Here is a 56,666-nt window from a genome sequence, read left to right on the forward strand (position 1 = left end):
TGCCCCAACAGCAACTCGATGCCATCCTCGCCAACTACAACAACACGCCCAGAAAATGCCTCGGCTTCAAAACTCCAGCCGAAACATTCAACCCGTTGCACTTCGGATGTGAATCCACACCCGGGTCAAGCCCGGGGTGACGGTGAACTCTTTGTGCCAGCGGCGTCCACCCCACCCCTCACAAATGCGCCTTGAACAACGCCAGCATGCGGCCCCATGCCTTCTCCGCCTGCGCCCGGTCATAGATCGGCGCGTCCAGCGTGCACCAGCCGTGCTGGGCGGGGTAGACTTCCACCTCGGCGGGGCGCTTCGCAGCGTCAGCCGCCGCGCGCAGTTGCGTCTTTTCCTTCGGCGCGCGTTCGTCGTCGTTCTGGGCGATGGCGAAGAGGTAGGCGGCGCGGGTCTTGGGGATGAGGTTGATCGGGCTGTCGGGCTCTGTGCCGACAAGGCCGCCGCCGTGGAACGAGGCCGCCGCGCCGACGCGGGCCGGGTTGGCGAAGGCGGTGCGCACGGTGAAGGGACCGCCCATGCAATAGCCGGCCGAGCCAATGCGCTTCTTGGCGTTCACTTCCTTCTGCGCGTCGAGCCATGACACGAAGGCAGCGGCATCCGAGGTGGTGCCCGAAGGCGTGATTGCGCCGATCATCGGCTTCAGTTTCTTCTGCCCGGCATCCGAGCGCCACTCCATCAGCGAGTTCAGGATCGGGGCGGGGCTGGAGCGGTAATACTGGTTGACGACCAGCACCGCATAACCGGCAGCGGCAAGGCGTGTGCCCATGGTCTTGTAGGCATCGCGCAAGCCCGCAATGTCGGGCCACATGATCACGGCAGGGTGCTTGCCCTTCTTGGGATAGACGAAGAAGGCATCGGCCTTGCCATCGGGCGTATCGATCGTGACCATGCGGCTGGCGGTCGGCGCTTCTGCCGCAGTGGCGCAGCCGGGGAGCGTGGCAAGAGCGGCGGCGCCCGCACCGAGCGAGGCGAACTCGCGGCGGTTGAGGACAAATTCGGCGTTCTCGGCCTCGGTAATCTCATCGCACATCGCAGATTCTCCACGCTCCGTCCGGCTGCGAGAGTAATGCGCGACGGTTTGCGCGCAAGGTGCCTTGGGGTGCGATTTTTCCGCTCGCAATCGGCCATATATTTGTTAGTGTTACATACAAATAAACCGGCTTGGGAGAGTCGCCCGATGACTGACGTGAATGCCCGCCTTGCCGCGCTCGAAGCGCGCGTGACCGAGCTTGAGGATCTCAACGCGATCCGCCGCCTGCAATGGGCCTATGGCTATTACATCGACTACAACCGGCCCGAGGAAGTGGCCGGACTGTTCGCCAAGGATGGCGCGGTGGTGTTCCTTTCGGGCGAATATGTCGGTTACGAGGGGGTGATGCGGCTTTACGGGACGTGGTTCCAGAATCTGTTCACCGGCGGGCGGCGCGGCCCGGTCCACGGCCTTCTGCTCGACCATTTCCAGCTGCAGGACGTGATCACGATTTCCGAGGACGGCCAGAGCGCCAAGGGCCGCTTCCGCGGCATCCTTGCCGGTGGCTGGCACGACGACATCCTTAAGGACAAGCCCGAGGGCATGCCGCAGCAGTTCTGGGAAAGCGGCATCTACGAGAACGACTACGTCAAGGAAGACGGCGTCTGGAAGATCAAGCGGCTGGACTACATGATGCAGTGGCAGGCCGATTACGAGACCGGCTGGTCAAAGACCGTGGCGCACCTCCAGCCCGCCGCCGTGTGCTTCCCCGAGAACCCGATAGGGCCGGACCGCCTGCTGCCTGAAACCGACGTGCGCCAGACCTGGCCCAACCGGCAGGAAGTGGCGATGAGCTTTGCCCACCCGGTGCTGGCCAAGGCCTTTGCCGTCGGCGATTTCACCAGGTTGCAGAAGAAGTGGCCGTGATGGTTGCCGGAGCGGGCTAACCGCCCCAGCGACCTATCCGTGTCAGGACGGCAGCGGCAACGCGCCGGAAGGCCTCGCGGTCGCGGGCAGGGACGCCCTTGAACAGGTCGGCACCAACGTGAGCCATGGCCGGTATGGTCTGGGCGAAGAGCTCCTGGCCTGCCGCAGTCAGCCGCACCGGCTTGCGGCGGCGGTTGCGGCGGTTCGAACCCGGCTCGACCAGACCGCGCTGGGTCAACGCAGCAATGGCGCGGCTGACGTTCATCGGCGGCACGCCCATGATCTCCGAAAGATCATGTCCGGCCAGTTCGCCTTCGCCGCCCAGCGCGAGCACGATGCGCAGGTCGGTCGTGGTCAGGCCGAGCGGATCGGCGACGCCTTCGCGCATCGGGGTGCCGATGAAAGTGCCGAGCTTGAGCAGGTCGACGAGCAGCGCGACCTCGCCCTCGACCAGCGGGACGATTGCGGCACTATCAAGGGTGGGCGGGCTGTCCATCGCCGCATCTATCGCCGGGTTCCCGGCCTTCGGCAAGTGTCGAAGTGTGCCCGTTCTGCATCACTGCGCAGAGTCTGGAAAGGTCGAAAATGTTAGGCTTGCAAACTGTGAATTAGTATGTCTTACTAACAAACATCAACCGGTTCCAGAGAGGACCATACAGGAGAGGGGATATGGCTCAAGCCCATCGTTTCACGTCACACGTGCGCCTGCTTGCGGCAGGCAGCATGGCTGCGCTTTCGCTCGGGATGGCGATGCCCGCCATGGCTCAGCAGGCGCAGGCCCAGGATCAGGCGCAAGCCGATGACAACACGCCGGAATCCGCGCGCGAGATCGTCGTGACCGCGCAGTTCCGCGAGCAGCGCCTGCAGGATACCCCGCTGTCGATCACCGCCGTCGATGCCACGTTGCTCGCCTCGCGCAACCAGACCGACCTGTCGCAGATCGCGCAGCAGGCACCGAACGTGCAGCTCAATGCCATGGGTGGCGCCTATGGTTCGTCGCTCGGCGCTTCGATCCGCGGCATCGGCCAGTTCGACTTCAACCCCGCCTATGAACCCGGCGTCGGCATGTACGTCGACGACGTGTACTACGCCACGCTGACCGGCGGCATCTTCGACCTGCTCGATCTCGAGCGCGTCGAAGTCCTGCGCGGCCCGCAGGGCACGCTCACCGGACGCAACGCCATCGGCGGCGCGATCAAGCTGTTCTCGAAGAAGCCTACCGACGAGAATTCGGGCATGGTCGAGGCGGTCTACGGCAGCCGCAACCGTGTCGACATCCGTGGCAGCGCCAACTTCATTCTGGCGCAGGACCTCTATGCGCGCGTTTCGGGCGTCTACAAGCGCCAGAACGGCTACGTCGATCAGGTCGACTATGGCTGCGCCAATCCCGGCAACCCCCAGGGCATCAGCGCCCGTCCGGGTTCGGGTTCGGACTGCGTGATCGATAAGCTCGGCGAGAAGGGCTACGCCGGCCTGCGCGGTTCGCTGCGCTACAATCCGGGCGAGAACTTCGACCTCGTCATCATCGGCGACTACACGCACGAAGAGCGCACCAATGCGGCCGAAGTGATCTCGCTGATCAACCCGGCGCGCATCACCAACGCCTATGCCTGCGGCCGCTTCTGCACCTATGCCAACTTCTATGCACCGGCAGGCGGTCAGGTCTCGCAGGGCTACGAGATGCCCAACCGCCTGAAGTTCGATGGCTATGGCTTCTCGGCCAACATGACCGTGGGCTTGAGCGACTCGCTCAACATCCAGTCGATCACCGCCTATCGCAACTATCGCCAGAAGTGGGGCACCGACGACGACTTCACGCCTGACCTCGCCATTGCCGGCCAGGGCTACAACGACCTCAAGTTCTGGTTCTTCAGCCAGGAACTGCGCGTCAACGCCAAGCTCGGCGACATGATCGACCTGACCGTCGGCGGCTTCTACTCCGACCAGCGTTCGGTCTACTTCACCCGTCAGGACATCCGCTACATCGCCCCGGGCCTGAACTTCCAGTTCCTCGGCAACGACCCCGTCAATGCCGACAGCAAGGCCGTGTTCGGCACCGTGATCGCCCGACCGATGGAAGGCCTGACGCTGACCGGCGGCCTGCGCTACACCAAGGAAAGCAAGGACTACACCTTCGTTCGCAAGAACTTCGACGGTGTTACCCGCTCGATCTTCCTTGGCGCGCTCGATGGCGTGAAGGCTGTCTATGCCGGCGACAAGGTCGACTGGCGCATTTCGGCCGACTACCGCTTCAGCCCCGAAGTTCTGGCCTATGTCACCGTGGGCACCGGCTTCAAGGGCGGTGGCGTGACTGCCCGTCCGTTCGACGCGGCTCAGGCTCTGAACGGCAGCTTCGATCCGGAAACGGTGACGGCATATGAAGCGGGCCTCAAGACCGACCTGTTCGACCGTCGCCTGCGCATCAATATTGCCGGGTTCATCAACGACTACAACGACATCCAGCTCCCGCTGATTTCGTGTGCGTCGCTGGGTTCGAACGCGCCGTGCGGTGCGCGCCAGAATGCGGGCAACGGCCGGATCAAGGGCTTCGAGCTCGAAATGCAGGCCTCGCCGATCGCGGGCCTGGATATCGATGCCTCGCTCAGCCACCTGACCGGCAACTACAAGAACATCGACCCGCGCGTCGGCAACGCGATCCTGCTGACCGACCCGATCGTGACGCCGAACTGGAAGTACAGCTTCGGTATCCAGTATCGCGCCGATCTCGGCAGCGCCGGTTCGCTGACGCCGCGCTTCGACTTTGCCCACACCGGCAAGACCAGCGCCGGTCGCATCGCTGCCGGTCAGCCGATCGAGTTCTTCAACGCCTATGACATCGGCAACGCTCGCCTGACCTGGCGGAACGAGGCCGAGGACCTCTCGATCGCACTGGAAGTGCAGAACGTGTTCAACGAATACTACACGCCGTTCCGCTTCGCTTCGGTCTATGCCTTCACCGGCACGGCCTACAGCCAGGTCGGTCGTCCGCGCGAATGGGCGGTCACCGTGCAGAAGCGCTTCTGATCGAGCGCGAGCTCATGAGGGAACGGGGGCGGTCAGCAATGGCCGCCCCTTTTCTTTTGCGCTTGGCGCTTATCATATCAAATGTTAGCTTTTGACTGGCGAGCCGAATCCGGCCGCAACCGGGAGAGATGCCGTGCTGACGCGCGAGGACTATGACCGCTATGTCTGCGCGTTCAACGCGAAGGACTATGACGCGGTTGCCGATTTCTATGTCGATCCACCGCTGATGACGTTCTTTGGCGTCGAGATCCGTTCGCGCGAGGCGTTGAAGGATTTCTACAGCTTCCTGCACGATCACGTGAAGGAAAGCGTGCGCGTGCTGAACTTTGCGGCTTCCGAAACGCTGACCGCTATCGATGCGGTAATCCGGGTTGAGGGCATCAAGGACCTGAGCCGCGAGGCGCTCGATGCGCGCGGGATGCACGGCTTCTTCCCGATCGCGGTAGGGGAAGTGCAGGAAATGCGGCAATTCATATTCTACACGATCAAGGACGGCCTGATCGAGCGCGTGGAATGCGCGCTCGCGCCGCTGTGAGAGGACAAGAGGCATGACCCCCGAAGGCGTGAACGTCGCCCATCCCGACAAGCTCTATATCGCAGGCCGCTGGGTCCCGGCGCATTCCGGGCGGATGATAGAGCTCATCTCGCCCAACACCGAACAGGTGGTGGGGCGCGTGGCCGAGGCGGACGAGGCGGATATGGACGCGGCGGTGGCTGCGGCGCGCGAGGCGTTCGACCATGGGCCATGGCCGAGCACGCCCCCCGCCGAACGCATTGCCGCGTTTCGGCGGATGGTCGCGCACCTCGAAACCCGGGTGCCGGAACTGGCCAAGGCGTGGACGGCGCAGATGGGCGGGCTCGCCTCGTTCGCCGGGCCGATGCATGGCGGCAGCGTGATGGCGCTCGGCCAGATCGCCGGGTTTGCCGAGAGCTTCGAGTTCGTCGAGCGCCGTCCGAGCATGGCCGCCGACACCGCGCTGATCGCTTATGAGCCGGTTGGCGTGGTCGCTGCCATCGCGCCGTGGAACGGGCCGTTCGGAATCATGGCCAACAAGGTCGCTTATGCGCTGCTGACGGGCTGCACGGCGATCATGAAGCCATCACCGGAAACGCCGCTGGAGGCCTATATCATCGCCGAAGCGGCAGAAGCTGCGGGCATTCCGGCAGGCGTGGTCAATCTCGTGACGGGCCATCGCGAGGCGAGCGACCATCTTGTCTGCAACGAGGGCGTCGACAAGGTCAGCTTCACCGGATCGACCGTGGCGGGCAAGCGCATCGCCTCGGTCTGCGGTGCGCGGATGGCGCGGTGTACGCTGGAACTGGGTGGCAAGTCGGCGGCGATCGTGCGGGACGACTTCCCGATCGAGGCGGCGGCGAAGATGCTGGCTGGCACGATCACGATGATGAGCGGGCAGGTCTGCGCCATGCTCAGCCGCGTCATCGTGCCGCGCCACCGCCATGACGAACTGGCCGAGGCGATTGCGGCAGAGATGAAGCAGGTGCGGATCGGCCATTCCGACGATCCCGAAACGCAGCTTGGCCCGGTGGCGATGAAGCGCCAGCTCGAGCGGATCGAGATGTACATCGCGGAGGGCAAGGCAACAGCTGATCTCGTTACCGGCGGCGGGCGTCCCGCGCACCTCAACCGCGGTTACTTCATCGAGCCGACGCTGTTTGCCAACGTGAACAACGACAGCCGCATCGCGCAGGAGGAGATCTTCGGGCCGGTGCTGAGCCTGATCCCGGTGGAGGATGAGGAGGATGCGATCCGCACCGCCAATGCCAGCGCCTATGGCCTCAACGGCTCGGTGCTGACCACCGACGCCGATGCGGCCTATCGCATTGCGCGGCGGGTACGCACGGGGGGCTTCGGGCAGAACGGCCTGCGCATGGACTTCGGCCTGCCGTTCGGCGGCTTCAAGCAATCGGGCATCGGGCGCGAGGGCGGTCCCGAGGGGTTGTTCCCTTATCTCGAAATGAAGACCATCCTGGTCGACGGGATGCCGTCGGCGCTTTGAAGGACACGGGCATGAGCGGACATATCGCGGGCAAGTCGATCGTCATCACCGGCGCGGGCGGAGGCTTCGGCAGTCTTGTCGCGCGCAAGGCGGCGGCGCTGGGTGCCAGCGTCACGCTGGGCGACATCGACCTTGCCGCTGCACAGGGCGTGGTGGACGAGATTGTCGCTGCGGGAGGCAAGGCGCAGGCGGTGGCCGTCGACGTGCGCGATCTGACGCAGGTCAAGGCGCTGGTGGCGGCCGCCCTGGATGCGTTCGGCGCGGTGGACGTGATGGTCAACAATGCCGGGATCATGCCGCTGGCGTTCTTTGCCGATCACGAAGCGGCTTATCCGGCGTGGGAGCGCTGCATCGACATCAACATCAAGGGCGTGCTGAATGGCATGGTCGCCGCCTACGATCCGATGATGGCGGCGGGGCGCGGGCAGATTGTCAACATCTCCTCGATCTACGGCAACTTCCCGGTGATCGGGGCGGCAGTCTATGGCGCGTCGAAATCGGCGGTGAACTTCCTGTCGGAATCGCTGCGCGTGGAAAGCCGGGGCCGGATCAAGGTGACGACGATCAAGCCGACCGGCGTTCCCAGCACCGGCCTGTCCGGCACTGTCGTCAATCAGGCCGCGGGCATCGGCATCGTCGCGCACAACATGCCTGATTTCATGGAGATGGTCGGCAAGATGGCGGAAGGGACGTTCCCGGCCGAGCGGCTCGATCCCGAGGCGATGGACTATGCCAGCCTCGCGCCCGAACACATCGCCGATGCGGTGATCCACGCGATCGACCAGCCGTGGGGCGTCTCGATTGCGGAAGTGACCGTGCGCGCGGCTGGCGATCACTTCGTGTTGTAGAGGATGCCCACCCCCAGCCCCTCCCGCTTGCGGGAGGGGGGAGCAAGGGTCAGCGGATCGGGCAGTCCGGCGACAGGCGCATGTCGAGGTAGTTGTCTACCGCGCGCATCATGTCGTCCATCTCGTTCTCGAAGAAGTGGTTGGCGCGCGGCACTTCGTCGTGATGGATGGTGATGTGCTTCTGCGTGCGCAGCTTGTCGACCAGCTTCTGCACCGCGTTCGGCGTGACGACGGTGTCCGCCGTGCCCTGCACGATGATGCCCGAGGCGGGGCAGGGGGCCAAGAAGCTGAAATCGTACATGTTGGCCGGCGGCGCGACCGAGATGAAGCCGCGGATTTCCGGGCGGCGCATCAGCAGCTGCATGCCGATCAGCGCGCCGAACGAATAGCCCGCGATCCAGGTGGTGCTGGCCTCGGGGTGGATCGACTGCACCCAATCCAGCGCGGCGGCGGCGTCGGACAGTTCACCGATGCCGTTGTCAAAACTACCCTGAGAACGGCCGACGCCACGGAAGTTGAAGCGCAGGGTGGCAAAGCCGCGGGCGACGAAGGTCTTGTAGAGCGCCTGCGTGATGCGGTCGTTCATCGTGCCGCCCGCCTGCGGGTGCGGGTGAAGGATCATCGCCACCGGTGCACGGGGGCGGGTGGCGGGCTGGAAACGGCCTTCGAGGCGGCCTTCGGGGCCGGGGAAAATGACTGCGGGCATTGCCTGTCCGGTAATCCTGTGGTCTGGCCCGGTCGGCACGGAATGCCGGGGCTGGGAATTGCGTTGACGGCTATATAGAAACCAACCCTCCGAAAGCAATCTTTCCGCGCATTTCCGGGATTCACGTTGCCACAAGAACCGATCTATCTCGACCACGCCGCGACGACCCCGCTCCTGCCCGAAGCACAGGCAGCGATGCAGGAGGGCTTCCGCATCTGGGCCAACCCTTCGAGCCCGCACGCAGCCGGGCGCGCGGCACGCGCGGCGCTGGAAGATGCCCGCGCCCGTATGAAGGCAGTGCTGGGCTGGCAGGGCGAGGTGATCTTCACATCGGGCGCGAGCGAGGCGCTGGCCATCGGCATAGGACGGGCCAAAGCGGAGCGCGTGCTGGTCTCGGCCGTGGAGCACGATGCCGCCTTGCGCGCGGCGGGAGCCGTAGAGCGCCTGCCGGTCGATGCTGGCGGTTTGCTGGACTCCGAGGCGCTGAGTGCAGCGCTTGGCGGCCGGGCACTGGTCGCGGTGCAGCAAATCAACAGCGAGACAGGCGTGGTGCAGGACATCTCCGGCATTGCGGCCAAGGTGCGCGAAAGCGGTGGGCTGGTGCTGTGTGATGCGGCGCAAGGAGCGGGCAAGCTGGACTTGCCCGACGCTGACATGATCGTCCTTTCGGCGCACAAGTTCGGCGGTCCGGTGGGCGTGGGCGCCCTGCTGGTGCGCGAGTGGGGACTGCTCGAGCCGACCGGCGGACAGGAGCGTGGCTATCGTGGCGGAACCGAGGCCTTGCCGCTGGTGCTGGGCATGGTGGCGGCGCTGGAGGCCGGAAACCAATGGCTCAAGTGCGCTTCAGGTTTGCGGGAATCACTGACGAATCAACTGCTTGAAAACGGGGCGGAAATCGTCGCGGCGGATTCGCCACGCAGTCCGGCGATTGCCGCCTACCGCATGCCCGGCAAGTCGAGTGCGGCGCAGTTGATCCGCTTCGATGGCGCGGGGATCGCGGTTTCGGCGGGGAGCGCATGCTCGTCCGGTTCGTTGAAGGCCAGTCACGTGCTGACGGCGATGGGCTATGCGCATCCGGGCGAAGTAATCCGCGTCTCGATCGGGCGCGAGACGACCGAGGCGGAAATCGCGCGGTTCGTCGAGGTGTGGAAGGAGATCCGGCGGTGATCTACCTCGATTATCAGGCGACCACACCACTGGCGCCCGAAGCGCGCGAGGCGATGATGCCGTGGCTCGTGGGGCCTGAGGCGCCGGGGTTCGCCAATCCCCACAGCCCGCATCGGGCGGGCCGGATGGCGGCGGCGGCGGTCGAGGTTGCGCGGGCGCAGGTGGCGGCGCTGTTGCCGCCGGGCGGACGCGTGGTGTTCACCTCGGGTGCGACCGAGGCTATCAATCTGGCGCTGGCCGGGTGCGGGCGTAAGCGGCTCGCCGTCAGCGCCATCGAACACGCAGCAGTGCTCGACACCGCGCGCGTACTCGATCCCGGCGTGACGGTGCTGCCGGTCGATGGGGATGGGTTGGTCGATCCGGCAGTGGCGATTCCGGACGGCACCGGCCTCGTCGCGGTCATGCAGGTCAACAACGAGATCGGCACGGTGCAACCGGTTGCGGAACTCGCCCGCCGCGCGCACGAGATGGGTGCGCTGTTCCTGTGCGATGCGGTGCAGGGGGCGGGCAAGCTTGCAGCGCCCGAAGATGCCGATCTGATCGCGGTGTCTGCGCACAAGCTCCATGGCCCCAAGGGCATCGGCGCGCTGTGGGTGCGCGACGGGCTGGAACTCGCGCCCCTCATCCATGGCGGCGGACAGGAGGGGGGCCTGCGTTCGGGCACGCTTTCGCCAGCGCTCTGTGCGGGCTTCGGTGCTGCCGCTGCCTTGTGCACAAGGCTGTCGGAAAGTGACCGGCTTCATGTGGAAAAGCTGTGGGCGAAAGCTCTGGCGCTGTTCGAGGGCTGGACGCTCAACGGCAGCGCGACCGAGCGCTGGCACGGCAACATCAACCTGCGATTGCCGGGGCTCGACGTGGCGAGACTGTTGTCCGAATGCCGCACGATCGCATTTTCTGCAGGGTCTGCCTGTGCCAGCGGGTCGGGCAGGCCAAGCCATGTCTTGCGCGCGCTCGGACTTTCGGACAGGGATAGCAGAACCGCGATCCGCATCGGTTTCGGACGCTATACGGGGGATAAGGAGCTTGAAGAGGCGGCCGGGGCGATCAACGCCGCGGCACGTGCGCAGGGAGTCTTGTAACCATGGTCAGCGTCACCTTCGTCACCGCCAAGGGTGAAAAGATCGCCGCTCAGGGCGAAGCGGGGACGCGACTTCTGGATCTCGGGCAAGCCAAGGGCATGCCGTTGGAAGGCACCTGCGAAGGCCAGATGGCCTGCTCCACCTGCCACGTGGTGATCGATGCCGCATGGTTCGACAGGCTGCCCGCTGCGGTTGATGACGAGGAAGACATGCTCGACCTTGCCGCCGGCGTTACCCGCACCAGTCGCCTTTCGTGCCAGATCGAACTGACCGAAGAGCTTGACGGCCTCGTCGTGCATATCCCCGCCGAGGCACGGGACATGCAGGGGCGCTGATCGCGCCCTGCCGGAGAGGCTCGGGCCGAGCCTCCCACCCGGACGGCAACCATCGCCGCCCTCCCGCGTTTGAAATCCCGTGCGACGGTTCCCACATCGGAACCTGTCGATAGCGCAAGGGGATTTCTCGAACTCATGGCAGATGCGGCAACCGAAGCCCGGACCGAGGCGCGCATGGTGCGCTTGCAGGTCGCAGGCGCCCGTCAGGAAGAAAGCGGCCACGGCATTGCCCGCATCAGTCGGCACGTGATGTCGCAGCTTGGCGTGACCGAGGGCGACGTGATCGAGATCGTCGGCAAGCGGTCCACCGCCGCGCGGGTGATCCAGCCCTATCCGGAAGACGAGGGACTGGAGCTGATCCGGCTCGACGGCTTGCAGCGCGCCAACGCCGATGTCGGATCGGGTGAGCACGTGGAAGTGCGCAAGATCGACTCCCGCCCTGCGCAGCGGGTGGTCTTCGCGCCTGCCCAGAAGGAACTGCGCCTGCAGGGGCCGGCCGTGGCGCTGAAGCGCAACTTCGCCGGGCGCCCGCTGGTGACCGGGGATCTGGTGGCGACAGCAGGGCAGCAGCAGGTCAACCGCACCGACATGCCGCCGCAACTGCGCCAGATGCTCAATGCACCGGCCTTCGCGCTGACCCAGATCCGCCTGACCGTGGTTTCGACCAGCCCCAAGGGCGTGGTCCACATCGACGAGAACACCGAGGTAGAGCTGCGTCCCGAGTACGAGGAGCCGCGTTCGAGCCGCGCCGATGTAAACTACGACGACGTCGGCGGCATGGGCGATACCATCCGCCAATTGCGCGAGATGGTCGAACTGCCGCTGCGCTATCCCGAACTGTTCACGCGACTTGGCGTCGATCCGCCCAAGGGGGTGCTGCTGCACGGGCCGCCGGGGACTGGCAAGACGCGTCTGGCGCGCGCGGTGGCCAACGAAAGCGATGCCTCGTTCTTCACCATCAACGGGCCGGAAATCATGGGCTCGGCCTATGGCGAGAGCGAGAAGCGGCTGCGCGAGGTGTTCGAGGAGGCCACCCGCAACGCGCCGTCCATCGTCTTCATCGACGAGATCGATTCGATCGCGCCCAAGCGCAGCGAGGTGCATGGCGAGGCCGAGAAGCGGCTGGTTGCGCAGTTGCTGACGCTGATGGACGGGCTGCACAGCCGGTCCAACCTTGTCGTGATCGCGGCCACCAACCGGCCCGATGCGATCGACGAGGCGCTGCGCCGTCCCGGCCGGTTCGACCGCGAGATCGTGGTCGGGGTGCCCGATGAGTCGGGCCGTCGCGAGATCATCGGCATCCACACTCGCGGCATGCCGCTGGCCGAGGACGTCGACCTGCAGGAACTGGCGCGCACGACGCATGGCTTTGTCGGCGCCGACCTTGCCGCGCTCGCCCGCGAGGCGGCGATCGAGGCCGTGCGCCGGATCATGCCGCAGCTCGATTTCGAGCAGCAGACGATCCCGCAGGACGTGCTCGACAACTTGCGCGTCGAGCGTGACGACTTCCTGCAGGCGCTGAAACGCGTGCAGCCATCGGCCATGCGCGAAGTCATGGTGCAGGCGCCGACCATCGGCTGGGCCGACGTCGGCGGGCTCGACGATGCGCAGGACAAGCTGCGCGAGGGCGTGGAACTGCCGCTCAAGAACCCCGAGGCGTTCCATCGGCTCGGCATCCGTCCGGCCAAGGGCTTCCTGCTCTATGGCCCGCCCGGAACCGGCAAGACCCTGCTGGCCAAGGCCGTTGCGAAGGAGGCGGAAGCCAACTTCATCGCGATCAAGTCGTCCGACCTTCTGTCAAAGTGGTATGGCGAGAGCGAGCAGCAGATCGCGCGGCTGTTCGCGCGGGCACGGCAGGTTGCGCCCTGCGTGGTGTTCATTGACGAGATCGACAGCCTCGTTCCGGCGCGCGGCAGCGGGCAGGGCGAACCCAACGTCACGGCGCGGGTGGTCAACACCATCCTTGCCGAGATGGACGGGCTGGAGGAACTGCAGTCGGTGGTGCTGATCGGTGCGACCAACCGGCCGAACCTGGTCGATCCGGCGCTGCTGCGTCCCGGCCGCTTCGACGAGCTGATCTATGTCGGCACGCCGAGCGTCGAGGGGCGCGAGCACATCCTAGGCATCCACACGCGCAACATGCCGCTGGCAGGCGATGTGGACCTTGGCCGGATCGCGCGGGAGACCGAGCGGTTCACCGGCGCCGATCTTGAGGACGTGGTGCGCCGCGCCGGTCTTAACGCCATTCGCCGCGCGGGCGGCAACGTCGATCAGGTCACTGGGGAAGACTTCGCCAAGGCGCTGGAAGCCTCACGCGCGACGGTGACCGAGCAGATGGAGGAAGAGTACGGCCGGATGAAGGGCGAACTGAAGAAGCGCGCGATGAATCCGGGCCCGCTGGGCTTCATCACGCCGGGGATGGTCACGCCGTTGCGCGAATCCAAGCACGGGTAGCCATAACATCACTTCGTCATTGCGAGCCGCCGAAGGCGGAGAAGCAATCCAGAGCGGTTCGGGCCGACTCTGGATTGCTTCGCTCCGCTCGCAATGACGAAGCTTTTCTTAAGCTCCGCCCTCCAGCGTGAAGTCCATTTCGACGACGATGCCGCGCGGCTCGAAGCGGCGGACGATGGTGCCGCCGAGCTGGCGTTCGGACGAGCGGATCAGGGCAGAGCCGAAGCCTTCGCGGCCCGGCTCTGCTGGCGAGGCTGTCTCGGAAACGCCGATCTCCTCCCAGACCAGCTTGGCGCGCGTGTCCTCGCGGTCCCAGCGAATGCGCAAAAGGCCACCGGGGGCGGACCAGGCGCCGTACTTGACCGCATTGGTCGCCAGTTCGTGCAGGACGAGGCCGAGCGGCACCGCGTGCTTGCCCGGCAGGTTCACGGTGCCGCCATCTAGTTCGCAGCGCTCGCTGGAGGAACGGTAGGGCGCAATCACCTTGCCGATCAGCTCGGCGAGATCGACAGTCTGGTCCTTGCCCGAGCCTTGCGTGACCTCGTGCGCGGTGACGAGGGCGTGGATGCGCTTGGCGATGCGGTCCACGGCAGGCGCGGCCGCCGCATCTCCGCGCGCGCTCATCTTCACGATGGCGAGGATTACCGCGAACAGGTTCTTGACGCGGTGGTTCAACTCCTTGGCGAGGAGGTCCGCCCGGTCACGCGCTTCGGCAATGGCAGCGGCGCCTTCGGCCAGCGCCTCGGCCTCGGCCTTGCGAATCGCCTGCCACAACCCGAGCGCCAGCGCGCAGACAATGACCACGAATAGTGCGGCGAGCGAGGGGAGGATGCGCGCCTCGGCATTGGCGGCGCGCTGGGCGGCGGCGTCGAGACGCACGCGTTCGATGTCCTCGAGCTTGGCCACGGCCTTGCGCAAGCCGTTCATGGCGAGCTGGCCTTCGTCGGAAAGCAGGCGGGCGTGCGCGTCGGGAATGCGGCGCTGTTCGACCAGATCGACCACGCCCGCCATCTCGGCCCACTTGGCATCGCCCAGCCGCGCGATTTCGGCGAGGAGGCTGGCCTGCTCTGGCGGAAGTTCGGTGCCCATCCGCTCGCGCAGGGCGCGCATCCCGGCGGCATAGCGGCCCTGTCCCTCGCGGTAAGGCTCGAGATAACGCGTGTCGCTGGTGATGAAGTAGCCGCGCTGGCCGGTCTCGCCGCTCATCGTCGCGCGGACGATCTCGTCGAGCGAGGCGAGGATGCCGCTGGTGCGGGTGGCCTGCTCGCGCTGCGTGCGTTCGGCCTCGACCGTGGCGATGATCAGCGAGAAGGTGCCGATCAGCGCCAGCGCTACCACGGCGAAGAGCGCCAGCGTCGGCACGCGCGGTGCGCGTTGCCACCAGTGGAGGCGCAGCTCCTGCGGGCGGGATTCGTTTTCCCTGTTCATCGCAGGGGGCCTAGACCCTCTGGCGCGCATCGGCAACGTATTGAACCGATTGCGCCTTTGTCTGCAGGGTTGACGCAAATCGCCTTGTCGCCTATCGGCCACCCCCTGATTCCGGCGCTTTGCCCAGCGGCAAGAGCCAGTCCACAGATTCGATATAGAAGAGAAAAGCCATGAAGCGCACTTTCCAGCCCAGCAACCTCGTGCGTGCCCGCCGCCACGGCTTCCGCGCTCGTACCGCCACTGTGGGTGGTCGCAAGGTGCTCGCCGCCCGCCGTGCGCGTGGCCGCAAGAAGCTGTCGGCCTGAGCCTTTCAGCATAAATCCGGTTCCGGCGAAGGCGGGCATGACCCGGATCGCCACCATCCGGAAACGGGCAGACTTCGTTGCTGCCAATCGCGGAATCCGGGTCGCAAGGCCCGGATTCGTGCTGTTGGTGAACCGCGATGTTGTCTCGGCTGAAGAAGCCGACCTGCGCTTCGGCGTCACCGTCACCAAGAAGATCGGCAACGCGGTCGTCCGCAACCGGATGAAGCGCCGCTTCCGCGCCCTGCTGCGCGAAGCCCTGCCGGAAGCCGGAATTGCCGGCGGAGACCACGTGATGATCGGCCGCGAAGGCGGGGTGGAGCGCGATTTCGCCCTGCTGCGCGAGGAACTGGCTGTGGCCTTGGCCCGCGCTGCTGCAGGCAAGGGCGACCCGCCGAGAAAGCGTGGCGGGACTCGGTCAAATCATGGGCGGGGCAAGTGACTGCTCTCCCGATCGTCATTGCGAGCCACGCGAAAGCGGGGCGAAGCAATCCAGAGCGCACTTGCGCCGACCCTGGATTGCCGCGCGGCTTTGCCGCTCGCAATGACGAAGGAAAAGGCCGGCAGGTGTGAAGCGCTTGCTGATCCTCATCGCCCGAGGCTGGCAGCTTGGCCCCTCGCGCGTGCTTCCGCCCTCGTGCCGCTACAGCCCCTCGTGCTCGCAATATGCGATCGAGGCGCTGGAAAAGCATGGCGCGATTAAGGGTGGCTGGCTCGCGGCGAAGCGGCTATTGCGCTGCCATCCCTGGGGGGGGCACGGTTATGATCCGGTGCCCTGACTCACACGACTTCAAGATCTAGGACGCGAACACGGTGCAGAATCAGCGCAACGTCATAATGGCAGTGATCCTGACGGGTCTGCTGCTGATCGGCTGGGAAGCAGCCATGCGCTGGTTCTATCCGGAGCCGGCGGTCAAGCCGCAGGCTGTCGCCACCGCGCCAGCGACGACTGACGGGTCCAAGCCGAAGGCCACGCGCGAAGGCGGGCTGCAGAACGCGGCCGACGTGGCGCTGGAGAAGAAGGACCTGGCGCAGGAACTGGCTGCCGGTCATCGGCTGCAGATCGATGCGCCGGGCCTCAAGGGATCGATCAATCTCAAGGGCGCACTGGTTGACGACGTGTCGCTGGTTCGCCACCGCGAGGGTGTCGACAAGGACAGCGCGCCGGTGCGCCTGTTCTCGCCCGCAGGCACGCCCGCACAGCACTTTGCCCAGATCGGCTGGGTCGGCGAAGGCGTTGCCGCGCCTGACGCCAACACGATGTGGACCGCCGATGGCGCTAAGCTGACGCCGCAGACCCCGGTCACGCTGCGCTGGACCAACCCCACCGGCCAGACCTTCGCGATCAAGTACGCGATCGACGCGGACTACATGATCACCGCGACCCAGAGCGTCGCCAACACCGGCGCAACGCCGGTCGTGGTCAAGCCGTTCGCGCTGGTCAACCGCACCGACAAGACCGCCAGCCTCGATACCTGGCAGCTGCATTCGGGGCCGATTGCGGCGCTGGATGGCTCGGTGAACTTCGACAACAACTATTCCACGGTGACCGAGGCACCGGGCCAGGCCATCGCGCTCAAGGGTGCGGCGAACTGGATCGGCTTTACCGACATCTACTGGCTTTCGGCGCTGGTTCCCGACGGCAAGGTCAAGACCGAGGCGGCGTTCCGCTCGCTCGGCAATGGCGTGTTCCGTGCCGACCTGATCTATCCCAGCGTGTCGATCGCTCCCGGCAAGGCGCAGGAACAGACCGTGCGCCTGTTTGCCGGTGGCAAGGAGAACGCCGTCCTCGAGAAGTACGAGAAGGCGGGCGTGACGAACTTCAGCCTGTCGATCGACTGGGGCTGGTTCCGCTGGTTCGAGAAGCCGATCTTCTGGCTGCTCGATTCGCTGTTCAAGCTGGTCAAGAACTTCGGCGTGGCGATCATCCTGCTGACGCTGATCGTCCGTGGCGTGATGTTCCCGATTGCCCAGCGCCAGTTCGCCTCGATGGCGGCGATGCGCGCGCTGCAGCCCAAGATGAAGGCGCTGCAGGAGCGCTACAAGGACGACAAGCAGAAGCAGCAGCAGGAAATCATGGAGCTGTACAAGCGCGAGAAGGTCAATCCTCTCGCCGGGTGCCTGCCCATGTTCCTGCAGATCCCGGTGTTCTTCGCGCTCTACAAGGTGCTGACGCTGACCATCGAAATGCGTCATCAGCCCTTCGCGCTGTGGATCAAGGACTTGTCCGCGCCCGATCCGCTGCACGTGCTGAACCTGTTCGGCCTGCTCCCGTTCACTCCGCCCAGCTTCCTCGCCATCGGCGTGCTGGCGATCCTGCTTGGCATCACGATGTGGCTGCAGTTCAAGCTGCAACCGGCGGCCATGGACCCGGCACAGCAGCAGGTCTTCGCGATCATGCCGTGGATGATGATGTTCGTGATGGCGCCGTTCGCGGCGGGTCTGCTGATCTACTGGATCACCTCGAACCTGCTCACCATCGCGCAGCAGAAGTACCTCTACAGCAAGCACCCGCAGTTGAAGGCGCAGGCCGACAAGGACCAGCTCGACGTTGACCGCTCGGTCGCGCGTGAGCAGAAGCCCGCTGCCAACCGGAAGCCGAAGACGCGGTGACACCTGAAGAAGAAGCTGCCCGCGCCGAACTGATCGAACAGGCGCGCCTCCTCTTTGCGGGGCGCGTCGAGTTCCTCAAGTCTGCGCCTGCGCTCAAGCATCTGCCCGATCCGGACGTGCCCGAGATTGCCTTTGCCGGGCGCTCGAACGTCGGCAAGTCGTCGTTGCTCAATGCGCTGACGGGCCGCAAGTCGATCGCGCGCACCTCGGTCACGCCGGGGCGCACGCAGGAGCTGAACTACTTCGAAGTGGGCGAGCCGACACGGCTGCGCCTGGTCGACATGCCGGGCTACGGCTTTGCCAAGGCTCCGCCCAAGGTGGTCGAGCAATGGCGGCGGCTGGTGCGCGATTACCTGCGCGGGCGCGTGGTATTGAAGCGCACGCTGCTGCTGATCGACAGCCGCCACGGCGTGAAGCCGGTCGATGCCGACATGATGCAGATGCTCGATGAAGCGGGCGTCGGCTATCGTGTCGTGCTGACCAAGGCCGACAAGATCAAGGCGAGCGAGCTTGAGGCGGTGACCGCAGAGACCATCGCTGCCGCTCGCAAGCGCACCGCAGCCTATCCCGAAGTGATCGTGACCTCTTCCGAAAAGAAGATGGGCATCGAGGAACTGCGCGCGGCTGTGCTGCAGGATTCGCTGATCTGAACCGTTCATCCTCGACAGAGTAAACCTGAACGTCTAGTCGCAGCCCTCAAGGCAACAGGGCAGATGCGATGAAGCTGATCATCGGCAACAAGAACTATTCCAGCTGGTCGCTGCGGGGCTGGCTGGCGTGCAAGCAATCGGGCCTGCACTTCGAGGAAATCACCGTCCCGCTCTATGGCGAGGACTGGGACGAGGCGCGCCGCACCGACGAACTTGCACCATCTTCGGGCAAGGTGCCGATCCTGTGGGACGGTGACGGCGAAGATGCGCCGGTGGTGTGGGACAGCCTTGCGATCATCGATTATCTCGCGGACAAGGTCGGGCGGGACCGCTTCTGGCCCAAGGACGAGACCGCGCGGGCCATGGCGCGCTCGATGGTCGCCGAGATGCATTCGAGCTACCTGCCGCTGCGCCGCAGCCTGCCGATGAACATCCGCAAGCGCGTGGACGGCGTGGAGATAAAGCCCGAGGTCCGCGCCGATATCGTGCGCATCCTCTCGCTCTGGGCCGAGGCGCGCGCCCGCTTCGGCAAGGGTGGGCCGTTCCTGTTCGGCACCTTCTGTGCCGCCGACATCATCTATGCGCCCGTCGTCTCGCGCTTCATGACCTATGGGGTGCCTGTGCCGGGCTTCGCCATGACCTACATGGAAGCGGTCTGGACGCACGACTGGATGCAACAATGGATCGAGGCCGCCGAGAACGAGGGCTGGACCATCGAACAGTTCGAGGAGCCCGCCCGCTGATGTCTCTCGATCCCGCAATCCTCGCCGAACGTCTGATCGACTGCGAGAGCGTGACCCCCGCGACTGGCGCGGTGTTCGATTGCCTGCAGGGCATGCTCGAACCGCTGGGCTTCGAAATCCACCGCTTCGTGGCGGGCGAGGCGCCTGACGGTCCGGTCGAGAACATGTTCGCGATCCGGAAGGGGCCGGAAGGTTCGCGCCACTTCGCCTTTGCCGGGCACCTCGACGTTGTCCCGCCGGGCGAGGGCTGGACTTCAGGTCCGTTCAAGGCAGAGCGGCGGGGCGAACTGCTCTACGGGCGCGGTGCGGTGGACATGAAGGGCTCGATCGCCTCGATGGTTGCAGCGGCGGCGGAAGTGCCAGCCGAGGCGGGCACGCTCAGCTTCATCATCACCGGCGACGAGGAAGGCCCGGCGCGCTACGGCACCGTGCCGCTGCTCGAACTGATCCGGGAGATGAAGGCCGAGCCGGACCTGTGCCTGGTGGGTGAGCCGACTTCGGTCCATCGCCTGGGCGACATGGTGAAGATCGGCCGCCGCGGTTCGGTCAACATGTGGATCACCTGCAAGGGCGCGCAGGGTCACGTCGCCTATCCGCACCTTGCCGACAATCCGATCCCGCGCCTGATCGCGTTGCTGGCGGACCTCGATGCGCTGGTGCTGGACGAGGGGACGGAGTGGTTCCAGCCCTCCAACCTCGAGATCACCGACCTCGAGGTGGGCAACAAGGCCACCAATGTCATCCCCGCCGAGGCGCGCGCGCGCATCTCGATCCGCTTCAACGACCGCCACACCGGCGCGGGGCTGGTCGCGATGGTCGAGGACGTGGCGCGGCGGCACAAGGGCGAGGTCCGCGCGGTGATCTCGGGCGAGAGCTTCATCACCCTGCCGGGCGATTATTCCACGCTGATCGCCGAGGCGGTGAAGGCCGAGACCGGGCTGGATCCGGAACTCTCCACCAGCGGCGGCACTTCCGATGCCCGCTTCCTGCGCGCCGTCTGCCCGGTGGTGGAATTCGGCCTGTGCAATGCGACGATGCACAAGAAGGACGAGGCCGTGGCGCTGGAAGACCTTGCGGTGCTCCAGCGCATTTATCGGCGGATTACGCTGGCGGCATTAGTAGGCTGAGGCAGCTGCCCACCCCGCTGCGACTAGGGCTTGCTGCGCAAACCCAAGTCTCGCGGCCCTCCCGCCTGCGGGAGGGCGGCAACAGTGCTCTCAACTCCCCTCCCGCAAGCGGGAGGGGATGGGGGTGGGCATTCCGACGTCAAGCTATCAAGCCTTCACCTTGCCCGCGAAGCTCTTGCGCAGCTTCATCAGCTTGGGCGGGATCACGGCGAGGCAGTAGGGATTGCGCTGGCCTTCGCCTTCCCAGTATTCCTGGTGGTAGTCCTCGGCCGGATACCACGGCGCCATCGGCTCGATCGTGGTGACGATGGGCTTTGGCCAATCGGGCTGGGCGCGTTCGATGGCCGCCTCCATCGCCGCCTGCTGCGCCTCGTCCGCAGGGAACATGGCCGAGCGGTACTGCGTGCCGATGTCGTTGCCCTGGCGGTTCAGCTGCGTCGGATCGTGCGTCGCCAGGAAGATGTCGAGGATCTGGTCGAGGCTGATCGTCTCGGGATTGAACGTCACGCGGATAGCTTCCGCATGGCCGGTGGTGCCCGAACAGACCTGCTTGTAGGTCGGGTTCTCGACGGTGCCGCCGATGTAGCCGCTCTCGACTTCGGTCACGCCGATCACGTCGCGGAACACTGCCTCGGTGCACCAGAAACATCCACCTGCGAGGATGGCCGTTGCTTGTTCGCTCATGCGCTATATTCTCCTGAATTGCGTGAGAGATAAGCATCCCCCGTCCGCTTGTCACCGGCCCGAAGGAGAATCCCCACATGCGTAGAATGAGCCTTGCCCTGCTTGTCCTTGTTGCCGGCAGCAGCCTCGCCACGCCGGTAATGGCCGAAACTGCAAAGACCGCTTCGGCCAAGGTCGATCCCGCGCTTGCTGCTGCCGTGGCCGATCCGCTGCGCGAGAAGGACCGTGCGCGCGATGTCTATCGCAAGCCGGCCGAGACGCTGAGCTTCTTCCAGGTGTCGCCGACGATGAAGGTGGGCGAATATGCTCCCGGCGGCGGTTGGTATTCGCGCCTGCTCGGGCTCTACCTCGGGCCGAAGGGCAAGCTCGTCGGCCTGTACTTCGATCCCACCGCCAGCGCCTTTGGAGACAAGATGAAGGCGGGCATTCGCGAGGGCGCCGCCAAGTATCCGGCCGAGGTCGCAGAATGGTCCGGCCAGCCTGCCGAGCGCTTCTCCGCCTTCACCCTCGACGTGCTGCCCGAAGGGGAGAAGGGCACGTTCGATCGCATCCTCGTCATGCGCATGATGCACAACCTGCTGCGCTGGAACCTCGCCGCGCACGAGATCAAGCAGATGCGCGAACTGCTGAAGCCCGATGGCATGATCGGCATCGAACAGCATCGCGCGAAGCCGGATGCGCCGTTCTCGTTCACCGATGGCTCGAAGGGTTATCTGCGCGAGGCGGACGTGATCAAGTTCATGGAAGTGAACGGCTTCACTTATGTCGGCAAGAGCGAGGCCAACGCCAACCCCAAGGATCCGGCGAACTGGCCCGACGGCGTGTGGACTCTGCCGCCGCAGCTTGCCGGCAATCCCGATGCCGCCACCAAGGCGAAGCTGCAGGCCATCGGCGAGAGCGACCGCATGACCTTGCTGTTCCGCAAGCGCCCCTGAATTGGAGCCCGGCGACGGTTGAATTGCGAAGGCAGGGGCCTTAGGTCCCTCCCATGACCGAGATCTCCGTTGCCGCCCTGCAACTCGCCCTTCCCGGAGGCGAGGCCGAGAACATCGCCGCCACTGCCGCCTTGGTGGAAGAGGCTGCGCGCGGCGGCGCGCAGATCGTGCTGCCGCCGGAGCTTTTTGCCGGACCCTACTTCTGCAAGGTCGAGGACGAGGCGCTGTTCGCAATGGCCTATCCGCTCGATGCGGACCCGTCGGTGCGCGAGATGAAGAAGCTTGCCAAGGCGCACGGGATCGCCATCCCCACCAGCTTCTTCGAGCGCGACGGGCACCATTACTACAATACGCTCGCCATGATCGGCCCCGATGGCGAAGTCATGGGCATCTATCGCAAGAGCCATATCCCCGATGGCCCCGGCTACGAGGAGAAGTACTACTTCCGCCCCGGCAACACCGGCTTCAAGGTGTGGGACGTGTTCGGCAGGCGCATCGGCGTGGGCGTGTGCTGGGACCAGTGGTATCCCGAATGCGCCCGCGCCATGGCGCTGATGGGGGCAGAGCTGCTGTTCTATCCCACCGCCATCGGCAGCGAGCCCTATGACGCCGATCTCGACACCAGCCGCATGTGGCGCCGCGCGATGATCGGTCATGCGGTATCGAACTGCATGCCGGTCATCGCGTCCAATCGCATCGGTATGGAAGATGGCCAGCGCTTCTACGGGCACAGCTTCATTTCTGACGAATGGGGCGATTACCTTGCGGAATATGGCGCGAGCGAGACCGGGGTGCTCTATGCGACGATTGACCTGAAGCGCGCCGCCACCCACCGTGCGGGCATGGGCTTCTTCCGCGATCGCCGTCCGCAGCTTTACGGGCGCCTGGCAGAGGACATCTGAGCCTGCATCGTTACCTCGTCGCGCTCGGTTCGAACCAGCGCCACCCGCGCCACGGCGCACCTTCCGCGATTCTTTGGGCGGCGCTGGATGAAGTGGGGCGGCGCAATTGCACAATCGATGCGATATCTCCTACGATCCGCAGCAGGCCGATCGGGCCTTCGCAGCGCGTCTATTGCAACGGTGCAGCGGTGATCTCGACCGATCTTGAACCGCGCGCCTTGCTGGACGAACTGCAGACGGTGGAAGCCCTGTTCGGACGCCGCCGCCAGGGCCAGCGCTGGCGCTCGCGCACGCTCGATCTGGATATTGTGCTGTGGTCGGGCGGGTGCTGGGGGGACGGACATCTGACAATCCCGCACCCCGAATTCCGCAGCCGTGACTTCGTGCTGGGTCCGACCGCGCACATTGCCGGTGGCTGGCGCGATCCGATCACCGGCCTGACCCTGCGCCAGTTGAACCACCGTCTCGCCAAAGGCTTGACCCGCCCGCCCCCGCCCCCTAGGTGACGCGCCACGCCTCGCGCATGATTGCGCAGCCATGGCGGGCCCTTAGCTCAGTCGGTAGAGCAACTGACTTTTAATCAGTAGGTCGCTGGTTCGAACCCAGCAGGGCTCACCACCTCTTCGGTCAGATCCACCCCAGAACCAGACCTGCGGCGGCGCAGATGCCGAGGACTGGCAGGATGCCCTTGCGCATGGCGAAGATCAGCACGGCCGCTGTCGTGGCGATCAGGGCGACGCGCCAGTCGAGGCTCTGCGGGACAGGCAGGGACAGCGATACCGGGCCGAACGCCACGTCACTGGTCTGGCGGAACAGGACGTGGATGGCGAACCACAAGGTCAGGTTGGCGATGACGCCGACGACGGCTGCCGTGATCGCGGCCAGCCCGCCCTTGAGCTTCTGCGCGTGGGACAGGCGCTCGATCCACGGGGCGAAGGCGAAGATCCAGATGAAGCAGGGGACGAAAGTGACCCAGGTTGTCAGGCCGGCTGCCAGCAGGCCGCCGACCACCGGCGAGAACGGTTCGGGCGCGCGGAAGCCGGCGAGATAGCCGACGAACTGGGTGACCATGATCAGCGGCCCCGGCGTCGTCTCGGCAAGGCCGAGACCATCGGCCATCTCGCCGGGCCGCAACCAGCCGTATGTGTCTACGGCCTGCTGCGCCATGTAGGACAGGACGGCATAAGCGCCGCCGAACGTGACGACGGCGAGCTTCGAGAAGAACAGTCCGACCTTCCACAGCGCATGATCGGTGCCAAGGAGGGCCAGAACCGCAATCATCGGGGCAGCCCATAGTACGGCGCCGATGCCGATAGCGCGCAGGGTCAGGGTCCACGGACGCGGGGTGGTGGGCGGGGGCGTGGAATCGTTCTTCAGTCCGAGAAGATCGGGTCTGGTCGCGGCGACGGCAAAGCCGATCAGCCCCGCGCCGAGGACGACGAGCGGGAAGGGCAGGGCGAAGGCTGCCAGCGCCAGGAACGCACCTGCGGCCAGTGCCTTGTGCAGCGGCGTTTTCAGGGCGCGTCCGGCGATGCGCAACAGGGCCTGCACGACGATGGCCAGCACCGTCGCCTTGATCCCGACGAACAGCGCGGCGAACCAGCGCAAGTCCGCAGCGAGCGCGTAAAGCATCGACAGGCCGAGAATCACCAAGGCGCCGGGAATCACGAAGAGCAGCCCCATGGCGAGGCCACCGCGCACGCCGTGCAGCTTCCAGCCGATCCAGGTGGCAAGCTGCTGCGCCTCGGGGCCGGGCAGGAAATGGCAGAAGTTCAGAGCCTGCAGGAACTGCTCTTCGCTGACCCAGCCCCGTTCTTCCACGATCTCGCGATGCATCAGCGCAATTTGCCCTGCCGGGCCGCCAAAGCTGAGGCAGCCTATGCGCGCCGAGACGCGGACAAGTTCCTCAAAGGAAGGAGCGGCGAAAACTTGCATCGATTCGACCCATGACCTGTGATCCGCAAGACGCGGACCCGACAGGCAACGCTTGGGCACGGCACGACCGCCACCTGACCGGGAGGTTGCTTCGCCCCGGTGCCGCCAGCGATAGCAGACAGACACGCGATTTCAACGCCCCGGATGGGGAAGGTTATACTCTCTCGGAAGAAGAAATGGTGCCAGAAGAGGGACCGTGACGTATCGACAAGGCGTTATATCACAATGTTTTGTTGCCCTGATTCGCTGATTCGATACCGTCAAAAATACCGTCTCGCGCTCTGCCTTGGTCCTCGATAAAGACTCAGATCGCTTCGAGCTTTGCTTCGGTGCTCATTGCACTTCGTGGGTCGTCTTCGCAACAATGCCCAATCGTCGACCGTCAGCCACTGTGGCCAAGTCATGCATTCACCTCCTAGGCGGCAATGACTGGTCCGATCAATCCCGCGAGCTGTTGTTGAACTGCCTTCTTACCAGTGATCAGGTTCACGGTTGCGATCCGCAGCCGTTCATCACCTTCCATTATCGCATAACCGGCGTCCAGTGTCTCGGCTCCCAGGGCTGCATGATGCGGGTACAATAACATCACCTCGCTGCATCGATAGAGGCGGACATACGCCATCATCTGATAGACGTCGGATTGCGAAACGCCGCGCTTCTTGTCTTCCGGATTTTGGCCAACCAGCTTCCACTTCGTGTCGATCACCATCTGAACCTGGCTATTCCGCTTGATCAGAATGTCCGGTGCCGTTTGGAAGCGTGGCCTGCCTCCTTCGCCCTCCTCCATCAGGCAATAGCGGAGTCCGCCCTGCGAATGGACGGTCAGATCGCTCCCTTGCAACGCCTTTCGCGCCAGAGCGGCGATATAGGCTTCGAACAAATCATTCATGGCGAACAGCAAGGTAATTCCCTGACCCGCTTTGGCATCATGGTTGGTGCGCTGCCATTCGCGCTTCAGGAATAGCTTCGCCAATCCGTACAGGCTTTCCCAGCGACGGTTTGTCCGATCGATGCGCACCTGCGTCCAAGGTAAGGCGCTGACAGCCACATCGCTCACATCGGCAAGGATGAAACGGAGCTCGTCCAGTCGCCTCTGCGTCTCCAGAGCACGCGCATGATGGCGGAGCAGCACCACACAGGCCTTCATGATACGCAGCAATGGGGTGTCTGGATTCAGAGTGTCGAAGCGGCAGGCAAGCCGGTCGGGTCGCACAGCGTGATGGGTGAACTGACGGATGACATCGAGCCGCCCCCTCAGCGCCGCTAGATCTTCTTCCTGAGCTATATAGCCGCGGGGCAGGCCGCGTCGTGCCTCGGCCAGCAGGCGATCAGTAAACAGGCGGATCAGAATATCGAGCAAGGTTTCCTTCTGCCGCGCCATTGCCAGCGCCTGTCCGTCTCCGAGTTTGAGACCAAGCGCGACGTCGAGCATTGAGATGAGCCGAGTCCGGATTGCCTCGTCGCCCTCAGCGACGCCGGAATCGATCTTCGGCAATATCTCTAGACTACATCCAGGCGCGGCAATGACGCCTACGACCTGTTGGGCCCTTATCTCGCTGTAACGATCAATAAGGATGTTGGTCCCGGGCTCGTTGGCAAGTGCATGTGACCGCGCAGCCCGAAGCAGGGCATTGGCCTCGGGGCGGGTGAAGGCACCTCTGGGCGCGGGGCCGGTGGCATTGTGAACGGGCGTGCGCCCCCATTCGTGAACAGTCAGGTGCGTCACGGATGGAACCGGGCAATGATCCGGTCTGCGTGACTGGACAACTCAGACGGAAATGTTGCCAACCATTCGCGCCATGAACAAGCAGCGAAGCGAACCGTTGATCCAGCTACGCCTTGGGCAAAGCTGGCAATCTCGGACCGATGATCGGAAAAGGCTTCGGCTGGAATGACGCGACCTTCAGTTGGCTCGGCGTAAAGGTAAAGCAGCACCGGCTGCTTCCCTCGCCGACGTGCTTCGGTAACGAGACCATAGCCATGCTTGACCAGTTGCGCTGCATCAAGGTGACGAAACGCGGAAGGCTCCGCTAGCAGCCGGTCGCGCATGGCGCACCAAGGCTCCATAGCCTCATCCCACTTATGGGATGAGTATTTGGGTGAAAGTTTTGCCTGCTTGGAATCGCGGAACGGCTCGAAACGTTTGGACTCAACCCCGATTAGGTGCGTTTCGGTTTCCACGGCGGCATCAAGCCAAGGATGTCGACCGCCTGACCAAGGAAAGCGCATCTGACGCTCAATTTCGACGGACAGAGCTGGCCAATCGAGGTCGGAAAGGCCTGGTAACGCAGGCAAGCCGGTGGGATCTTCCAGAAAGTAGCCGAACCCGTTGACCGCTAGTGCCGAACTGCTTTGTCGGTTACCGAATTTGCCCGAAGCCAGTTCCTGCCCCGCCGCCGAGCCAAGCGCGGCCGCAACGCGCTCGACAGGCACGCCGGGAAGCAGATGGCTGGCCAGCTCATCGATCACTCGCCAGGATCCTCTGCTAATTTCATCACTTTACCGGTCAATCGGTCGAAAGCGTCGGCCCTGAATGGTGTGAGTACCGACCAGCTCGACAGACGGTCGCCTTCGATGCCCGGTGGCGGATCAAGCATGTCTTCCCGGATGAACCCGTCACCCAGCACCGCATGAATACGGCTCCAGTCCTCGAAGAAGTATTCCTGCAACAAGGGAATGACCTTGTCGCGCATGGCGGCGTGAACTTGCTCGGCTGTCTCGCAGTTAATGAAAAATGCGTGTCCGATGCGGTGCTCGCGATCGATGAGATACTCAATCCGCTGGTTGATGGTGGTCAGAACCCGGACAAGGTCGATTCCTGTGCGTTTGCTGGCGTCCAAAAGTAGGTCGGGCTCCGGGGCCATTTCCCGAAAATTGAACCGCCGACGAAGCGCCGTGTCGAGCAAAGCGATGGAGCGGTCCGCCGTGTTCATCGTCCCGATGATGTGGAGGTTTGCGGGGACACCAAAGTCACGTTTCTTTGAATATGGAAGCGTTAACTTCAGTTCATTCGGCATTCCGAGCCGCTTGTCTGGTTCGATAAGGGTAATGAGCTCCCCGAACACCTTTGAAATATTTGCACGATTAATCTCATCAATGATCAGTACGAACTGGTCTGGAACCCCGTCCGTCGCGGTCTCTTCTCCGTCATCGTTCTCGACGTCGCCAGCAATCAACCGGCCAAGAGCAGCCAAGTTTACGCGCTTTGTCGGCAGGGAATAGAGCGTGCGCATCGTGAAGTTGCCGTCGACAATTGTGTCGAGTGGCAAAGGCTCATCCAATGTGAGGAGCCAGCGCACATCACGTCGATGCGCATAATAACCGTCAGCCGAAGGTTCAAACCGATACTCGCCAGTCACCTCGGCAATCGCTCGAAAGGCGGTATTGCCGTACGGAACTATGACAATGTCACCAATCTGCATTTCACAGCGAAACGGCCAGGTCTGCGTCCAATTGCTGGGCGTTGTGTCGTCTGGGTTTTGAGCGAGCCACTCAGCCTTGATCGCGTCAAATGTGGAAAAGCGCTCATCGCTCCAATCGATTGAACCGCCCCAGCCGAGGGTTACGTAGTTGTTTGCCAGGGCGGATTCATAAACGTCATCCTCAGTGCCAATGGCACCTTGTCCCATCTTCCAGAAGCGGCGACCGGAAAAATCGTAAGCTGATGCATCGGCGGAAGGTGCTGTGCGGTGGCGCGCTTGGTCGGCCAAAGCACAGATTTCTCGAAAAATGCCAGCTCGTGCTTCAAGCCGGAAACCGGCTGAACCGCCTTCATTCTCAGCGGTCTCTGGCCTCAGCCCTTCGACAAACGTTTCATAGTCGTAGTTCTGGTGGAAGGTGACGAAGGCAATCCGCTTCTCGGCTTCAAGCTCGCGGTAGCGCTTCATAAGCGCCTTCCGACCGCCCTCGGTGGCAGGAAAATCGGCTTCCGGATCACAGAGCTTCACGGCTTCGAGTGCGGTGCGATAAGTCTTACCCGTGCCCGGTGGCCCGTAGAGGATCAGGTTCTGGGGGCTCGGCTTTACTTCGGCCACTGAGATGGCTCCTTCCGATAAATCGAATGTCAGTTTCCGTGTGGTGCTTTGCTTTGGTCCCTGGGCAACTGGCGCAGGAACTTTGGCTAGCTCTAGAAACTTCCGGCCCTCAAGTGCCTGACATATGTTCGGCCAGGCCATGTGAAGGCCCATTTCATTGTTTAGCGGCCCCACAATGACCGTTACGCTGGAATCGCCGCGCCTTCGGGCTGGTTCGATGTAATGTGCCAACACATACCGTCGGATGCGATCGGCCTGCGATTCGACGTCATCGGAAGCTGCCTCATCGGGCCAGAAGCCAGGACGGGTTGGCTGCGGCGGGAGCCAACTGCGGATCGTTTCTTCCGCGTCTTCGATGACACTTACAAACTCATCGGCTGCCGTTTCATCGAGCTGATATGTGCCCGTCAGGTTCAGCCGGTCGTGCTGATGGCTGAATTCCAGAAAGCCGCCGTTTTTGCGCAACTGCACGCTGCCAAGAGTACCCGGCGCCTTGTCTTCACCGGGAGACCGTCGGCCAAACCGTATCTGCGGGATGTTGGTATGGTACCAATCTAGTCCGGCATCATGGACCGCACGCGCCATGTTGCAAAATGCCGTCCGCTGTTCATCGGACCAGTTTTTGCGCGCCTCCCTGAAGCGGGAATCTCCATCAAATCGCGCGAGAAGCTCCTCGTCGGGACCCTCATCGCTGTCGACGGGATCTTCACTTGCCCCGTAGTTCGGATCACGGCCGTCCAGGAAGTAACCGTACTGCGTTATGGCGGCGTGTAGATTGCCCAATTGGCCTTGAGGATCCTTGGCTTGCGGCACTACCGATCGAGCTGCGTCCAGGTCGGCCACGGGATTCTTCTTCAGGTCCGCAAGACGGGCCAAGAGATCTTCCCAGCGACCAGCTTCAAAGACCTCTTCCAGCGTTGTCTCTGCAAAACCCAGCCCCTGCAAGCCACGTTCAACCCGTTGGCACCGACGGCAGCGACTGGTTTTGGCTTTGTTCGCTAGGGGCTCGCCCATCCACAACCGCTTGCCCAGCCATTCGCGGAATTCATCCTTGCGCATTCGATGCCCCCTTGATCATGCCCTCAGCTACCAGCGCCATCGGTCAGGCCGTAGAAGATCGCGATTTGCCGCTTCACCTCCTCGCGTAGAGCATTGGAATCCTTCACCCTCAATTGCTTGTCACCCGCCAGGTTGAAGCCAATGTCCGTGTCGGGAGAACCTATCGCTTCGTTGTGAACCAGCAGAAAGTTCTCGTCCGGCAAACCGCGCCCCCGATTAAGGCCCATTAGGTAACCGATTTCGTGGTGAACATTCTTGTTGCCGCCGGAAAGATCGGCAATCATCAGGCCGGAGTTCTCGATCAAATCAAGAATCTCTTGATTGATCTTATAGGAATATCCAGTGTCGAATCTATCGACACGGATTTCGCGTAATTTGATGTCGAGCTGATGCTCCTTGTTCAGATCATCGATGGCCGCTTTGATGGCATCAAAATTCTGCTTCGTCTTTTCCGCAAACCACATCGAGATGAAAATCTGACGCTTACGTGATTCAGCGATCTTTTCAAAAATCTTGATCAGGTCGGCCGCGTTGATCGATCCGAGTTCATATTGGTGCGTGCGTAAGACCCAGTTGGTGAATTGGGTAATCTGGCCATCGCTTGCGCCCGGTTTCAATTGCCAAAACAGAAACGCGGCAAACAGGCCCTGCGCGCTGGAACGCTGGAGGCGTTCATCAGCATAGATATCGTTGACTGCCCGAATGGCGTCGAACAATGCATCGGTGTTGGGAAGGTCGCCAAGCTCTAGCCGAGCAAACTGGCCCTGCGCATCCTGCAAAGACTGGATGAGGGTTGAGCGTGGCCCGGTCGCGTTGAACACTGCCCGCAGGTGCGGCAGATAGTCAAAGTTGAGCCGCGCCCCCAATTGGCGGCATTGTAGGTATTCTGTGCCGAACTGTCCGGCCAGATCATCGTCCGGGAATCCATCGGCATCATCGATAATGCCACGCAGTGATTCTTCCGAAGTTAGCGGGCGTGCTTTGGAGTTTATGTTGTGGAACAGCGCCTTTTCGTTCGCGGGCGCGTCGGCCTTATCGAACAGGATCAGGCAGAAAGGCGCGAGATAGCGATCATATTCAGGATCGTTCAAAGCCTCCAGCGCATTCAGGCGATGGTTGCCGTCGATCCGTTTGAACAGCTTAGCATCATCGGGAACGATTACCGTGCAGTGCGTTTTGGCCTGTTTCACATTCAGATCATTAACGTTTGACTTGAAGCTGCCGCCTTGGCGAACGATTTGAAGCGGGTCACCATCGGGGGCGCCAGGTTTCCCGTATTCTGTCTCCAGCGTCGCTGAGAGGATGATTTCTGGGAAAAATAGATATTTGCCAGCTGTGAAAAAGCTCTTGATCTCTTCCACATGCTCTGGCCGCAGCTCGCGCTGGTAAGCGGGGTCGGGAAAGGAGCAGAGGGCAATGTCGCGCAGGCTGGCATAGCCGCGGATGCAGGGGAAGCCGCCTAGCGACATCTCATAGGCGCCGCGAAATGTGACACTCATGCAGCGTCTCCTAACAAGACCGCCTCAATCTTTCGCTTGGCGACTTCCAATTCGGCGGCGGCGGCGTTCTGAAGCTCAATCGCCTGCTCACGTCTGGCACGAATTTCCTGCACAAGCCGTTCCTGCGTTTCTACCGGCGGAACCGGCACGATCAGTTTTTTTAGAAAGTCTTCATCCACACGTCGATGACCAGACGAGCCGGTGAAGAAACGTTTGGCTTCTCTGCGGAGTCGGCCCATGCGCAGCAGCGCGTGGACATATTCAGGCATTACAGCAGAGTTCCGCGGCCGAATTACATGGAACTCGGTCGATCCGAAACCGACCCCGTTGGTCAGGCCCCGGACGACAGCGGACTTCCCGTTCTCCATGCACGGCGTGATCTTTGCCCAAAGCACATCGTTATCGCGGAAGGTTGTGTATCCTACGCATTCTTCGACCCGCCGTTCGCCAAGGTATTCAACAATCCCGAGCCGATCGGATATAGCGTCCATGGGGACAAAGCCCGCCATATCATTGTCGTGCAGCCCGCCGAATGATGTGAGCGGGTTGACATTGCAAACCCGGCTCAGAGGCACTGAGTCCAGTTTTTCAGAAGTCAAAGAGAACTTCGATTTATGAACTGGCGGGTCAAACCGCCATCCGCCGAGTTCATGGGCGCGGACGTGGAAGGTGCGGTCGGCCAGCGTGTTTTCGGTTTCCGGCGGCAATGTGATGCCGAGTTCGGAAAGGAGATAATCGTCAATCGATGCCAGCAGCGCAGCGGCCTCTCCAAGGCGCTGGTTTCGCCTCTCTCGCGCTGATCGAACAACAGGCAAAATACGCTCATCAAAAATGATCGGGATGGAGCGCAACGCCGGATAGTCAAGCGCGGGTCTCGTTCCACCTGTTGCACGCCGCGTCGCCAATTGTTCGGCAATATCAGTGTTCAGATAAGCTGCCAGGACCTCGCTTGTGTGGCGATCCTTGGTTTTAATCCGAACAAGGTGCTGGTTTATGTTGCCTTGAAATCCGGGAGGTGGAACTGACGACACTGCCATTCGACCAACGCCGGTGATCTTCGTCAACAGATCATCCGGCCCGACATGGCTGCGCGCCAGCATGCCATGGTGCGTCTCAAGGTTTATCAGCTTTACATCATCCAGCGAAAGCTCACCGGAAACAGAAAGATTTTGCACCCGAATGAACGGAATGCCCGTTTCTGGATCATCCGAGTAGTACTTCTCCTTTTCCTCAGCCTTGGGCGTAGCACCGCCAGCAGATTGCCGACTATAGTCACGGAGCTTGCCAGTCGCCCGTGCAGCGACACGTTCCTCAAGCCGTGTGAACTTCGGCAGATAGTAGCGGGCGTCATGGCGACCTGTCATTTCACCCCAACCCACGACGAAGAAACGTTCTCCGTCGAGATCGGGGTTTAGACAAAAGGGCGCGTCGCTCCCGCCTCGATATGGGCAATGAAGCGACTTAGCTCTGTCGCCACTGCCTCAAGCTCGTTGGTCGCGGTTGGGCGTCCAGTGGCGTCGTAGCCAATGTCCTCCGCAATCGCCATGTAGATTTCATAGTCAGAAACCCTGGCCTTCACCTCGGCCAGATATTTGTCGTTCAGTGCCTCGCGCAGGTTTTCAATGCGTTCGTTGTAATCATCATTGGTGTCGGCCTTCCACTGCGCGAACGCATCGGTCTCCATATGCTTGATCTTTGCGGCCTCAGCCTCGGCCTTCAAAGCCTTGCGGATCGCTGGGGTCAGAGTGCCCTGTTCGGACAGTGCCTCGGCCTTTGCGATCATCTCCGCATCGATGCGCTGGCACTCTGCATCCCCGCGTTTTAGCACCAGCTTCTTCTCGGCAATCAGCTTTTCGAGCGCGTTCCCGCCGTCCTTCGCATCATGCAGCTTGTCCTGTGCCTGTTCCTTGATCCGCTGGATGGCAGTAGTCGTTTTGGCGTCGTGCTTCTTGAGGAAGAGCACCGAGCTTTTCACCCCCGCCCCATTGGCGGCGAAGGCGAACTGCGGCAGCGAAACCACGCTGACGATCCGCCAATGCTCCTCAATCCAGTTGCGAACATATTGCATCGACGAATTGGTCAGGATGCTGTCCGGGATGACCATCGCCATGTAGCCGCCGGGCTTTAGAAAGCGGTGGCACTGCTCGATAAACAGCACTTCGGTGGTCTGCTGATCGCGGTTCTTTTCGGTGAAGGTCAAGCGGATGACCTCACCGTTGCCCGCGTCTTTCTGCACGACACGGACATTGTTCATCTTGGCGTCGACCCAGTCGATGTCCTTCCTGCCAAGATCGTAGTTCTGAAGGTAGCCCTTCTCCGCCAGCTTAACTTTGGAGCCAAACGGCGGATTGGTGATGATGAAATCAAAGGACTCAGGGATGAACCCCTGGTTGCCGGTCGCGAGGCGCATGGCATCGATCGATTCCAGCCCGTCATGTGAAATGACATTGGTATGACCATCGTCATGGATGATCATGTTCATTTTGGCAGTGCGGGCGATCCCTTCCGAAATCTCGATCCCGTACAGATTGTTCTCGGCGAAATCGTGCCAGTGCTTCCAGTGCTGGCGGTCCCCCTTAGTGAAATAGCCATCTTCAGCCATCGCGTCCGCCTGTCGGCGCACCTTGTCGAGAGCATGCAGCAGGAATCCGCCACTGCCGCATGACGTGTCGATCACTGCGCTTTCATTTGTGATTGGCAGCGCATCGACGATGAATTTCACGATGTTGCGTGGCGTGAAATACTGACCGAACTCACCGCGGAAAAAGCCGGTCATGAACGTTTCGAACGCGCGGCCCTTACTGTCGAGGTCGGTTTCGCTGAGGTTCGTGTCGGCCAGATAGCCAACCACTGTTTGCAGCTCGGCATTAGACAGGCGGATGTCGTCCTGGAACACCTCCTTGTCCTTGGCGCGCCCCTGTTCGTAAATTGCCTGAATGCGCCTTTTCAGGTCATCGCCCTTGTCGCGGTCGCTTTTGAAAACCTGAAAGTCATAGGGCTCGCCCGGCTTACGCGGCGCACGCTCATCCCATATCTTGCAGAAGATCAGCTTGTCGAGCTCATCAAACGCTTCTGCCGGGTTCCGCTTGCCGCCCGCCCAAAGGGCATCGTGCGCCTGTTTGAACTTTCGGGTCAGTTCGGTTTCCTGGACGACTTTCAGCTCGAAGCCGTTGACGCCGCCCTTTGTGAAGCGGGCTGCCGCGACATCCGCCTTGCCGAAGCGGGGGATGTCCGGCTCTCGGTTCTCGGCCCGCTCCATGCCGCCGAACCCGGCAACCTTGAAATAGTCATTGCGGATGCCAGACGTCATCCACATGAATTCTGCCTTCAAGGAATTGGCATAGCCGAAGCCCTGTTCAACAGCCTGATCCAGTTCGCCCTTGCTGGCTTCTTCTCGCTTGCACTCTACGACGATGTAAGGGGTCTTCCGCGCCTTGTCCTTGAAGACAACAATGTCGGCGGTCAGGCTCGGAACGCGATGTGGAACCGGAAATTCAATATCAAGCTGGTCAGCTGGGTATCCATAGTCAAGGATCAAAGCGACATAAGCACCGGCACGGACGATCTCCTCAGGATCGCTCAGGCGGTACTTCTTATTTTGGGCGCGGTAGGAAACGCTCTTCTGGTCGGCATCAATTGCAATCAGCTTTGCGTCTAGACCCCTCTGAACGATTTCAGATACTTCCATTCCAATTTCCCCACGCGCGATTTTGACATCCCTCTTAGCGATCTGGTTGGTCTGAGGCCATGGCGAAGTTCCAAGAGGGGGCGGTCACCCACACATGAAAAGATAGCAATCCCGTTGACGCTTGAGCGCCGCCATCGCGCACCGGACCCCGTTGTAACCTAATTGAGATGCTACGCTCGCCACAACAAATCCAATTGATTTCACTTGGAATTCGGAGACTGTGCGTTGGCCAGCAGGCCTTTGAGCGCATCTAACGTTATCAGCGTGCATCTGCCAATCTTGACCGTTTCCAGCTCCCCTGACGCAATCAACTGGTAGAGCTTTGACCGACCTATTCCAGTCATCCGCACGGCGTCGGGAATCCGGACGGCGAGCGGTTCGGCGCCGTTGGTTCGGGCCCTCCTCGTGCGACGATCGAATGGGAGGTCGAGTTGTTCGTCCTTTGCAGACGCCTTGGCTTCCCGGCGCCTCATTCGCCCTTCTCCTGCGCAAGCTTGTCGAGCTGCCGCTTATGCGCTTCGTGCACCTTAGTCCGGAGGGTCGCATCGGGATGGGCAAGCAGAAGGCCATCGAGAGCGCACATGATGAAGACCAGACGGCGTTTGATGAACTCGGCGTTCTGCCTCGCCTCCTCACGCAGCTCCTGGCCCTGGAACAGGTCCGTGACGATGGCACCGATCCACTGGCTGCGGCTTTGCTTGGCGCGGGTGGCTTCATCCTGAACCCAGGCGGCGACGTGCTTGGGCAGATAGGTCTGGATGGAAACATTGCGTGTCATGCTGGACTCCATGCTGGTGGAGCCTGGATCACACTGCGAAAGGCAAGTTTGTTCTACTTATGTTCGATGGCGCAGTCAAGCTCGCTGGAACTGGCGCATTTCCTCGCCTTTCGGCCATATGTGATTTGCGGGAATGCCCAAGACTGATCGCAAGTCAGATTTGACGGAGAAGCTGCCAATTTCTCAGATACGCACCAAATTACTGTTATATAATGTTTTATTTCCAGTCTTCCCTGCGATTTGTCGCGTACGGTGTGCGCGAAGTTGTTCCCTATTTGGACCGATGTGATCAACCACTTCCCTGCCCGATTTCCGATGGCAAAGGTCTTGGTTTCACGCGGATTTCCTAGCCCAAATCGGGCTTGAGTGATAGCCATTCGATCAAACATCTCCTGCCTATAAACCACGCATTTGTAGCAAATGGCCATCCGACCTGGCTCATCTGAGGGGTCCGTATCGTAGGGATCCGATGGTGCGCAGGTCATGCCGCCGTCGGCGTTCGGCGAGCATCTACAAACGCCCAGTGAAGCGTTCGGGTAATGGCCAGCGCCCCGGCCCGAACAAGCGGTCGAGCTGGCCCATGCAGCCGCCTGTTGTGCATAGCCTTGGCCCAGGAGGGCAGCAGGTCTACTGCGGCCTGCATAAGCAGATGCTGCGCGGGCGATGCAGCCAGCGAAGGGGAAGGCTGGGAGAGTACCATTCCGGCAACGGAGTGCGTGCGATCGTTGGCGCGCAGTTCTGGCATGAACTCTTCGATCAGTGCCTCAGCCTGAGCCCGCGTTTCTGGCACAGGATCAGCACCTAACGCGCGAGCGACGAGCCCCGCCTGCTTTACATAGGCGTCCTGGTCTGAGGGCGACATTCGCGGTTCGCCGTAGGCAATCCATGCATCAAGGAAACCGATCGTCTCGCAGACATGAACCCATGCCAGCAGACGCGGATCACCCGCCCGATAGGGCGTCCCATCACCCAGTACGCCTTGCACGTGTTCGTGGACCGCCTTGACCTCTTCGATTGCCCGTTCAGCAAGCTCGCGTTCCGCGTAGGTGGTGACCGCAATAAACCTTGCCGTACGGCGCAAGCGCCCGATCATGTCGTTGCGAAACGTGCTGTGGTCCCAGACACCGGCTAGCGCCGCCGGGTGCAGCATCTGCATGAGCAAAGCGGTAACTCCGCCGATCATCATGGTGGTCACATCGCCGTGAACGCGCCAGATAACGGACTCCGGTTCGAACAAGGCTCCGCGTGACCGGACGACGGGGGTCTCGCCCTTTTCCCGGTCATTGAACACTGCCTGCACGCGCGAAACGAGGACGCGTCGCAGAAACAAACCGGGCGATAGGTCAACTGGCATCGTCATGCTTTTGCAACTACCGAATATGTGACCGCAACCCCATTTGAAGCCTCCCTATTGGGCTTGCCAACGATCTGGGCGAGTGCCGCATCGATCGTTGCATATTCAAAGACGAACCCGCTGCGCATGGCTGCATCGGGAATGACGCGCTGTCCGCTAAGCAGCAGTTCCTCTGCGAAGCCCCCCAGAGCAACCCGTAAGGGCCACGCGGGAATTGAAACCATTGCCGGGCGTGATAGCGCCGCCGCCAGTGCGCCAGTGAAGCGCCTATTTGTAACGGGTTCAGGCGCGACGGCATTGACCGGACCTGCCAATTCATCCTTCGCGATGGCATGACAGATGAGGCGTACGATATCGTCGCGATGGATCCAACTCATCCAATGCCATCCGTCGCCAAACCGGCCACCCAGGCCGAACTCGAAGGGAGCCAGCAAGCGCGCGAGCATGCCGCCGCTTCGGTCAAGGACCAGCCCTGTGCGGAGATACACTGTACGCACGCCAAGGCTCTCGGCGCGCTTCGCCGCGCGTTCCCAGCTGACGCAGACACGTCGGGAGAAACAGGGCGTGCCAAGGTTCGCTTCGGTCAAAGGCTGGTCTCCGCGCAATCCGTACCAGCCAATGGCTGAGCCGCTGACAAGCACAGCGGGCTTGCGGTCCAACCGTTCGATCAGTCGGGCAATCCCGTAGGTGGTTTCCAAGCGCGAACGGATGATCCGCAGGCGCTTGGCCTTTGTCCACGGCGTATCGGAAATGGGCTCTCCGGCCAGGTTCACGATCGCATCGATGAGTGTCTCACTTGCGATCTCGTCCAGCGAGGTTACGCAGCGAACCGGCCCGGCAGCTGCAAGCGGGACGACCTTTGCTCGGTCGCGGGTCAACACAGTGACGTTGTGACCGGCGGCGATCAACGCCGTCACCAGCCTGTTGCCGATAAAGCCCGTTCCACCGGTCACGAGAACTGATTGGTGCGCAGGCAAAGCAGCTACAAGGCTGGCGGGATCACGCTCGGTCAACCGGACCGTGCGGCGGGCGGCAGCGAGATCGCGCAGCCCCGAGACGATCACCCCAAATGCCGCGACGGCACAGAACCAGCTCATCAGACCGTAGTATGTCGGGGCAAGCCCGGTCTCGTTGCCCGCCAGCCCGACAAGCCAAGGAACCAGCATTGCAAGGATCACGCCGTAGTTCAGCGTCAAAAGCGTGTGCGTTATGCGCTCGGTCGCGGGCAGGTGGCGGGTGCGATCCTCCTCCACGAAATCCCACAATGTTATGACCAGTTCGCCCGCCAGCAGGGCCAGAAGTGCGACCGCCCACAGGCCCTTTGGCTCGAACCAGCCAAGCGCGGTAAACATCACCGCATAGGCAAGGTTGCGCACGCCATGTAGGGCCAGCTCAACCCGTTGCGACTGCCGCCACGCCAGGCGCTCGGTACCCTCATGGTGATAGATGGTATCGAAGGCGCCCATCATCATTTGGGCGAAGACGGCGATCCAGAGAATGTCAGTCATGGGCAGGCCCTCCCTGGTTGTCGGATTGGTCGCAAAAGCGGCTGTGCTGGTGCATCACCTCACCCAAAAGGCGGTGACGCAGGGCAAGCGTGAAGGTGAAGCTTCCTCCGCCGCAATCAGCATGGTCAATGGTCAGCACGCCCGGCGCGAGCCAGCGCGGCATGCGCAGCCGGATGCGCCCCAGCTGCAAGAAATAGTGATCGCTCGAGAAGCGGATACCGCCCTCAATCGCACTGACGCAAAGCGCAATGCCGAAGCCCCCGCCGAGATATTCCTCCAGGCCGGTAGGCCCGGCAAAGCGCTTGGCGGAATGGATCACTTGCGGGAAACCGCGCTTGCGCGCGTAAACCCTAGTCCAGACCTGGCCCCCGCTCACGCCGTCTTCGGTGACGCTGACTATGGCAGCAACTCCGCCCTCGCGCTCCAGCGGGAGCGGGGCGCCAATCAGTCGACAAGCCTGGGCCAGAATCCAACCGCTGATATTCATCCGGCAAGACAAAACCTGTCCGGCATAATTGGCAGAATGCCCGACACCGAGGCGTTTGCCGAAGCGGCGGCGGACAGCATCTGGAAGAGACGCCCATTCCTGCGCGCCAAGCAATTGGCGGAAGCGCAAGTCGATCAATTCGTTTGCCCCGCTGGCAGCGGGCTTGCCCGTCTGTCGATCGGGGAGTTCCCTCACTATGTTCTGCATCTCCCGATCTCCTGTTTGGCTAGTTATTTCTGTATTGAGAGAAATCTGGGCTCAAATTTTTTTCACGCATCTTCTTTGGCGGACGCATCCTTGCGACCGACAAATTTCAGCAGGCTAACAACCTTCGATCCAAGCCGGATTAGCCGCATGATCTGCTGCGGAGGGACGTGGATCATCTGGTTGTACCAGCCCTCCACCGTGTTGATGAAATCGTGCATCCCATGCAGCCGCTGACGGACCAGGGGGCTGATACGCGGATCGTCGATTCCCTCCATCGCCGCCCGAATGGCTGCCACCATCGGGTCGATCTCGCGCTCCTTACGCCCCTGCGCGACCTTGCTTGCCATCTGCCACATGTCGGTTTCGGCAACGTAGTGATCGCGCCGGTCACCGAGCACAGGAACGCGAGTGACCAGCTTCCAGTTCAACAGTTCCTTGATGCTGTTGGAGACGTTGGAACGCGCCATGCCAAGCTTTTCGGCGATCTCTTCAGCCGTGAGCGGGCGATCGGAGAGCAGCAGCAGCGCTTGAATTTGCGCGACTGAGCGATTGACGCCCCACTGGCCGCCGAGATCACCCCAGCGCAGCACGAACGCCTCCACGGCGGCGGGCAGCTTGTGCGACTCGATAGTTTTTTCTGTCATGACAGAAATATCTGCTAGATAGTAATGCGAGTCAAGGGATTGGTTTCGACTACAAGCGGCGGCGGCTTTGCGCGCCATCCCGGTCATAGCTGATCGCCCGTTGGCTGCCACAAAGCGGACATAGCTACCATATGGTGCGGCTGGCCAGACAAGGAAGTTTGTCGTTACGGTGCTGCTATGTATGCGGCAGTTTAATCTCAACGCGAAAATTGCAGAGGACCGAACGAAATCGCGAATTAAATGGCATAGACACGCTATTATCTTAAGGAAAAAATGCCGCCATTTTGAAATGAATGATTTTCAAAGGTACATTGCTCTGTCGTTGCCCCTTAATTCCCGGACAGTTCCTCACTGGTTGAACGGTTGATGTATTCGCGCGGGGCGAGGTAGCCAAGTGCGCGATGGGGGTGAACGGTATTGTAGTGGTGGAACCAGCTGGGCAGCTGGTTGAGGACTGCTCTGGCGTTGGGCTTTTCGGCGACGCGGACGTAGTCGCGCTTCATGGTGCGCACGAACGCCTCGGCCATGCCGTTCGATTGCGGGCTTTCGATGGGGGTTGTGCGCGGCCTGAGGTTGATCTCGCGTGCGAAGCGGCGGGTCTCCTTGGCGGTGTAGCAGCTGCCGTTATCCGTCAGCCATTCGATGGTGGCAGGCAGCTTGTTCACACGGCCGAAGCGATGCTCCACGGTGGCGGTCATCAGATCGCGCACATCCTCGGCGGATATGCCGGCAGTGGTGGCAACGAAGCCCATGGCCTCGCGATCGCAGCAGTCGAGGGAGAAGGCGACGCGCACCTTCTCGCCGTTGTCGCAGCCGATCTCGAAGCCGTCGGAGCACCAGCGGGTGTTGCGGGTATCGACCGCGACCCGCCCGTCGTGGCGGCGCTCGTCACCCTTTCCGCTATGGCGCTGTAGCAGGAGGCCATGCACCTTCATCACCCGGTAGACCCGCTTGGCATTGGGCGCAGATAGCCCGCCATTGCGTGCCTGCCGCCGCAGGATCGCGTGGATCCGGCGGTAGCCATAGGTCGGCAGTTCGGCGATCAGAGCCTGGATACGCGCGACGAGATCTTCCTCGGGCAGCGGGGGTCGGCCGCGGCGGCGCGCAGGGGCCTTGCGCCTGGCTGACGAGAGATGCTGCCGCGAGACGCCGAGCGCACTCGCCACTGCGCTCACAGGTCGCCCTCCGGCAACGAGAGCGTGCGCAATGCCGTTTTTTTGGGACCCGCCACGCGCGAGATCGCCTCGCGCAGGATCTCGTTCTCCATGGTCTTCTTGCCCAGCATGCGCTGCAGCTCGCGCACCTGGTTCTCGAGCGCGCGATACTCGCTCGCCGGAACCACCTCGCCGCCGGCACGGGTGGCGGTCAGGGCGCCGCTTGCCGCCTGTCGGCGCCAGCCAAACAGCTGGTTGGGCGCCACCCCGTGCATGCGCGCCACCAGCGACACGCTGTTGCCGGGAAGGAAGGTCTCTTCGACGATGCGGAGCTTCTCTTCCGGGGGCCAGCGCCTACGGCGCTGAACCCCTCCGAGAACCTCCGCATGCACATAGTTCCTGGGACTACTGTCGGTCATATGCCTCACTCTTACATAAGTGTGAGGTCCTGTCCGGTCATTTTGGGGGCCGCTTCATGCTCGCAAACTTCGATCGACCTCTTGCATCTTGACTATTAATGACAAACCCCTCTAAACTTAGGCCCATCTCACGAATGGTCGAGTTTTCGCTCTACATGCAAAATAAATATTTGTTTGCAGCACTTTGCTCGGGGCTGTGCCTCGTTACGGCTGGATGTGGAGGGGGTGACTCTTCAGGAGCTTCCGCTCCACCAGTAACAGTAGGAGGTGGCCAGACGCCGACGCCCACGCCCTCGCCCACATCAACGGGTGGAGCAGCCACGGCAGTCTTTGCCGCGTCTGCCACGGGGGCAATGATTGGGCGCATAAGCTTCGATAGCAACGGTTCAGGCTCCTTCGGTGATGCCGGAGACGTGCTCAGCAGCACATCGATCGACGGTCGTTTCGGTCGTTCAATCAGTACGCTTGCTCCCGAGATACACGAGGGGACCATTCCTACAAGCGCCACCTTTCGGATGCAGGCGACCGGAATTGACACTTTAACCGCACTATTCTTCTCGCAAATGAGGGCTCCCGCTGGCGCTACAGTCATCTCACCCCTTACAGCACTGGTAGATGCTGTGGGGTCTGAAGGTAGCGTGCGAAGCGCTTTGGGTCTCGATACAGGCCCGAATTCGCTGCGTGGTTCCATCGGTTTAACCACCTTCAATCCAGCACAGGGCTTGGCCAGTAGTGACGCCGACACTCGCCATAACGCAACCCAACTAACTCGGGTTAACCTGCAATTGCTGGCGATGGCCGCCGTACTCAAGGACACGAATGGAGACCCGGTAGATTATTCGGTCAATATGCTCGATGGCCCGCGATATATGGCTCAGCAGATTGCCGCGAGCGGCCAGCTCGATCTGACGAACCCCGCAACTATTCGCGCTGTGCTTGACCGAAGCATGGATCGTTTTGGAAGGCCGTCAGCACAGCTTGATGAGATGGCCAGCCTGATGGCGCGTTACAATGCTGCGATCCCCACCGATCTTACCAGTTCCGATACGGTGCGGGGTTGGGCATGGACCTTCCGTTTCGATGTCATGGTTGATTACAGGATGCTTTCCAGCAGCTGGCCTAATCCCAGCACCGCACGCATCGCTGCAATTGATGCCGTGCAAATGCGCCAGACTGCTGCGGCATTTGCACGGTTGCAGGCACCCGTACCTGGCCTCTTCATGGCAGTTCCCGATTATGCTGAAGTGCTCGTTCCCGACGATTCAACAATACTGTCCGGATGCACGAGTGTGAATCGTCGTTATCCCAGCTGCAACGATATAGCCCCGTTCACTTTCGAACCTGCGACCAGGACTCTGGTCAGCGCGACGTCTAGCGTACCCTCCTCACTGGTTGTCGATCTTTCAGCATCCGCAGTGCCGATCGAGCCTGACTTCCTGCGACTTCGTAGGCTTGGCACGACCTTCCGAGGGCCCGTGCAGGTGCGCTATACAAGCCGCCATCCCAATGGCCAGACATCAGAAAGCTACATCTTCGTTCGGGTGAGAGTGCCCGGCACGTGACCTGAACATGGCAAGCTTGGGTAATTGCGTCGCGCAGCACGAAATCAATGTCGCGCCTCTGTCAGACCTAAGCTTCTGAAACTAAGTTTCGGAATGAGCCTGTGGCCAAATGCTGGCAGTGTTCGTGCGTCTAATCGAACGGCAGCTTTCCAACACTCGCAACTTAGAACTTGCCATTCAGCAACCGGCCCAATTCAAGCCACTGCATCCAGACCGCTGCGCTGGATGATCGAAAGCAGCCGCAGTGCAGGACCTCCTGGCTTCTTCGCCCCGCGCTCCCAGTCCGAAACCAGGTTCTTCGACACGTTGAGATAGCGCGCGAACACGGGCTGCGACACATGCTCTGCCTCCCGGATCGCCTTGATCTCGTCAGGCGACAGGACAGGCGCGGGCGCAAGGCAAGCCTCGTCGAACTCGCGCATGGTGCGCTTGTCGATGCTGCCTGCGTCGTGGAGGCCTTCCATCATTTCATGGACAGCGGCCATCGCCTCGCTCTTGTAGGTCTTTGCCTTAGCCTTGCTCATCGTCTTTCACCTCGACCAATCGGCCTGCTTCAACTTCGGTTTCGATCTGGTTCTCGCCCAGCTCCAGCATGATGCTGGCCGCGTTGCGATAGACCTTCAGTTCTGCCGCACTCAGGTTTGCCTTGTCGCTCTTGGCAAAGGCGAACACGAATATGGCCCGCTCGCCCGAACGGAAGATCAGGATCGAGCGATAGCCGCCCGACTTGCCGCCGCCCTGGCGCGCGATGCGCTGCTTGATGAGGCCGCTGCCAAGATCGGCATCGATCAGGCCGGATTCGGCCCGATGCACGGCATCAGCAAGCATGGCATCGCCGATCTTTTCCTTTGCAGCGAACTTGGCGAACCAGCGGTTGGCGTAGATGCGGATGCGCGGGTTCTCAGTCATGCAGCAACGGCCCACTATCATACTTAGTGTTATGGATCAATGAATATGAGCCGCTCATGTTTTGCTCGATCAGGTTGCCGATGCGCTGTGCTGCCTCGATGACATGACCATCGTCAAGGTGAGCATAGCGGGTCGTCGTGCGCACATCGGCATGGCCCAGCAGCTTGCCGATCATCGGCAGAGTTTCCGAATGGGCGGCGGCATGGCTGGCAAAGCTGTGCCGCAGATCATGGATGCGAACGCCGGGTAGGCCCGCTTCGTCACGCAGCTTGCTCCACAGGTTCCCGATGTCGGTAATCGGGTGCTGTGTTGCCGGGTTCCAGAACACATAGCGCTGCTTCTCACGGCGCGGCAGGGCGTGAAGAATGGATGCAGCCGCTTCGGCCAGCCAGACCGTGCGCGGGCCAGTCTTGCTGTCGGTCAGCAGCAAGCGCCTCCCTCGCACTTCGCTCCATTTGAGACACGTGATCTCCGACTTGCGGCAGCCAGTTAGGATCAGCAGGCTGATCGCGGCGCAATGCAGCGGAAAGGTTTTGCCGTGCCGGTTGAGCACTTCCCCGATCCGCCTGAACTCCTGATCGGACAGGAAGCGCTCGCACTTCCGGCCCTTGTTCTTGCGGATATAGAGGCAAGGGTTCGACCCTTCGGGCCGCACGCCCCATTGCTCGGCCTTGTTGAACATGGCGCGCAGGATTTCACCGCAACGGTTGGCAGCACCGGGACCGCCTGTGTTGGTGATCCGGTTGAACCATTCCTGCACATGGCGTTCTTCGATCTCATCGAGGAACAGGCCTTCGAACGCGCGGTCGAGATATTTCCGCTTGTAGTAACGGTGGGTGTAGAGCGTGGAAGGTTTCCATTTGGGCGACACACGGTCCCAGTAGGTCTTGAGGAAGTCCCGGTAGGATGGGACCTTGCGCAGCTGCTTGCGCTCCTCCGCCGGGTTGTCGCCGGTCTGGGCGCGAAGCAGGACGCGGCGCGCCACATCCATTGCCTGCGCACGGCGCAGCACCTTGTCGTTGCCGATCGTCACCGTGCGCGTGCGCCCTTCCATGCGAGCCTGGACGATATAGACCTTGCGTCCGCTCGCATAATGCCGCGTCCCGAAGCCGAGCAGTTCGCGTGTCCAGCACGTCTTGCGCAGCTCACCCAAGCCACCACACTTGCCAATCACATGGAGCCGGAGACTGCCCAACTCCTCGGCGACGATCCCCCGCAGGGTAAGCGCGTTCATTGTCCGACTCCGATCAGGCGCGCGATGGAGCCGGATACGCGCTCTGCCGCGTCGGCGACGATCTCGTCGGACAGATGGGCATATCTGGTCGTCGTTTCTGCCAGCGCATGACCCAGCAGCTTGCCGATCACCATCAGCGAGATGCTGTCGCGGATCGCAACCGAAGCGAAGCTGTGGCGCAGGTCGTGAAGCCGCACATCCGGCAACGCTGCGCGATTGCGGATCTTCGACCAATGGATGCCGAGCGTGATCGGCTTGTCGGGATTTCGGAACGAGGGAAACAGCAGACCGGTTGGTTTCCGATTTGGCAGGGCTGCGATTACATCTACGGCCTGCCGGTTGAGATAGACGATCTTCGCGCCGGTCTTGCTGTCCGGCAGCATCAGGCGCGGTTCCTGCACCCATTCCCAGCGCAGTTGCTCGATCTCGCCGCAACGTGCGCCGGTGAAGATCAGCAGGCGGATCGCCGCGACATAGAGCGGCTGCTCGGCCTCATAGTCCTGCAATGCCGTGGCAAGCCGCGCATATTCGTGTGGTGACAGAAACCGCTCCATCGGTTTACGCTTGTATCTCGGCGTGCCTTTGCAAGGGTTCGAGCCGCGCGGACGCAGACCAAGGCGCTCGGCATAACCCATCATCACGGAGAACACTGGCAAGGTGCGGTTGAACACGCCGGGCCGCTCAACGAAGCTGTCGCGCCAGAACAGGATGTCGCCCTTCGCCAGGTCGTCAATCCGCCGGTCGCCGAAAGCGCCGAGGATTTCCTTGAAGATGGCGCTCTCGTTGCGCTTTCGGGTCGATGGTTTCCAGTGTCGCGAATAGTCAGCCCAGAAGCGCTCGGCGTAGTCGCGCAGCAGGGGCGCATCGCTCTTCTGCGCGGCGCGGGCCTTCTTGCGTGTCGGCAACCCATCGAGCGCCACCTCGGCCAGCTTCGCCCGCGCGAGGCGGCGAGCCGTGGCGGGCGAGATGTCACGGGAGGTTCCCAGCGACACGCGCCGCAGCTTGCCGCGCTGGCGGAACAGGACAAACCATGTCCGCCTGCCGCCGGGATTTACCCGCAGGCCAAAGCCCGGCAGGTCAACATCCCAATACTCCCTGAGACGCTTGCCCGGTTTGCGCCGAACAATATTGCCGTTGAGCCGAACTCGATTGCTCGGCTTTGCCTTTTCACCACTCCCAGGCCCATCACCGGACCGGGCCTGAGAATGATTCGTGGCTTCATTCGCTGGTAGCAGATAGCCATTTGCTTGCATTGACTTGCTCCTCCTTGTAGAGGAACAACTTCGCGTAACCTATTGCTTAACAATCTCTTTCTGCCGCATGGCGGCGTACGGTGTGCTCTACACTGTACCCAGCTTTTGAGTTTCTGGCCGACCATTTTCCTGCAACAGACTAGGCGACACCGAATCACATTCCTTAGGAGTCGCAGCCGCTGCGGCGCCTGATGCAGGTTTTGTCAGTGCTTGAAACAATGCTCTCGATGCCAGGCCAGGAAGGCCGGATGCGGGCGCTCTAGTGGTCGCTGTGGTGGGATGGCGAAGCCGGTCCTGTTGATCAGCGAGCGGATGCTGTCAGGGTCGTTCGCCTGCCGGCTGACGAGAATTTCGAGATCGTCGTTCAATCCGATTAGGCCCCGATCGAACATCCAATGGACAGTTCCCGAAAGGGCAATACCGTTAGTGACGATGTCAGGCCCGCCGCGATCAACGGGGCGGATATGGGCTGCCTCGACCTCGGCGCGGCCGCCGCCATTGATCAGCTTCAGCCCGGTTACCGCGCAGCGGGCGTCATAGGCCTCGACCACACGGCGGCGGAACAGACGATCACGGACCAGCCTTGAACCGAGATGTGCCACGCGGTCGCGCTGGATCTCGAACTGGAACGGCGAACGTTCTTCGCGAAGCATATTGTCGGACGCCTCGTCGATCCTCGGTAGGAAGCTGTCATCGTCCGCAAGGCCAAGGTCGATGATGCGGTTGAAGTCCTCAATGGATAGGGGCCGGACTGCGGATTGGGCGCGACCCGAAATCTTGCCCTGCTCATTGAGAACTCCGCGTTCGACTAGCCCCAGGGGGCCGTTGAACGGGACCGGGTTGGGGAAGTCCAGGTAGGTACCGGGTTCGATCAGGGCGAGATACATGTCGCTGGCGGTTGGGTCCGGCACGACATGCGCAACTTTGGCCGCTGCGAAGTACCCGCGCGTGTCGCGGATCTTGCTCGGCTCGTAGTAGATAATCCAATCGCCAATGCAGGCGTTGACGCGGGTCAGGTATTGACGTGGGAACTGATACTGCTCCGCCGGACTGTCGTCGTAGATCGAGTCAGTCCGATGAACGAAGATGCCTTTGGTCATGACGCTCGCGCTCCCCCGTCAGCAGAATAGGCACTCGCGCCGATCGTCGGGACGTCGTCCGTGGGCACTTCGCCGTCGTTGGGCAGGCCTTCCTTTCCGGCATGCGCCCTGACCTCAGTCGCCCGTTCCTCGATCTCCTTTGCGAAGACTTCCAGCATCGACGAACTGGCTGGCATTGCTGCCACTTCCTCGGCTGCTGCGGGCAGCTCGCGCAGCAATCGTGCCGTCACCTGCTCCACCCGCTGCACAGTTCCCCGCGCTGCCAGTCCTGCAGCTTCGGCCATGCGCCGCCAGTGGCGACCGTAGATGTGGCGGCCGCGGCGCTGCCCGCCTATCGCCTGGGCGTGGTTCTGGGTGATGTTCGTCCAGGCAAGGCCGGACATCAGGTCATACAGCGGGGCAAGCTGCGGCGCGCCCGGGCCGAGCAGGATCGAGTAGTTCTTGGCGTGAGAGTCAACGTTGCCGATCGCAATATTGAAGATCACGGCGTCGAGCAGCCGGGTGATGTCACGCGCGGTCATATGCTGCCGGACAAGGGCGAACATGTCGGCGATTGAAGGGCCGCGTGTGCCGGTGCCGTTGAACTCGTACTTGGCTGCAGGCGGCCGGCCGAGAGCCTGGCAGAAATCCTCCTGATGCAGGCGGCGGACATTGTTGCCGGTGCCTGTCCGGTCATAGCGCTCGACAAGCAGGTAGCTACGTTGCCCTGCTACGCCTGTGGTCACCGGTGCAACAGCGAGGCCGATGCGGCGGGCGAGAACCATGCACAGCGCTTCATTCTGGACGCTGCCGGGCAGGCGTGGATTGTCGGGCTTGAGGATTTGCGTAGACGGCGCGCCGTTAATCGGCACGGTGATCTGCCCATCGATGACCGCCACCGGCAGCTTCTCCTGCGCGCCGGCAAGGCTCATCGATACACCGTCCTCGCCAACCAGAAAGGGCCGCGCGGGCAGTTCCTCGATGATCCTTTCAAGTGCGCCGGCATCCGGGATCGTACGATAGCCGGGCTCGCCACGCGGTTGCTGCGGCGCGATGCTGAGCGCGCCTGCCAGATCGTTGCCGGTCTGCGCGATCAGCCCGAGTGCGTCCTCCGGTGCCGCTCCTAGCGCCCGCGTCATGGCGCGCAGTGGTTCGCCTTCCGGCAGGAGGTTCATTAGCCAGGGAAGGACCTGGCCCCCGTCATAGGGTTCTGGCCGGATCGGGATGGCCAGCGAGATGGGGAAGTTCTCAGCAGATGAGGTCCAGGCATCCGCATAGGTAAGGCGGGTTGCCCGCGCGTCGGCGCTGATCGTGGCGACCAGGCGGTCTTCGTAGTGAACCGGAAGGTCCACCGTCATGCCTGCGAAATGCCGGTTGCGGTGAGCCGCAGGCCCACGGCCTTGGCGGCGGCGAGTGCCTTGCCGAGTTGGGCGGTGGGCTTTCCTGCTTCCAGATCGACGATGAAGCGTTCGCCGCTATTGATGGCGAGTGCCAGCTCCCGCTGGGTAATGCCAAGGGCCTTGCGGGCGGAAGCAACAGCGGCGCCGAACTGGGTTGCGTTGTCTATCATGTCATTCTTACCGAGCGGTAAGATTGCACATGTGTCGTGGAGTTTCAAGAGCATTTCTTCCCGATCGGGAAGGATGTGCTCTGAAATTGCAGTCTATCAGGAATTTCTTACCGCTCGGTAAGTTGATTGGTAGCTTGAGCGGAGGATCCGTGCTACGAAGGATCGCCGCAGCCATGAGATCTATTCATGTCGATCGCCAGCGCTCAATTCGACGATGCCGAGGTCCAGGCGATGGCGCGCGCCGCCGCCACCCTGCTCGCGCGGTGGGGCGTTCCAGATGAAATGGTCGAGCGGCTTATCAACGGCGAAGGGCGGGCTGCAGCGCTGCTCGGCATTCATCGCGCATTGCGATGCATATTCGCTGACAGCGATAGGGTTGCGCGGTGGATTGATGCACCTAACCAGGCCTTTGATGGGGCCTGCGCGCTGGATGTCATGCTGGCAGATGGCCTCGAAGGTATGCGGCGCGTCGAGGCCTACCTGGATGCGGAAATCGCCAGCTGAACAGATTGGTGGCAGATCCTGAGCGGTGCAGCAGGATCAACCCGGCAACGCGATCGCAGCGCCTGATGGCTTGCGGAAGCTGCCTTGCAGCACCTTTGCGCCGGAGCGCAACTGGTCGAGATAGTCAGCCCAGCTCTGCATCATCCTGATCCGTTCTTCCCAGTGCTCGCCGCGTGCATAGGCGCGGCGGACGTCATCGGTCTCGGCATGGCCAAGCTGGCGCTCGATAGCATCGGGGTTCCAATGGCCCTGCTCGTTCAGCAGGGTGCTGGCCATGGCGCGGAAGCCGTGAGCGGTCATCGTGGTCCCGTCGAAACCCATTCGGCGCAGCGCGAGGTTGATCGTGTTTTCGCACATGGGCCGGTCGCGCTTGCCTTGGGCGGGGAAGAGGTAGCGGCGGTTGCCCGTAATCTCGCGCAGCTCTTCCAGTATGGCGAGCACTTGGTGGCTTAGCGGAACGCGGTGCGCCACGCGCATCTTTGTCTTGTCGGCAGCGATGGTCCAGATGTTGCGGGTAAAGTCGAATTCGCTCCACTCGGCCTGCCGCAGTTCGCCCGGACGCACGAAGACATAGGGGGCCAGTCGCAGCGCTGCGTGAGTGACCGGATAGCCTGAATAGGCGTCGATCGCGCGCAGCAACGCGCCCACTTCCTTCGGAGTGGTGATAGCGGCGCGGTGCGTCACCTTGGGCACGATCAGCGCACCGCGCAGGTCTGCTGAAACGTCGCGGTCGGCGCGGCCGGTGGCGATGGCATAGCGGAACACCTGTCCGCAGGTGCTGCGCAGCCGTCGTGCGGTTTCGTAATGCCCGCGCTTCTCAACCGCGCGCAGGACTGCCAGCAGTTCGGGAGCCTTGATCTCGCCGACCTTGCGGTCTCCGATGATGGGGTAGGCGAATTCGAGCAGCCATGTCAGCTTGCCCACGGTCACATCGGCACGGCCCTCGCGTCGGGCTTTGTCGAGCCATTCTTCCGCCACGGCCTTGAAACTGTTCACATTGGCAAGCGGGCCGGTGATCTTGTCGATCTTGCGCTTGACGGCAGGATTGATGCCCTCGGCGATCTGCTTCTTGATCTCCAGTCGTTTGGCTCGTGCTTCGGCCAAGGTGACGGTCGGATATACCCCGAGTGCCGCAGTGGCCCGCTTTTCACCGAACCTGTAGTCCATCCGCCAGTATCGCTGACCCGCCTTCGTCACCAGCAGGTACAGCCCGCCCCCATCGGAGAGCTTGTAGGGCTTGTCGCGCGGTGCGGCTTTTCGGACGGCCAGATCGGTCAGCATGGTGCCACCTCTGTCGGTTTTGATACCGTCAGATATACCGTCATGTACCGCCAATTTCAACGAATTCGGCTGGATGCCGATGGACGCTCAACTGGTCGTAAGCCTCTGTTTTCTTGGATTTTTCCGGACGCTTGCGGATGCGTCCGGAAAGAAAAATGGTGCCCAGAAGAGGACTCGAACCTCCACGCCCTTGCGAGCGCCAGCACCTGAAGCTGGTGCGTCTACCAATTCCGCCATCTGGGCACGGGGCGGAAGGCAAAAGCGCCGTCCGCCGGGTAGGAGGGCGCCACTAAGGGATGGGCGGCGGGGTGTCAACGGGGCAAATCCACGCACGGACAACTCTTTTTGCAACCGGGCCGGAGAACGGGAGTTTCCTCATTGAAACTGCGCCCGCTGCTGTGCCAAAGGCGTCGCGTGAAACGGCCCGGACTGCGGGCGCAAGTGAATCAGGACACGCTCGATATGGCAAACGGCAGGACGCGCGATCTCGAAGGCATGCTGGTGGCGCTGGTCGGCGGCAGCGGTTTCTTCGGCACGCATCTGGCGCAGGAGCTGCTCTCGCGCGGGGCGCGCTTGCGGGTGTGCAGCCGCCATCCCGAGCGCGCCTTCAGGCTGCGCCCGCTGGGCACGCTCGGCCAGATCCAGTTCGTGGCGACCGACGTGATGAAGCCGCACACCGTGGCGGCGGCGCTGACCGGCGTGGATGCGGTGGTGAACCTGGTCGGTGCCTTTGCGGGCGATCTCGATTCGCTCCAGGGGCAGGGCGTGGGCCGCGTTGCCGAGGCGGCCAAGGCGGCAGGCGCACAGGCCTTCGTGCATGTCTCGGCGCTCGGTGCCGATGCCGGATCGGACGTGCCCTATGCCCGTACCAAGGCCGAAGGCGAGAAGGCTGCGCTGGCCGCTTTCCCGACCGCGACGATCGTGCGTCCGTCGATCCTGTTTGGGGAGGACGACAACTTCCTCAACATGTTCGGCGCTCTGGTGGCCAAGCTGCCGGTGCTGCCGGTGTTCGGGCCTGCGGCAAAGCTGCAGCCGGTTTTCGTCGACGATGCTGCCGAGGCCATCGGCAATGCGCTGGCCGATCCGCGTGCGCATGGCGGCAAGACCTACGAACTGGCAGGCCCCGAAGTTATCACCATGGGCGAGCTCAACCGCCGGATCGCCAAGGCGGCTGACCGCACCCCGGTGCTGGTCGAACTGCCTGACGCAGTCTCGGGCGCCTTCGCGGCGCTGACCGGGTGGCTGCCCGGCGCGCCGATGAGCACGGACCAGTGGAAGCTGCTCAAGGCCGGGAACGTGGCTTCCGGCACGCTGCCGGGGATCGAGGCGCTGGGCGTGACGCCGCGTCCGCTGGGCCTGTTCCTCGCCCGCTGGATGACGCGCTTCCGCAAGTTCGGTCGCTTCGGCGCGCGCGCCAAGTCGGCCTGATCAGGTCTCGTCGGCAAAGGCCTGCAGGAACGCGGGCCCGGCCGGAACCAGCCGAACCGGGCAGTCGAGATCGCAGAGCGTTTGCGCGGTCGATTGGCGGTTGGTGACGATCGTCCAGTGCTGCGGTGCGTCCCACAGGCTGCATTCGGCTTCCTCGAGCGCGGTCAGCAAATCGGGCGGGGCAATCTTGCACACGGCCAAGCCTTCGCCAGCTAGGGCGGTTTCCGTGAAGCCAAGCGCCGAGACCAGCCCGGCCTTGAGCGGCACGTCGTCGATCATCGCCTGACGGTGCGCGGCAAGGACGGCCTTTGCTTCGACCGCTGCCGGTTGGCCGTTGCGTTCGAGCAGTTGCAGATCATCGCCCCACGCCTCCGGCGGGCACTTGCGCCTGGCAGGTAGGACCTGCTCGAACGGACGGCTTTCAAGCGGGTAGATGCGGCAGATGCGGGGGCGGGCTGCATAGTTGCCGCAGCGCATGTCTGGCATGAGGTGCGGGCAGGGCCCATCGTGCCGCGCCACCAGCCGCAGATTGATCCGGAACGGAACGTCTCCGACCAGAACCGGGAAGCTGGTCGCCTTGCGCCACTGGAGAACGGCGTCGTCGAATGGGTTTTCGGGCTCGTCGTCATCCGGCCACGGCCAGCCCTCGGTGAGCAAGTCCACCTGATGGCCACGCCCCGCCCAGGCGCGCGCCTCTTCCACCGACAGCGTCAGGCGAAGGTCGTGGCAGCAGCGGCCGCATTGCGTGCAATCGAAGTGCAGGTCCATCCTTCGAGCAGAGCGCAAAGCTGCCCGCGCCGGAAGCGCAGAACCGCCGGGAATGGAGCATTCGGCGCCAGCGAAAAGCCCCGGCCGTGGCGGGCCGGGGCTTCATGTGGCGCAAGCGGGTGTTGGGAGGATTGAGGGCACCCGCCCCCGCCGGAAAGTCTGGCGTCAGCTCAGAAGCGCACGCCCACGGTGACGTTCCACGTGCGCGGATCGCCGTAGTAGACGGTCTGGATGTTGCCGACCGAGCTGAACTCCTGGCCGTCGGTCTTGTAGAGCGTGTTGCCCACGTTCTTGACCGCACCGCGCAGGTAGAACTTGTCGAAGTCCACCTGGGCATAGAGGTTGCCGAGCAGGTAGCCGTCTTCGGTCAGCCCCGGGCGGTTGTCGACCGAGAGGTACTGCTTGTCGACGAAGCGGACGTCGCCGCCCAGCGTCAGCGAGGCCTCGCCCAGCGGCACGCGGTATTCGCCACCGGCGCGCAGGGTCAGCGGCGGGGCGAAGGCGGGACGGCAGGTGATCTTCGCGCCGGTCGGGTTGCAGCTGAACGCGGCGCCACCGGCGGGCGGCAGGCGGCGCGGATCGTCGAAGCGCTTGTAGTCGGCATCGAGGTAGCCGACCGAGGCGAACAGCGTCAGCGGCGTGACCGGGCGGACCGAGATGTCGAACTCGAAGCCCTGGATGCGCAGCTTGCCGGCGTTGAGCACGGGGAAGCTTCCGCCGAGGCCGACGTTGGTGCCGTTGCCGACGCGCGCCTGGAAGTTGTTGTAGTCGGTGTAGAACGCGGCTGCCGAAACATTGACGCGGCCATCGAGGAAGGTGCCCTTGGCACCCGCTTCATAGGACCACACGGTTTCCGGCTCGAAGTTCGGGATCACCGTGGTCACGCCGTTCTGCGTGACCGAGATGTCGCCGTTCGAGTTGACGCGGCCATTGAAGCCACCGGCCTTGAAGCCGCGGCTCGCCGAGGCATAGACCAGCGTATCCGGCGTCGGCTTGTAGGACAGGCTGACCATCGGCGTCCACGCATCGTAGCTGACGTCGTTGTCGCCGGTGAAGGGCGCTGGCAGGTTGTCCGGGAAGCAGTAGCGAATGTTGTTGAGCAGGCCGAGCGTCGACGCGGTCACCGTGCAGCGGTTGTAGGTCTTCTTCTCGTGTGTGTAGCGCAGGCCCGCCGTCATCGAGAACTGCTCGGTGAAGTCGTAGGTCAGCTGGCCGAATGCGGCGTAGCTCTTGGTCACCTGCTTGTCGTCGATCGTGCGCAGGAAGGTGATGGGCGCGCCGTTGAAGGCGAACAGGCCGTCGGCATAGGCTTCCTGGTGCGAGGCGACGTTCTCGTTGAGGTAGTAGAGCCCGAACACGCCCTTGAGCTGGTCGGCATCGTACTTCAGCTGCAGTTCCTGGCTGAACTGTTCCTGCCGCACGCCGACGAACACATCGCCCAGTTCGAACTGGGTGGCGTCGATGTCGATGAAGAAGTCGGTCTTGAGCTTGCGATAGGCGGTGATCGAGGAAAGCTGGAAGCTGTCGCTCAGGTCGACGTTGATCGTTCCCGAAACGCCCCAGTGGTCAAGCTTCTGGCCCTGATCGGGGGCGAGGCTGGTCGAGGCCTTGTAGTTGTAGGGGCCATAAGGTTCGGCAGGCGCCAGCACCACGGCGCCGCGCACGAAGTCGGTCTGGACGAGGGGTGCGGTCAAGTAACCCAGCGTCGCGGCGTTGCGCTGGCGGGTGTAGTCGCCCGAGATCAGCACCTCGACCGTATCGGCAGGCTTGGCGCGCAGGATCGCGCGGCCCGAAAGATTGTTGCGGTCGTTGTACTTGCGGCCGGTGAGGGGATCGGTGACGATGCCTTCGCGGTCGTCGTAGACGCCGGCCAGCGAGAGCGCGAGCTTGTCGGTGACGAGCGGGGCAGAGACATAGCCCTTGGCGGTCACTTCATCGAAACGGCCATAGGTGATCGCCGCTTCGCCCTTCAGCGTGTCGAGGTTGGGCTTCTTCGAGACGACGTTGACGGCGCCGCCGATGGTGTTCTTGCCATAGAGCGTGCCCTGCGGACCGCGCAGCACTTCGACGCGCTCGACATCGAACAGGTTGAGCAGCGCGCCCTGGATGCGGCTGAGGTAGACGCCATCGACATAGACGCCGACCGCCGGATCGAAAGTCTGCAGTGCGTCGGGCTGGCCGATGCCGCGGATGTAGAAGTTGGCGCTGCTGGCCGAGCCGCGGCCCTGCACGATGTTGACGTTGGGAATCGCGCCCTGGATGCCGGACAGGTCACGGGCCCCGGCCTTCTCCAGCGCTTCGGTGTTGAGCGCGGAAATCGCGATCGGCACGTCGAGCAGGCGTTCCTCGCGGCGGCGGGCAATGACGGTGATCTCGTTCCCGGTGGCAACGTCCGATGCATCGTCGGCAGCAGGGGTTTCCTGCGCGAAGGCGGGCATGGCGGGCAGGGCGAACAGCGCAGCAGTTGCGGCCAGAGCGGCGCGCATGGAAATTCGGGTCATCTGACAGGCTCCCTCTCGCGGACCGCTTCGTCCGCTCCGCAGTCTCAATATTGAAAGTTGAACCACCTTTCAACTTCTCGTTGTGGCTTTGCCCGTTTGTCGCTACGAATCGTGGCGAAACGGCAACAGGCAGCTGGGGGGCAGCCTTGTCGTTGGGAGGATCGCACATGGCGCAGGCGAGCGCTGCCAGTCCCGGAAAAGTGCCGCGCACCGCGCGCGGGCGAGAGACCTTGCGCAAGCTGCTCGATGCGGCGGCGGCAGAGTTTGGCGAGCGCGGCTTCCACGAAGCCTCGATCAGCGGGATCACGCGCCGGGCCGGTACGGCGCTCGGCAGCTTCTATACCTACTTCGATTCGAAGGACGCGATCTTCACCGCGCTGGTGCGCGACATGTCGACACGGGTTGCGACGACGGCTGCGGCTGCTGTCAGTGAAGGCGCCACTGGTCTGCGGCGTGAGCGCGAGGCGCTGGTCGGGTTCCTCCACTTCGCGCGGGATCACAAGGAAATCTACCGGATCATCGACGAAGCCGAGTTCGCCGATCCGGAAAGCTACCGCGCGCACTATGAAGGCACTGCCAGCCGCATCGCCGCGCGACTTGCCGATGGGGTTGCTTCAGGCACCATGCGCGATGGCGAGCAGGACGTGCGCGCCTGGGCGATCATGGGCATGAACGTCTTCCTCGGCCTGCGCTTCGGCGTGTGGGACGACAGCCGCCCGGTCGAGGAGATCGCCGAAGTGGCAGCCGACCTGCTGGGCGAAGGTCTGCGGGCGCGCTGAAAATTCTGGCCGGGCGTATTCCCTCGACAAAGGTCGCTGCTATTCTGCCGCCAAGGGGAGGGCATTGATGCGATCTGGACGATTGGGCGGGACAATTCTGGCCTTCGT

Annotated in this window: 53 protein-coding genes, 2 tRNA genes and 1 pseudogene (1 of these 56 running past the window's edge); 26 read left to right on the forward strand and 30 right to left on the reverse strand. The window is 62.6% G+C overall.

All coding sequences use genetic code 11. The annotated features are described in order from the left end of the window. A pseudogene (locus I2488_RS19840) lies at positions 1-140 on the forward strand (IS30 family transposase); the annotation flags it as partial. A gap of 38 nt (positions 141-178) precedes the next feature. Here I2488_RS19840 and I2488_RS05015 read toward each other — a convergent pair. Continuing rightward, a complete protein-coding gene (locus tag I2488_RS05015; RefSeq protein ID WP_196274729.1) occupies positions 179-1,042 on the reverse strand; it encodes a dienelactone hydrolase family protein in 864 nt (287 codons plus the stop codon). Between the two features lie 147 nt (positions 1,043-1,189). On the opposite strand from I2488_RS05015, the gene I2488_RS05020 reads away from it, so the two are divergent. Beyond that, entirely contained in the window at positions 1,190-1,909 is a 720-nt protein-coding gene (locus tag I2488_RS05020) for a nuclear transport factor 2 family protein (RefSeq protein WP_196274730.1), read from the forward strand. 16 nt (positions 1,910-1,925) lie between these two features. Here the strand turns inward: I2488_RS05020 and I2488_RS05025 are convergent, their stop codons facing one another. Continuing rightward, positions 1,926-2,405, reverse strand: a complete 480-nt coding sequence (locus tag I2488_RS05025; protein ID WP_196274731.1) for a MarR family winged helix-turn-helix transcriptional regulator — start codon at positions 2,403-2,405, stop codon at positions 1,926-1,928. Positions 2,406-2,632: 227 nt separating this feature from the next. On the opposite strand from I2488_RS05025, the gene I2488_RS05030 reads away from it, so the two are divergent. From I2488_RS05030 to I2488_RS05045, 4 genes are all read left to right on the forward strand, one after another. Further along, complete coding sequence (locus I2488_RS05030) at positions 2,633-4,933, forward strand: TonB-dependent receptor (RefSeq protein ID WP_246465506.1); 2,301 nt, start codon at positions 2,633-2,635, stop codon at positions 4,931-4,933. A gap of 91 nt (positions 4,934-5,024) precedes the next feature. Further along, a complete protein-coding gene (locus I2488_RS05035; RefSeq protein ID WP_246465507.1) occupies positions 5,025-5,468 on the forward strand; it encodes a nuclear transport factor 2 family protein in 444 nt (147 codons plus the stop codon). A gap of 13 nt (positions 5,469-5,481) precedes the next feature. Further along, positions 5,482-6,951 carry an aldehyde dehydrogenase gene (locus I2488_RS05040; protein ID WP_196274733.1) on the forward strand — a complete coding sequence of 490 codons (1,470 nt, stop codon included), beginning with the start codon at positions 5,482-5,484 and terminating at the stop codon, positions 6,949-6,951. Between the two features lie 11 nt (positions 6,952-6,962). Next, positions 6,963-7,799 carry an SDR family oxidoreductase gene (locus I2488_RS05045; RefSeq protein WP_196274734.1) on the forward strand — a complete coding sequence of 279 codons (837 nt, stop codon included), beginning with the start codon at positions 6,963-6,965 and terminating at the stop codon, positions 7,797-7,799. 49 nt (positions 7,800-7,848) lie between these two features. Here the strand turns inward: I2488_RS05045 and I2488_RS05050 are convergent, their stop codons facing one another. Further along, a complete protein-coding gene (locus I2488_RS05050; protein ID WP_084278426.1) occupies positions 7,849-8,505 on the reverse strand; it encodes an alpha/beta hydrolase in 657 nt (218 codons plus the stop codon). A gap of 126 nt (positions 8,506-8,631) precedes the next feature. Here I2488_RS05050 and I2488_RS19495 point away from each other — a divergent pair, with 126 nt between their 5' ends. From I2488_RS19495 to I2488_RS05070, 4 genes are all read left to right on the forward strand, one after another. Continuing rightward, the gene (locus tag I2488_RS19495; RefSeq protein WP_196274735.1) at positions 8,632-9,672 is read left to right on the forward strand and encodes a cysteine desulfurase family protein; all 1,041 of its coding nucleotides are present in this window, start codon (positions 8,632-8,634) and stop codon (positions 9,670-9,672) included. After that, positions 9,669-10,751 carry an aminotransferase class V-fold PLP-dependent enzyme gene (locus I2488_RS05060; RefSeq protein WP_196274736.1) on the forward strand — a complete coding sequence of 361 codons (1,083 nt, stop codon included), beginning with the start codon at positions 9,669-9,671 and terminating at the stop codon, positions 10,749-10,751. Before I2488_RS19495 ends, I2488_RS05060 begins: the two co-directional genes overlap by 4 nt. 2 nt (positions 10,752-10,753) lie before the next feature. Further along, on the forward strand, positions 10,754-11,086 hold the full coding sequence (locus I2488_RS05065) for a 2Fe-2S iron-sulfur cluster-binding protein (RefSeq protein ID WP_196274737.1): 333 nt from the start codon (positions 10,754-10,756) through the stop codon (positions 11,084-11,086). Positions 11,087-11,221: 135 nt separating this feature from the next. Further along, positions 11,222-13,540, forward strand: coding sequence for a CDC48 family AAA ATPase (locus I2488_RS05070; protein ID WP_196274738.1), 2,319 nt, complete (start codon positions 11,222-11,224; stop codon positions 13,538-13,540). 108 nt (positions 13,541-13,648) lie between these two features. Here the strand turns inward: I2488_RS05070 and I2488_RS05075 are convergent, their stop codons facing one another. After that, entirely contained in the window at positions 13,649-14,968 is a 1,320-nt protein-coding gene (locus I2488_RS05075) for a sensor histidine kinase (protein WP_196274739.1), read from the reverse strand. 170 nt (positions 14,969-15,138) lie between these two features. Here I2488_RS05075 and rpmH point away from each other — a divergent pair, with 170 nt between their 5' ends. The 7 genes from rpmH (at position 15,139) to dapE (ending at position 20,403) form a co-directional block, all read left to right on the forward strand. Next, entirely contained in the window at positions 15,139-15,273 is a 135-nt protein-coding gene (gene rpmH / locus I2488_RS05080; protein ID WP_039336437.1) for a 50S ribosomal protein L34, read from the forward strand. A gap of 37 nt (positions 15,274-15,310) precedes the next feature. Then, positions 15,311-15,712: a ribonuclease P protein component gene (gene rnpA, locus I2488_RS05085; RefSeq protein WP_196274740.1), complete on the forward strand. Its 402-nt coding sequence runs from the start codon at positions 15,311-15,313 to the stop codon at positions 15,710-15,712. 127 nt (positions 15,713-15,839) lie between these two features. Beyond that, positions 15,840-16,049 carry a membrane protein insertion efficiency factor YidD gene (gene yidD, locus I2488_RS05090; RefSeq protein ID WP_084278662.1) on the forward strand — a complete coding sequence of 70 codons (210 nt, stop codon included), beginning with the start codon at positions 15,840-15,842 and terminating at the stop codon, positions 16,047-16,049. A gap of 34 nt (positions 16,050-16,083) precedes the next feature. Further along, positions 16,084-17,883 carry a membrane protein insertase YidC gene (gene yidC / locus I2488_RS05095; RefSeq protein WP_196274741.1) on the forward strand — a complete coding sequence of 600 codons (1,800 nt, stop codon included), beginning with the start codon at positions 16,084-16,086 and terminating at the stop codon, positions 17,881-17,883. Further along, a complete protein-coding gene (gene yihA, locus I2488_RS05100) occupies positions 17,880-18,533 on the forward strand; it encodes a ribosome biogenesis GTP-binding protein YihA/YsxC (protein WP_196274742.1) in 654 nt (217 codons plus the stop codon). Before yidC ends, yihA begins: the two co-directional genes overlap by 4 nt. A gap of 68 nt (positions 18,534-18,601) precedes the next feature. Next, positions 18,602-19,276 carry a glutathione S-transferase family protein gene (locus I2488_RS05105; RefSeq protein ID WP_196274743.1) on the forward strand — a complete coding sequence of 225 codons (675 nt, stop codon included), beginning with the start codon at positions 18,602-18,604 and terminating at the stop codon, positions 19,274-19,276. Then, the gene (gene dapE / locus I2488_RS05110) at positions 19,276-20,403 is read left to right on the forward strand and encodes a succinyl-diaminopimelate desuccinylase (protein ID WP_196274744.1); all 1,128 of its coding nucleotides are present in this window, start codon (positions 19,276-19,278) and stop codon (positions 20,401-20,403) included. Before I2488_RS05105 ends, dapE begins: the two co-directional genes overlap by 1 nt. Before the next feature lie 147 nt (positions 20,404-20,550). Here the strand turns inward: dapE and msrA are convergent, their stop codons facing one another. Next, positions 20,551-21,087, reverse strand: a complete 537-nt coding sequence (gene msrA / locus I2488_RS05115; protein ID WP_196274745.1) for a peptide-methionine (S)-S-oxide reductase MsrA — start codon at positions 21,085-21,087, stop codon at positions 20,551-20,553. A 77-nt stretch (positions 21,088-21,164) separates the two neighbouring features. On the opposite strand from msrA, the gene I2488_RS05120 reads away from it, so the two are divergent. The 4 genes from I2488_RS05120 to I2488_RS05135 all read left to right on the forward strand — a co-directional run bounded on the left by I2488_RS05120 (position 21,165) and on the right by I2488_RS05135 (position 23,542). Continuing rightward, on the forward strand, positions 21,165-22,022 hold the full coding sequence (locus I2488_RS05120) for a class I SAM-dependent methyltransferase (RefSeq protein WP_196274746.1): 858 nt from the start codon (positions 21,165-21,167) through the stop codon (positions 22,020-22,022). A 53-nt stretch (positions 22,023-22,075) separates the two neighbouring features. Then, positions 22,076-22,924, forward strand: a complete 849-nt coding sequence (aguB, locus tag I2488_RS05125) for an N-carbamoylputrescine amidase (RefSeq protein ID WP_196274747.1) — start codon at positions 22,076-22,078, stop codon at positions 22,922-22,924. 2 nt (positions 22,925-22,926) lie between these two features. Continuing rightward, positions 22,927-23,430, forward strand: a complete 504-nt coding sequence (gene folK / locus I2488_RS05130) for a 2-amino-4-hydroxy-6-hydroxymethyldihydropteridine diphosphokinase (RefSeq protein ID WP_246465524.1) — start codon at positions 22,927-22,929, stop codon at positions 23,428-23,430. 36 nt (positions 23,431-23,466) lie between these two features. After that, positions 23,467-23,542 (forward strand) — tRNA-Lys (locus I2488_RS05135). 9 nt (positions 23,543-23,551) lie between these two features. Here the strand turns inward: I2488_RS05135 and chrA are convergent. From chrA to I2488_RS05205, 14 genes are all read right to left on the reverse strand, one after another. After that, positions 23,552-24,859, reverse strand: coding sequence for a chromate efflux transporter (gene chrA, locus I2488_RS05140; protein ID WP_196274748.1), 1,308 nt, complete (start codon positions 24,857-24,859; stop codon positions 23,552-23,554). Between the two features lie 415 nt (positions 24,860-25,274). Continuing rightward, entirely contained in the window at positions 25,275-26,585 is a 1,311-nt protein-coding gene (locus I2488_RS05145) for a 5-methylcytosine restriction system specificity protein McrC (RefSeq protein ID WP_196274749.1), read from the reverse strand. Continuing rightward, positions 26,582-27,328, reverse strand: coding sequence for a PGN_0703 family putative restriction endonuclease (locus tag I2488_RS05150; RefSeq protein WP_196274750.1), 747 nt, complete (start codon positions 27,326-27,328; stop codon positions 26,582-26,584). The genes I2488_RS05145 and I2488_RS05150 overlap by 4 nt, the downstream gene beginning before the upstream one ends. Then, entirely contained in the window at positions 27,325-29,952 is a 2,628-nt protein-coding gene (locus tag I2488_RS05155) for an AAA family ATPase (RefSeq protein ID WP_214652225.1), read from the reverse strand. The genes I2488_RS05150 and I2488_RS05155 overlap by 4 nt, the downstream gene beginning before the upstream one ends. A gap of 23 nt (positions 29,953-29,975) precedes the next feature. After that, positions 29,976-31,451 (reverse strand): ParB N-terminal domain-containing protein, encoded by a 1,476-nt coding sequence (locus I2488_RS05160; RefSeq protein ID WP_196274751.1) that lies wholly within the window; start codon positions 31,449-31,451, stop codon positions 29,976-29,978. Next, positions 31,448-32,815: a restriction endonuclease subunit S gene (locus tag I2488_RS05165; RefSeq protein WP_196274752.1), complete on the reverse strand. Its 1,368-nt coding sequence runs from the start codon at positions 32,813-32,815 to the stop codon at positions 31,448-31,450. Before I2488_RS05165 ends, I2488_RS05160 begins: the two co-directional genes overlap by 4 nt. Before the next feature lie 47 nt (positions 32,816-32,862). Further along, positions 32,863-35,139: a type I restriction-modification system subunit M gene (locus I2488_RS05170; RefSeq protein WP_196274753.1), complete on the reverse strand. Its 2,277-nt coding sequence runs from the start codon at positions 35,137-35,139 to the stop codon at positions 32,863-32,865. Positions 35,140-35,339: 200 nt separating this feature from the next. Further along, complete coding sequence (locus tag I2488_RS19500; RefSeq protein WP_196274754.1) at positions 35,340-35,612, reverse strand: helix-turn-helix domain-containing protein; 273 nt, start codon at positions 35,610-35,612, stop codon at positions 35,340-35,342. Continuing rightward, positions 35,609-35,929: a hypothetical protein gene (locus tag I2488_RS05180; RefSeq protein WP_196274755.1), complete on the reverse strand. Its 321-nt coding sequence runs from the start codon at positions 35,927-35,929 to the stop codon at positions 35,609-35,611. Before I2488_RS05180 ends, I2488_RS19500 begins: the two co-directional genes overlap by 4 nt. A 469-nt stretch (positions 35,930-36,398) precedes the next feature. After that, positions 36,399-37,277: an oxygenase MpaB family protein gene (locus I2488_RS05185; protein ID WP_425492358.1), complete on the reverse strand. Its 879-nt coding sequence runs from the start codon at positions 37,275-37,277 to the stop codon at positions 36,399-36,401. Then, complete coding sequence (locus I2488_RS05190) at positions 37,274-38,779, reverse strand: TIGR01777 family oxidoreductase (RefSeq protein ID WP_196274756.1); 1,506 nt, start codon at positions 38,777-38,779, stop codon at positions 37,274-37,276. The genes I2488_RS05185 and I2488_RS05190 overlap by 4 nt, the downstream gene beginning before the upstream one ends. Then, positions 38,772-39,461, reverse strand: a complete 690-nt coding sequence (locus I2488_RS05195; RefSeq protein WP_343070988.1) for a DUF4166 domain-containing protein — start codon at positions 39,459-39,461, stop codon at positions 38,772-38,774. Before I2488_RS05195 ends, I2488_RS05190 begins: the two co-directional genes overlap by 8 nt. Positions 39,462-39,535: 74 nt before the next feature. Then, positions 39,536-40,117: a GbsR/MarR family transcriptional regulator gene (locus I2488_RS05200; RefSeq protein WP_196274758.1), complete on the reverse strand. Its 582-nt coding sequence runs from the start codon at positions 40,115-40,117 to the stop codon at positions 39,536-39,538. 329 nt (positions 40,118-40,446) lie between these two features. Then, positions 40,447-41,690 (reverse strand): IS3 family transposase gene (locus tag I2488_RS05205; protein ID WP_246465508.1). Its coding sequence is split into 2 segments (ribosomal slippage): positions 40,447-41,349 and positions 41,352-41,690, totalling 1,242 coding nucleotides; the frame shifts between segments, so codons are not numbered across the junction. Between the two features lie 134 nt (positions 41,691-41,824). On the opposite strand from I2488_RS05205, the gene I2488_RS05210 reads away from it, so the two are divergent. After that, the gene (locus I2488_RS05210; protein ID WP_196274759.1) at positions 41,825-43,252 is read left to right on the forward strand and encodes a hypothetical protein; all 1,428 of its coding nucleotides are present in this window, start codon (positions 41,825-41,827) and stop codon (positions 43,250-43,252) included. Between the two features lie 194 nt (positions 43,253-43,446). On the opposite strand, the gene I2488_RS05215 is transcribed toward I2488_RS05210, so the two are convergent. The 7 genes from I2488_RS05215 to I2488_RS05245 form a co-directional block, all read right to left on the reverse strand. Next, positions 43,447-43,776: a helix-turn-helix domain-containing protein gene (locus I2488_RS05215; protein ID WP_120323635.1), complete on the reverse strand. Its 330-nt coding sequence runs from the start codon at positions 43,774-43,776 to the stop codon at positions 43,447-43,449. Beyond that, positions 43,763-44,161: a type II toxin-antitoxin system RelE/ParE family toxin gene (locus I2488_RS05220; protein ID WP_246465509.1), complete on the reverse strand. Its 399-nt coding sequence runs from the start codon at positions 44,159-44,161 to the stop codon at positions 43,763-43,765. Before I2488_RS05220 ends, I2488_RS05215 begins: the two co-directional genes overlap by 14 nt. Next, positions 44,154-45,395, reverse strand: coding sequence for a tyrosine-type recombinase/integrase (locus I2488_RS05225; protein WP_196274760.1), 1,242 nt, complete (start codon positions 45,393-45,395; stop codon positions 44,154-44,156). The genes I2488_RS05220 and I2488_RS05225 overlap by 8 nt, the downstream gene beginning before the upstream one ends. Further along, positions 45,392-46,522 carry a tyrosine-type recombinase/integrase gene (locus I2488_RS05230; protein ID WP_343071003.1) on the reverse strand — a complete coding sequence of 377 codons (1,131 nt, stop codon included), beginning with the start codon at positions 46,520-46,522 and terminating at the stop codon, positions 45,392-45,394. Before I2488_RS05230 ends, I2488_RS05225 begins: the two co-directional genes overlap by 4 nt. A gap of 329 nt (positions 46,523-46,851) precedes the next feature. Further along, the gene (locus I2488_RS05235) at positions 46,852-47,748 is read right to left on the reverse strand and encodes an HNH endonuclease (protein WP_196274762.1); all 897 of its coding nucleotides are present in this window, start codon (positions 47,746-47,748) and stop codon (positions 46,852-46,854) included. Continuing rightward, positions 47,745-49,085 carry a type II toxin-antitoxin system HipA family toxin gene (locus tag I2488_RS05240; protein ID WP_214652227.1) on the reverse strand — a complete coding sequence of 447 codons (1,341 nt, stop codon included), beginning with the start codon at positions 49,083-49,085 and terminating at the stop codon, positions 47,745-47,747. Before I2488_RS05240 ends, I2488_RS05235 begins: the two co-directional genes overlap by 4 nt. Beyond that, positions 49,082-49,297, reverse strand: coding sequence for a helix-turn-helix domain-containing protein (locus I2488_RS05245; RefSeq protein WP_196274763.1), 216 nt, complete (start codon positions 49,295-49,297; stop codon positions 49,082-49,084). Before I2488_RS05245 ends, I2488_RS05240 begins: the two co-directional genes overlap by 4 nt. Positions 49,298-49,483: 186 nt before the next feature. Between I2488_RS05245 and I2488_RS05250 the strand changes: the two genes are divergently transcribed. Next, a complete protein-coding gene (locus I2488_RS05250; protein WP_196274764.1) occupies positions 49,484-49,801 on the forward strand; it encodes an MbcA/ParS/Xre antitoxin family protein in 318 nt (105 codons plus the stop codon). Between the two features lie 36 nt (positions 49,802-49,837). Here I2488_RS05250 and I2488_RS05255 read toward each other — a convergent pair whose 3' ends face one another. Together I2488_RS05255 and I2488_RS05260 are read right to left on the reverse strand one after the other, a co-directional pair. Next, positions 49,838-51,082, reverse strand: coding sequence for a tyrosine-type recombinase/integrase (locus I2488_RS05255; protein WP_196274765.1), 1,245 nt, complete (start codon positions 51,080-51,082; stop codon positions 49,838-49,840). Positions 51,083-51,238: 156 nt separating this feature from the next. Continuing rightward, positions 51,239-51,325: transfer RNA gene (locus tag I2488_RS05260), tRNA-Leu, on the reverse strand. 219 nt (positions 51,326-51,544) lie between these two features. Here I2488_RS05260 and I2488_RS05265 point away from each other — a divergent pair. After that, a complete protein-coding gene (locus tag I2488_RS05265) occupies positions 51,545-52,510 on the forward strand; it encodes a complex I NDUFA9 subunit family protein (protein ID WP_196275062.1) in 966 nt (321 codons plus the stop codon). Here the strand turns inward: I2488_RS05265 and I2488_RS05270 are convergent, their stop codons facing one another. Further along, complete coding sequence (locus I2488_RS05270; RefSeq protein WP_196274766.1) at positions 52,511-53,278, reverse strand: YkgJ family cysteine cluster protein; 768 nt, start codon at positions 53,276-53,278, stop codon at positions 52,511-52,513. A 170-nt stretch (positions 53,279-53,448) separates the two neighbouring features. After that, on the reverse strand, positions 53,449-55,779 hold the full coding sequence (locus tag I2488_RS05275; RefSeq protein ID WP_196274767.1) for a TonB-dependent receptor: 2,331 nt from the start codon (positions 55,777-55,779) through the stop codon (positions 53,449-53,451). A gap of 167 nt (positions 55,780-55,946) precedes the next feature. Here I2488_RS05275 and I2488_RS05280 point away from each other — a divergent pair, with 167 nt between their 5' ends. Continuing rightward, positions 55,947-56,558, forward strand: coding sequence for a TetR/AcrR family transcriptional regulator (locus tag I2488_RS05280; protein ID WP_196274768.1), 612 nt, complete (start codon positions 55,947-55,949; stop codon positions 56,556-56,558). Positions 56,559-56,625: 67 nt separating this feature from the next. Continuing rightward, on the forward strand, positions 56,626-56,666 hold the 5' end (the start) of the coding sequence (locus tag I2488_RS05285) for a hypothetical protein (protein ID WP_196274769.1). It continues 1,144 nt past the right edge of the window; the window shows 41 of its 1,185 coding nt (coding positions 1-41); the start codon lies at positions 56,626-56,628; its stop codon lies off the right edge, out of view.

Source organism: Novosphingobium jiangmenense (genome assembly GCF_015694345.1).
GTDB lineage: Bacteria > Pseudomonadota > Alphaproteobacteria > Sphingomonadales > Sphingomonadaceae > Novosphingobium > Novosphingobium jiangmenense.

Excerpts from the sequence above, each read along its gene's own strand:
- I2488_RS05015 (WP_196274729.1), bottom strand. The coding sequence starts at position 1,042 with ATGTGCGATGAGATTACCGAGGCCGAGAACGCCGAATTTGTCCTCAAC.
- I2488_RS05020 (WP_196274730.1), top strand. The coding sequence starts at position 1,190 with ATGACTGACGTGAATGCCCGCCTTGCCGCGCTCGAAGCGCGCGTGACC.
- I2488_RS05025 (WP_196274731.1), bottom strand. The coding sequence starts at position 2,405 with ATGGACAGCCCGCCCACCCTTGATAGTGCCGCAATCGTCCCGCTGGTC.
- I2488_RS05030 (WP_246465506.1), top strand. The coding sequence starts at position 2,633 with ATGGCTGCGCTTTCGCTCGGGATGGCGATGCCCGCCATGGCTCAGCAG.
- I2488_RS05040 (WP_196274733.1), top strand. The coding sequence starts at position 5,482 with ATGACCCCCGAAGGCGTGAACGTCGCCCATCCCGACAAGCTCTATATC.
- I2488_RS05045 (WP_196274734.1), top strand. The coding sequence starts at position 6,963 with ATGAGCGGACATATCGCGGGCAAGTCGATCGTCATCACCGGCGCGGGC.
- I2488_RS05050 (WP_084278426.1), bottom strand. The coding sequence starts at position 8,505 with ATGCCCGCAGTCATTTTCCCCGGCCCCGAAGGCCGCCTCGAAGGCCGT.
- I2488_RS05065 (WP_196274737.1), top strand. The coding sequence starts at position 10,754 with ATGGTCAGCGTCACCTTCGTCACCGCCAAGGGTGAAAAGATCGCCGCT.
- I2488_RS05070 (WP_196274738.1), top strand. The coding sequence starts at position 11,222 with ATGGCAGATGCGGCAACCGAAGCCCGGACCGAGGCGCGCATGGTGCGC.
- I2488_RS05075 (WP_196274739.1), bottom strand. The coding sequence starts at position 14,968 with ATGAACAGGGAAAACGAATCCCGCCCGCAGGAGCTGCGCCTCCACTGG.
- rpmH (WP_039336437.1), top strand. The coding sequence starts at position 15,139 with ATGAAGCGCACTTTCCAGCCCAGCAACCTCGTGCGTGCCCGCCGCCAC.
- rnpA (WP_196274740.1), top strand. The coding sequence starts at position 15,311 with ATGACCCGGATCGCCACCATCCGGAAACGGGCAGACTTCGTTGCTGCC.
- I2488_RS05105 (WP_196274743.1), top strand. The coding sequence starts at position 18,602 with ATGAAGCTGATCATCGGCAACAAGAACTATTCCAGCTGGTCGCTGCGG.
- dapE (WP_196274744.1), top strand. The coding sequence starts at position 19,276 with ATGTCTCTCGATCCCGCAATCCTCGCCGAACGTCTGATCGACTGCGAG.
- msrA (WP_196274745.1), bottom strand. The coding sequence starts at position 21,087 with ATGAGCGAACAAGCAACGGCCATCCTCGCAGGTGGATGTTTCTGGTGC.
- I2488_RS05120 (WP_196274746.1), top strand. The coding sequence starts at position 21,165 with ATGCGTAGAATGAGCCTTGCCCTGCTTGTCCTTGTTGCCGGCAGCAGC.
- aguB (WP_196274747.1), top strand. The coding sequence starts at position 22,076 with ATGACCGAGATCTCCGTTGCCGCCCTGCAACTCGCCCTTCCCGGAGGC.
- chrA (WP_196274748.1), bottom strand. The coding sequence starts at position 24,859 with ATGCAAGTTTTCGCCGCTCCTTCCTTTGAGGAACTTGTCCGCGTCTCG.
- I2488_RS05155 (WP_214652225.1), bottom strand. The coding sequence starts at position 29,952 with ATGCGCAAGGATGAATTCCGCGAATGGCTGGGCAAGCGGTTGTGGATG.
- I2488_RS05160 (WP_196274751.1), bottom strand. The coding sequence starts at position 31,451 with ATGAGTGTCACATTTCGCGGCGCCTATGAGATGTCGCTAGGCGGCTTC.
- I2488_RS05165 (WP_196274752.1), bottom strand. The coding sequence starts at position 32,815 with ATGACAGGTCGCCATGACGCCCGCTACTATCTGCCGAAGTTCACACGG.
- I2488_RS05170 (WP_196274753.1), bottom strand. The coding sequence starts at position 35,139 with ATGGAAGTATCTGAAATCGTTCAGAGGGGTCTAGACGCAAAGCTGATT.
- I2488_RS19500 (WP_196274754.1), bottom strand. The coding sequence starts at position 35,612 with ATGAGGCGCCGGGAAGCCAAGGCGTCTGCAAAGGACGAACAACTCGAC.
- I2488_RS05180 (WP_196274755.1), bottom strand. The coding sequence starts at position 35,929 with ATGGAGTCCAGCATGACACGCAATGTTTCCATCCAGACCTATCTGCCC.
- I2488_RS05185 (WP_425492358.1), bottom strand. The coding sequence starts at position 37,277 with ATGACGATGCCAGTTGACCTATCGCCCGGTTTGTTTCTGCGACGCGTC.
- I2488_RS05190 (WP_196274756.1), bottom strand. The coding sequence starts at position 38,779 with ATGACTGACATTCTCTGGATCGCCGTCTTCGCCCAAATGATGATGGGC.
- I2488_RS05200 (WP_196274758.1), bottom strand. The coding sequence starts at position 40,117 with ATGACAGAAAAAACTATCGAGTCGCACAAGCTGCCCGCCGCCGTGGAG.
- I2488_RS05210 (WP_196274759.1), top strand. The coding sequence starts at position 41,825 with ATGGTCGAGTTTTCGCTCTACATGCAAAATAAATATTTGTTTGCAGCA.
- I2488_RS05215 (WP_120323635.1), bottom strand. The coding sequence starts at position 43,776 with ATGAGCAAGGCTAAGGCAAAGACCTACAAGAGCGAGGCGATGGCCGCT.
- I2488_RS05220 (WP_246465509.1), bottom strand. The coding sequence starts at position 44,161 with ATGACTGAGAACCCGCGCATCCGCATCTACGCCAACCGCTGGTTCGCC.
- I2488_RS05225 (WP_196274760.1), bottom strand. The coding sequence starts at position 45,395 with ATGAACGCGCTTACCCTGCGGGGGATCGTCGCCGAGGAGTTGGGCAGT.
- I2488_RS05235 (WP_196274762.1), bottom strand. The coding sequence starts at position 47,748 with ATGACCAAAGGCATCTTCGTTCATCGGACTGACTCGATCTACGACGAC.
- I2488_RS05240 (WP_214652227.1), bottom strand. The coding sequence starts at position 49,085 with ATGACGGTGGACCTTCCGGTTCACTACGAAGACCGCCTGGTCGCCACG.
- I2488_RS05245 (WP_196274763.1), bottom strand. The coding sequence starts at position 49,297 with ATGATAGACAACGCAACCCAGTTCGGCGCCGCTGTTGCTTCCGCCCGC.
- I2488_RS05250 (WP_196274764.1), top strand. The coding sequence starts at position 49,484 with ATGTCGATCGCCAGCGCTCAATTCGACGATGCCGAGGTCCAGGCGATG.
- I2488_RS05255 (WP_196274765.1), bottom strand. The coding sequence starts at position 51,082 with ATGCTGACCGATCTGGCCGTCCGAAAAGCCGCACCGCGCGACAAGCCC.
- I2488_RS05265 (WP_196275062.1), top strand. The coding sequence starts at position 51,545 with ATGGCAAACGGCAGGACGCGCGATCTCGAAGGCATGCTGGTGGCGCTG.
- I2488_RS05270 (WP_196274766.1), bottom strand. The coding sequence starts at position 53,278 with ATGGACCTGCACTTCGATTGCACGCAATGCGGCCGCTGCTGCCACGAC.
- I2488_RS05275 (WP_196274767.1), bottom strand. The coding sequence starts at position 55,779 with ATGACCCGAATTTCCATGCGCGCCGCTCTGGCCGCAACTGCTGCGCTG.
- I2488_RS05280 (WP_196274768.1), top strand. The coding sequence starts at position 55,947 with ATGGCGCAGGCGAGCGCTGCCAGTCCCGGAAAAGTGCCGCGCACCGCG.